This window comes from Azohydromonas caseinilytica (assembly GCF_012927045.1).
In the GTDB taxonomy this organism is placed as follows: domain Bacteria; phylum Pseudomonadota; class Gammaproteobacteria; order Burkholderiales; family Burkholderiaceae_C; genus Azohydromonas; species Azohydromonas caseinilytica.
Genome location: NZ_JABBFW010000001.1, coordinates 274,511 through 329,431 on the forward strand (window position 1 = coordinate 274,511; position 54,921 = coordinate 329,431).

At 72.0% G+C, this 54,921-nt stretch carries 53 protein-coding genes and 1 riboswitch (2 of these 54 only partly in view); of the genes, 19 read left to right on the forward strand and 34 right to left on the reverse strand.

All coding sequences use genetic code 11. The features are described from left to right. The 6 genes from tagF to HHL10_RS01345 all read right to left on the reverse strand — a co-directional run. Positions 1-79 carry the 5' end (the start) of a type VI secretion system-associated protein TagF gene (tagF, locus tag HHL10_RS01320; RefSeq protein ID WP_169158535.1) on the reverse strand. The gene continues 527 nt to the left of window position 1, outside the view, so 79 of the gene's 606 nt are visible here — the first part of the coding sequence; it begins with the start codon at positions 77-79; the stop codon falls past the left edge of the window. Next, positions 61-3,489: a type VI secretion system membrane subunit TssM gene (gene tssM / locus HHL10_RS01325; RefSeq protein WP_169158536.1), complete on the reverse strand. Its 3,429-nt coding sequence runs from the start codon at positions 3,487-3,489 to the stop codon at positions 61-63. Before tssM ends, tagF begins: the two co-directional genes overlap by 19 nt. Positions 3,490-4,050: 561 nt before the next feature. Then, positions 4,051-5,778 (reverse strand): type IVB secretion system protein IcmH/DotU, encoded by a 1,728-nt coding sequence (gene icmH / locus HHL10_RS01330; protein ID WP_169158537.1) that lies wholly within the window; start codon positions 5,776-5,778, stop codon positions 4,051-4,053. 28 nt (positions 5,779-5,806) lie between these two features. Next, the gene (locus HHL10_RS01335; RefSeq protein WP_169158538.1) at positions 5,807-7,234 is read right to left on the reverse strand and encodes a serine/threonine-protein kinase; all 1,428 of its coding nucleotides are present in this window, start codon (positions 7,232-7,234) and stop codon (positions 5,807-5,809) included. Between the two features lie 19 nt (positions 7,235-7,253). Next, on the reverse strand, positions 7,254-8,126 hold the full coding sequence (locus HHL10_RS01340) for a Tll0287-like domain-containing protein (protein ID WP_169158539.1): 873 nt from the start codon (positions 8,124-8,126) through the stop codon (positions 7,254-7,256). Between the two features lie 12 nt (positions 8,127-8,138). Beyond that, on the reverse strand, positions 8,139-9,023 hold the full coding sequence (locus tag HHL10_RS01345) for a FecR domain-containing protein (protein ID WP_169158540.1): 885 nt from the start codon (positions 9,021-9,023) through the stop codon (positions 8,139-8,141). 197 nt (positions 9,024-9,220) lie between these two features. Between HHL10_RS01345 and tagH the strand changes: the two genes are divergently transcribed. The 5 genes from tagH to HHL10_RS01370 all read left to right on the forward strand — a co-directional run bounded on the left by tagH (position 9,221) and on the right by HHL10_RS01370 (position 14,324). Continuing rightward, a complete protein-coding gene (gene tagH / locus HHL10_RS01350; protein WP_169158541.1) occupies positions 9,221-10,303 on the forward strand; it encodes a type VI secretion system-associated FHA domain protein TagH in 1,083 nt (360 codons plus the stop codon). A 43-nt stretch (positions 10,304-10,346) separates the two neighbouring features. Continuing rightward, positions 10,347-10,435, forward strand: a riboswitch (S-adenosyl-L-homocysteine riboswitch). Positions 10,436-10,507: 72 nt separating this feature from the next. Beyond that, a complete protein-coding gene (ahcY, locus tag HHL10_RS01355; RefSeq protein WP_169158542.1) occupies positions 10,508-11,938 on the forward strand; it encodes an adenosylhomocysteinase in 1,431 nt (476 codons plus the stop codon). A gap of 41 nt (positions 11,939-11,979) precedes the next feature. Next, positions 11,980-12,753, forward strand: a complete 774-nt coding sequence (locus tag HHL10_RS01360; protein ID WP_169158543.1) for a TlyA family RNA methyltransferase — start codon at positions 11,980-11,982, stop codon at positions 12,751-12,753. Beyond that, positions 12,750-13,598, forward strand: a complete 849-nt coding sequence (gene metF, locus HHL10_RS01365; RefSeq protein WP_169158544.1) for a methylenetetrahydrofolate reductase [NAD(P)H] — start codon at positions 12,750-12,752, stop codon at positions 13,596-13,598. Before HHL10_RS01360 ends, metF begins: the two co-directional genes overlap by 4 nt. Positions 13,599-13,715: 117 nt before the next feature. Next, complete coding sequence (locus HHL10_RS01370) at positions 13,716-14,324, forward strand: OmpW/AlkL family protein (RefSeq protein WP_169158545.1); 609 nt, start codon at positions 13,716-13,718, stop codon at positions 14,322-14,324. Between the two features lie 67 nt (positions 14,325-14,391). Here the strand turns inward: HHL10_RS01370 and HHL10_RS01375 are convergent, their stop codons facing one another. Beyond that, entirely contained in the window at positions 14,392-15,021 is a 630-nt protein-coding gene (locus HHL10_RS01375) for a 5-formyltetrahydrofolate cyclo-ligase (protein WP_169158546.1), read from the reverse strand. Positions 15,022-15,146: 125 nt separating this feature from the next. Next, on the reverse strand, positions 15,147-15,521 hold the full coding sequence (locus tag HHL10_RS01380; protein WP_235970967.1) for a DUF2917 domain-containing protein: 375 nt from the start codon (positions 15,519-15,521) through the stop codon (positions 15,147-15,149). A 93-nt stretch (positions 15,522-15,614) separates the two neighbouring features. Here HHL10_RS01380 and HHL10_RS01385 point away from each other — a divergent pair, with 93 nt between their 5' ends. The 3 genes from HHL10_RS01385 to HHL10_RS01395 all read left to right on the forward strand — a co-directional run bounded on the left by HHL10_RS01385 (position 15,615) and on the right by HHL10_RS01395 (position 19,754). Continuing rightward, positions 15,615-16,634, forward strand: coding sequence for a LysR substrate-binding domain-containing protein (locus HHL10_RS01385; RefSeq protein WP_169158547.1), 1,020 nt, complete (start codon positions 15,615-15,617; stop codon positions 16,632-16,634). A gap of 119 nt (positions 16,635-16,753) precedes the next feature. Then, complete coding sequence (locus HHL10_RS01390; protein ID WP_169158548.1) at positions 16,754-18,754, forward strand: lytic transglycosylase domain-containing protein; 2,001 nt, start codon at positions 16,754-16,756, stop codon at positions 18,752-18,754. A gap of 49 nt (positions 18,755-18,803) precedes the next feature. After that, on the forward strand, positions 18,804-19,754 hold the full coding sequence (locus HHL10_RS01395; protein WP_169158549.1) for a complex I NDUFA9 subunit family protein: 951 nt from the start codon (positions 18,804-18,806) through the stop codon (positions 19,752-19,754). A gap of 71 nt (positions 19,755-19,825) precedes the next feature. Here HHL10_RS01395 and glmU read toward each other — a convergent pair whose 3' ends face one another. Further along, positions 19,826-21,196: a bifunctional UDP-N-acetylglucosamine diphosphorylase/glucosamine-1-phosphate N-acetyltransferase GlmU gene (gene glmU, locus HHL10_RS01400; RefSeq protein WP_169158550.1), complete on the reverse strand. Its 1,371-nt coding sequence runs from the start codon at positions 21,194-21,196 to the stop codon at positions 19,826-19,828. 34 nt (positions 21,197-21,230) lie between these two features. Here glmU and HHL10_RS01405 point away from each other — a divergent pair, with 34 nt between their 5' ends. Next, positions 21,231-22,067 (forward strand): DUF6279 family lipoprotein, encoded by an 837-nt coding sequence (locus tag HHL10_RS01405; RefSeq protein ID WP_169158551.1) that lies wholly within the window; start codon positions 21,231-21,233, stop codon positions 22,065-22,067. 21 nt (positions 22,068-22,088) lie between these two features. Here HHL10_RS01405 and HHL10_RS01410 read toward each other — a convergent pair whose 3' ends face one another. From HHL10_RS01410 to HHL10_RS01425, 4 genes are read right to left on the reverse strand one after another with little or no spacing between them, the layout of a single operon-like run. Next, the gene (locus HHL10_RS01410; protein ID WP_235970968.1) at positions 22,089-22,754 is read right to left on the reverse strand and encodes a DUF4136 domain-containing protein; all 666 of its coding nucleotides are present in this window, start codon (positions 22,752-22,754) and stop codon (positions 22,089-22,091) included. Positions 22,755-22,813: 59 nt separating this feature from the next. Further along, positions 22,814-23,746 carry a tRNA 2-thiocytidine(32) synthetase TtcA gene (ttcA, locus tag HHL10_RS01415; RefSeq protein ID WP_235971028.1) on the reverse strand — a complete coding sequence of 311 codons (933 nt, stop codon included), beginning with the start codon at positions 23,744-23,746 and terminating at the stop codon, positions 22,814-22,816. A gap of 12 nt (positions 23,747-23,758) precedes the next feature. Further along, the gene (locus HHL10_RS01420) at positions 23,759-24,169 is read right to left on the reverse strand and encodes a dihydroneopterin aldolase (RefSeq protein WP_169158553.1); all 411 of its coding nucleotides are present in this window, start codon (positions 24,167-24,169) and stop codon (positions 23,759-23,761) included. 1 nt (position 24,170) lies between these two features. Next, a complete protein-coding gene (locus tag HHL10_RS01425; RefSeq protein WP_169158554.1) occupies positions 24,171-24,950 on the reverse strand; it encodes an SDR family oxidoreductase in 780 nt (259 codons plus the stop codon). Between the two features lie 18 nt (positions 24,951-24,968). Between HHL10_RS01425 and HHL10_RS01430 the strand changes: the two genes are divergently transcribed. The 5 genes from HHL10_RS01430 to HHL10_RS01450 all read left to right on the forward strand — a co-directional run bounded on the left by HHL10_RS01430 (position 24,969) and on the right by HHL10_RS01450 (position 29,216). Further along, positions 24,969-26,072 (forward strand): class I SAM-dependent methyltransferase, encoded by a 1,104-nt coding sequence (locus HHL10_RS01430; RefSeq protein ID WP_169158555.1) that lies wholly within the window; start codon positions 24,969-24,971, stop codon positions 26,070-26,072. 17 nt (positions 26,073-26,089) lie between these two features. After that, positions 26,090-26,281 (forward strand): DUF2905 domain-containing protein, encoded by a 192-nt coding sequence (locus HHL10_RS01435; RefSeq protein WP_169158556.1) that lies wholly within the window; start codon positions 26,090-26,092, stop codon positions 26,279-26,281. Positions 26,282-26,532: 251 nt separating this feature from the next. Beyond that, positions 26,533-28,515, forward strand: coding sequence for a DUF8189 domain-containing protein (locus HHL10_RS01440; RefSeq protein ID WP_169158557.1), 1,983 nt, complete (start codon positions 26,533-26,535; stop codon positions 28,513-28,515). Positions 28,516-28,533: 18 nt separating this feature from the next. Further along, the gene (locus tag HHL10_RS01445) at positions 28,534-28,878 is read left to right on the forward strand and encodes a hypothetical protein (protein WP_169158558.1); all 345 of its coding nucleotides are present in this window, start codon (positions 28,534-28,536) and stop codon (positions 28,876-28,878) included. A 14-nt stretch (positions 28,879-28,892) separates the two neighbouring features. Then, positions 28,893-29,216, forward strand: a complete 324-nt coding sequence (locus HHL10_RS01450) for a protease inhibitor I42 family protein (protein WP_169158559.1) — start codon at positions 28,893-28,895, stop codon at positions 29,214-29,216. A 42-nt stretch (positions 29,217-29,258) separates the two neighbouring features. Here HHL10_RS01450 and HHL10_RS01455 read toward each other — a convergent pair whose 3' ends face one another. Together HHL10_RS01455 and HHL10_RS01460 are read right to left on the reverse strand one after the other, a co-directional pair. After that, a complete protein-coding gene (locus HHL10_RS01455) occupies positions 29,259-29,480 on the reverse strand; it encodes a hypothetical protein (protein ID WP_169158560.1) in 222 nt (73 codons plus the stop codon). Positions 29,481-29,589: 109 nt separating this feature from the next. Further along, complete coding sequence (locus tag HHL10_RS01460) at positions 29,590-30,831, reverse strand: multifunctional CCA addition/repair protein (RefSeq protein ID WP_169158561.1); 1,242 nt, start codon at positions 30,829-30,831, stop codon at positions 29,590-29,592. Positions 30,832-31,116: 285 nt separating this feature from the next. On the opposite strand from HHL10_RS01460, the gene HHL10_RS01465 reads away from it, so the two are divergent. After that, positions 31,117-31,437, forward strand: coding sequence for a hypothetical protein (locus HHL10_RS01465; RefSeq protein WP_169158562.1), 321 nt, complete (start codon positions 31,117-31,119; stop codon positions 31,435-31,437). Positions 31,438-31,506: 69 nt separating this feature from the next. On the opposite strand, the gene HHL10_RS01470 is transcribed toward HHL10_RS01465, so the two are convergent. The 3 genes from HHL10_RS01470 to tsaB are packed head-to-tail and all read right to left on the reverse strand — an operon-like array spanning position 31,507 to position 33,618. Further along, the gene (locus HHL10_RS01470) at positions 31,507-32,406 is read right to left on the reverse strand and encodes a uracil-DNA glycosylase (protein ID WP_169158563.1); all 900 of its coding nucleotides are present in this window, start codon (positions 32,404-32,406) and stop codon (positions 31,507-31,509) included. A gap of 4 nt (positions 32,407-32,410) precedes the next feature. Next, positions 32,411-32,857: a ribosomal protein S18-alanine N-acetyltransferase gene (rimI, locus tag HHL10_RS01475; protein ID WP_169158869.1), complete on the reverse strand. Its 447-nt coding sequence runs from the start codon at positions 32,855-32,857 to the stop codon at positions 32,411-32,413. Between the two features lie 56 nt (positions 32,858-32,913). Continuing rightward, positions 32,914-33,618 (reverse strand): tRNA (adenosine(37)-N6)-threonylcarbamoyltransferase complex dimerization subunit type 1 TsaB, encoded by a 705-nt coding sequence (tsaB, locus tag HHL10_RS01480; protein ID WP_169158564.1) that lies wholly within the window; start codon positions 33,616-33,618, stop codon positions 32,914-32,916. Positions 33,619-33,888: 270 nt separating this feature from the next. Between tsaB and dacB the strand changes: the two genes are divergently transcribed. Beyond that, positions 33,889-35,208 (forward strand): D-alanyl-D-alanine carboxypeptidase/D-alanyl-D-alanine endopeptidase, encoded by a 1,320-nt coding sequence (gene dacB / locus HHL10_RS01485; protein ID WP_310734503.1) that lies wholly within the window; start codon positions 33,889-33,891, stop codon positions 35,206-35,208. A 165-nt stretch (positions 35,209-35,373) separates the two neighbouring features. Here the strand turns inward: dacB and HHL10_RS01490 are convergent, their stop codons facing one another. From HHL10_RS01490 to purE, 4 genes are read right to left on the reverse strand one after another with little or no spacing between them, the layout of a single operon-like run. Continuing rightward, positions 35,374-36,357, reverse strand: coding sequence for an SGNH/GDSL hydrolase family protein (locus HHL10_RS01490; RefSeq protein ID WP_169158566.1), 984 nt, complete (start codon positions 36,355-36,357; stop codon positions 35,374-35,376). 42 nt (positions 36,358-36,399) lie between these two features. Next, entirely contained in the window at positions 36,400-37,383 is a 984-nt protein-coding gene (locus tag HHL10_RS01495; RefSeq protein ID WP_169158567.1) for an L-threonylcarbamoyladenylate synthase, read from the reverse strand. 2 nt (positions 37,384-37,385) lie between these two features. After that, positions 37,386-38,570: a 5-(carboxyamino)imidazole ribonucleotide synthase gene (locus tag HHL10_RS01500; protein ID WP_169158568.1), complete on the reverse strand. Its 1,185-nt coding sequence runs from the start codon at positions 38,568-38,570 to the stop codon at positions 37,386-37,388. Continuing rightward, positions 38,567-39,031, reverse strand: coding sequence for a 5-(carboxyamino)imidazole ribonucleotide mutase (purE, locus tag HHL10_RS01505; RefSeq protein WP_169158870.1), 465 nt, complete (start codon positions 39,029-39,031; stop codon positions 38,567-38,569). Before purE ends, HHL10_RS01500 begins: the two co-directional genes overlap by 4 nt. Before the next feature lie 106 nt (positions 39,032-39,137). Here purE and HHL10_RS01510 point away from each other — a divergent pair, with 106 nt between their 5' ends. Further along, positions 39,138-40,085 (forward strand): tetratricopeptide repeat protein, encoded by a 948-nt coding sequence (locus HHL10_RS01510; protein ID WP_169158569.1) that lies wholly within the window; start codon positions 39,138-39,140, stop codon positions 40,083-40,085. 66 nt (positions 40,086-40,151) lie between these two features. Here the strand turns inward: HHL10_RS01510 and HHL10_RS01515 are convergent, their stop codons facing one another. The 12 genes from HHL10_RS01515 to def all read right to left on the reverse strand — a co-directional run bounded on the left by HHL10_RS01515 (position 40,152) and on the right by def (position 53,270). After that, on the reverse strand, positions 40,152-41,408 hold the full coding sequence (locus HHL10_RS01515) for a methyl-accepting chemotaxis protein (RefSeq protein ID WP_235970970.1): 1,257 nt from the start codon (positions 41,406-41,408) through the stop codon (positions 40,152-40,154). 272 nt (positions 41,409-41,680) lie between these two features. Continuing rightward, on the reverse strand, positions 41,681-42,589 hold the full coding sequence (locus HHL10_RS01520) for a phosphoribosylaminoimidazolesuccinocarboxamide synthase (RefSeq protein ID WP_169158571.1): 909 nt from the start codon (positions 42,587-42,589) through the stop codon (positions 41,681-41,683). Positions 42,590-42,704: 115 nt separating this feature from the next. Next, the gene (gene fba / locus HHL10_RS01525; protein ID WP_169158572.1) at positions 42,705-43,769 is read right to left on the reverse strand and encodes a class II fructose-bisphosphate aldolase; all 1,065 of its coding nucleotides are present in this window, start codon (positions 43,767-43,769) and stop codon (positions 42,705-42,707) included. 200 nt (positions 43,770-43,969) lie between these two features. After that, positions 43,970-45,400, reverse strand: coding sequence for a pyruvate kinase (gene pyk / locus HHL10_RS01530; protein WP_169158573.1), 1,431 nt, complete (start codon positions 45,398-45,400; stop codon positions 43,970-43,972). Between the two features lie 106 nt (positions 45,401-45,506). Then, entirely contained in the window at positions 45,507-47,819 is a 2,313-nt protein-coding gene (locus HHL10_RS01535) for an NADP-dependent malic enzyme (protein WP_169158574.1), read from the reverse strand. Positions 47,820-47,987: 168 nt separating this feature from the next. Then, the gene (locus HHL10_RS01540; protein WP_169158575.1) at positions 47,988-49,181 is read right to left on the reverse strand and encodes a phosphoglycerate kinase; all 1,194 of its coding nucleotides are present in this window, start codon (positions 49,179-49,181) and stop codon (positions 47,988-47,990) included. A gap of 57 nt (positions 49,182-49,238) precedes the next feature. Beyond that, complete coding sequence (locus HHL10_RS01545; RefSeq protein WP_169158576.1) at positions 49,239-49,568, reverse strand: branched-chain amino acid transport AzlD family protein; 330 nt, start codon at positions 49,566-49,568, stop codon at positions 49,239-49,241. Further along, on the reverse strand, positions 49,565-50,293 hold the full coding sequence (locus HHL10_RS01550; RefSeq protein ID WP_169158577.1) for an AzlC family ABC transporter permease: 729 nt from the start codon (positions 50,291-50,293) through the stop codon (positions 49,565-49,567). The genes HHL10_RS01545 and HHL10_RS01550 overlap by 4 nt, the downstream gene beginning before the upstream one ends. A 31-nt stretch (positions 50,294-50,324) precedes the next feature. After that, positions 50,325-50,702, reverse strand: coding sequence for a hypothetical protein (locus HHL10_RS01555; RefSeq protein WP_169158578.1), 378 nt, complete (start codon positions 50,700-50,702; stop codon positions 50,325-50,327). A gap of 107 nt (positions 50,703-50,809) precedes the next feature. Beyond that, entirely contained in the window at positions 50,810-51,652 is an 843-nt protein-coding gene (gene htpX / locus HHL10_RS01560) for a zinc metalloprotease HtpX (RefSeq protein ID WP_169158579.1), read from the reverse strand. Between the two features lie 104 nt (positions 51,653-51,756). Continuing rightward, the gene (gene fmt, locus HHL10_RS01565; protein WP_169158871.1) at positions 51,757-52,707 is read right to left on the reverse strand and encodes a methionyl-tRNA formyltransferase; all 951 of its coding nucleotides are present in this window, start codon (positions 52,705-52,707) and stop codon (positions 51,757-51,759) included. A 47-nt stretch (positions 52,708-52,754) separates the two neighbouring features. Further along, on the reverse strand, positions 52,755-53,270 hold the full coding sequence (def, locus tag HHL10_RS01570) for a peptide deformylase (protein WP_169158580.1): 516 nt from the start codon (positions 53,268-53,270) through the stop codon (positions 52,755-52,757). Between the two features lie 227 nt (positions 53,271-53,497). Here def and dprA point away from each other — a divergent pair, with 227 nt between their 5' ends. Both dprA and HHL10_RS01580 read left to right on the forward strand, forming a co-directional pair. Next, on the forward strand, positions 53,498-54,706 hold the full coding sequence (gene dprA, locus HHL10_RS01575) for a DNA-processing protein DprA (RefSeq protein WP_169158581.1): 1,209 nt from the start codon (positions 53,498-53,500) through the stop codon (positions 54,704-54,706). 156 nt (positions 54,707-54,862) lie between these two features. After that, positions 54,863-54,921, forward strand: the 5' end (the start) of a protein-coding gene (locus HHL10_RS01580; RefSeq protein WP_169158582.1) for a Smg family protein. Its footprint extends 394 nt past the window's final position; only the first 59 of its 453 coding nucleotides appear in the window; it begins with the start codon at positions 54,863-54,865; its stop codon lies off the right edge, out of view.

Consider the following 54,921-nt stretch of genomic DNA (forward strand, 5'->3'; position numbering starts at 1 on the left):
CGCCCAGGTGCGGCAGCTTGCCGTACCAGCCGGCCAGGTTCTCGGTCGCAGGCGTCTCGGTTACAGGCGTCTCGGACATGGGAAGGACTCCAGTTCGCTGCGCAGCACCGGGTTCAGTGCCGTGGCACTGCGCGCCTCGAAGCGGGCCTTGCGGCCCTCCACATCAAAGATCAGCTCGACGCGCCCGCCCGCGCCGGGCTCGATGCGCACGCGGTCGAACAGCCGCAGCAGCGCCCAGGGGCCGTCGAAGCCATAGCCGCCCGAGGCGCCGGTGCGCAGCGTCACGCGCCCGGGCGCGTCCTCGCTGGCCGGCCAGCGCAGGCGCTGCGGCGCCCGGGCCTCGCGGCGGAAGCGGTGCGCCTGGCCGTCGATGTCGATCACGAACTCCGACAGCGCCGGGTCCAGCTCCAGCAGCCGCAGCTCCAGCTGCACGCCGAAGCGGCGCCCGCCGTCGGTGAAGAAGGCGTCGCGCACCTGGCGCGCGCGCTGGAAGGCGGCCGGGGTGGCGTCCGCGCCGTAAGGCACGAGGCGGCGCTGCACGAACTCGTCGATCATGCCGCCGGCGCCGAAGAAGCGAACGAAATCCTCGCGCGACACCTCCTGCGCCGCGCCGCGCGCGAAGGGGTAGCGGTTGTCCAGGCTGCGGCTGCAGGCCGCGCCGACCTCGGCCGAGAGCTGGCGCGACAGCGGCTCGTGCAGCGCCGCCAGCGCCTGCGCGCCACCCGCCGCGGCCAGGGGCCCCAGCAGCGCATTCACCGGCTCGGGCGCCTGCTGTGCCGCGGCGGCGAGGTTCTTCAGCGCCGGGCCCGGCGGCGGCAGCGTGCGGCGGCGCACGGCGTCGTCGATCACCGCCAGCTGCTGGCCGGCACTGCCCAGCAGCGAGAGGGTGTCGTCCAGCGGCGCGGGCTGCCCGGCCACGAAGCGCGACAGCGGCTCGTGGCGCGGCGCCAGCACCGGCGACACCGCCACCTCGCGCGCGACGGCGCGCAGCAGCGCCGCCAGCGGCGAGTCCGGCCGCGCCAGCGCCTGCGCCACCTCGGCGCTGGCCGCCAGCGTGGGCGTGGCCGCCAGCCGCAGGTCGCCGATGAAGCTCTCCCACTGCCGCGCGTGCTCGGCCAGGTACAGCCGCTCCACCGCCTCGGCCAGCGACGGGGCCGGGGCCTCGGCAACGGACGGCGTCGCCGGCGCGGTCGGTGCAACGGCCGCCACCGGCATGGCCCGCGCGCCGGCCGTGCCCAGCACCCAGGCGCGCTCGCGTTCGAGCTGGCGCAGCGCCTCCCGCGTGCGCTCGCGCAGGCGCTGCGGGTACACGGCGCGGGTGTAGAAGCCCGGCACGCCCTCCTCCAGCGGCCGGCCGCTGGCGCGGGCGAACAGCTTGGGCGCGGAGGGGCCGGTGGCCGAGGCGATGCTGAAGGCGGGCGCGCCGGCGTCGCCCTGCTGCAGGCGGCGAAAGACCCGGTCCGCCACCGGCACTCCGGCCACCAGCGCGCGGGCGCGGGCGATGAGCTGCGGATCGACCGCCTCCGGCGCGCCCACCTCGCCGCCGGCCAGCAGCCGCTGCAGGTGCCGGCGCAGCGCGGCGCGCTGGGCCGGCGTGGCCGGTACGGTCGCGTCCCAGTCGGCATCGAGGTCGGCGCGCAGCGCGGCGGCGTCGAAATTGCGGCCGGCGAACAGCATCAGGTAGGCGCGCAGCGCCTCGTAGACCAGCTCCACATGCTCGGGGCTGCCGCTGCGCAGCCGCGCCTCCAGGCGCGCCGCGACCCGGGGCAGGAAGGCCTCGTGCAGCAGCCGCGCGTAGGCATCGTCGGCCGCGGCGGAAAGCAGCTCGCGCTGGTCCAGGCCCAGGGACGGGCCCGCCGCCCCGGTCGCCGTCTGCCGGGCGAAACGCTCCGCGCCGTCCAGCACCGGCATCAGCGCCACGAGATCGGTGGGCGCGCTGGCGCGCGCCGCCTGGGCCTGATGGCGCAGCGCGGGCAGCTGCCGGGCGGCGTCGGCGAGGTAGGCGTGGTTGTCCGCGTAGGCGCGCCAGCCCAGCGCCAGCACCGCCGCCGCGGCGACCACGCTCAGCCCGCCCAGCGCCAGCTGCGCCAGCGCGCGGCGCCGCATCCAGCGCAGGTTCAGCCCGGCCAGGCCGGCCTCGGCGAACACCACGTCGCGCAGCAGCCGGGTGACGAAGAAGCTCTTGCCGCTGGGCCGCGCCGGCAGCAGCAGCCGGCCCGACAGGCCCAGCGTGCGCGCGATGCCGCCCAGGGCGCGGTCGATGGGCGTGCCCTCCTGCGTCGCGCTGGTGAAGTACACGCCGCGCAGCAGCGGCGGCGCCGTGGCCGCGTCCCGCGGCGCGCTGGCGGCCTCGCTGGCCGGGCCGAAGGCGGCCTGCAGCAGCTCCAGCAGCAGCTCGTGCAGCAGCCGCCACTGCTGCGGGAAGGCGAACAGCGCGGCGCGGCGGTCGCGGTCGGCCTCGGCATGCAGCCGCTCCAGCAGGTGCTCGTTGAGCCGCTTCTCCAGCGCCGCGAGCTCGCTGCTCATCAGCGGCAGCGGGTCGGCCGGGCCGCCCTCGGCCGGCAGCGTGAAGCCCCAGACCTGGGCGCGCTCGTCCTTGTCCAGGTCGGCGAAGAACTCCATGAAGCCGGCCAGCAGGTCGGTCTTGGTGACCAGCACGTAGACCGGGAAGCGGATGCCCAGGTGCCGCTGCAGCTCGGCAATGCGCTCGCGCAGCGCCCGCGCATGGGCCTGGCGCGCTTGCGGGCTGGCACCCAGCAGGTCCGCGACGCTGACGGTGAGCAGCACGCCGTTGACCGGGCGGCGCGGGCGGTAGCGCTTGAGCAGGTCCAGGACGCCGAGCCAGGCGGCGCGGTCCGCGGCCTGGTGGCTGTCCTGCGTGGTGTAGCGGCCGGCGGTGTCGATCAGCACGGCCTGGTCGGTGAACCACCAGTCGCAGTTGCGCGTGCCGCCCACGCCGCGCAGCGCTTGGCCCGCGCCGGGCTGGTCCGCCAGCGGGAACTCCAGCCCGGAGTTCACCAGCGCGGTGGTCTTGCCGGCGCCGGGGGCGCCGATGATCACGTACCAGGGCAGCTCGTAGACATAGGGCCGGGCCCAGGCGGCCAGCCCGCGGCGCCGGCCGATGCGCGCGCGCTTCAGTTGCGCCACCGCCTCCTGGAAGCGCCGGCCCAGCAGCTCGACTTCCGGGGTGGGGGCCTGAACGGTCTCCGGCGTGCCGGGCTGGGTGTCCGCGTCCGCCCCGGCCACCAGGCCGTCGAGCAGCTGGCGGTTGCGGCGCCGCGCGCGCAGGGAGTGGGCCGCCATCGACCCCAGGCTCAGCGCCAGCAGCGCCGCCAGCGCCCAGGCGCGCGCCGCCTCGCTGGCCAGCGGCACCCGCCCGGCGACGGCCACCAGCGGGCCGACGAACCAGATCAGCGCGCCCGCGGCCAGCACGCCGGCGGTTTGCAGCAGGGGGCGCAAGGCGCCCGGCTCACGCGCGGGCTGGTTCATGGCTCACCCGCCGCGAAAGGTGACGCCGGGCCCGTCAGGCCAGGCTGGAGCCGACAGAGGCGCGGGATTGTTCTGTAAATCTGGACGGCAAAGGCATTCCTTGAGGGGTTTATCCAGATTTGCTGACCAATTGGTATGGGCAAGCTGGGTTTGGCTTCAGCAAAACCATGCCAGCGCAGCACTGTCCGGCGGAAAGCCACAGATTCACGGCAGTCCGGAGGCTGAGACGCCGCGCTTTCTACTCCGTCATTCCCGCGCAGGCGGGAACCCAAGCGGTCCCCAAGCAGGCCGTGAACCGTATAAGCGGCGCACCAACGCCTGAAGGGCCTTCCGTGCCGGCATGTGCTCTCGCGCGCTGACGTGGGACCGCCTGGGTCCCCGCCTGCGCGGGGATGACGGAGTGGTGTGCGGAGCACATCAGCTCTCGGCAAACGCCCAACAACTTTCCCCGGACTGCAGGGCATCTTCACGGGCATGACGAGGCGCTGGCTGCCAGCCTGTGCCGCAATTCGTAGGCTGCCCCGCCCCTCGCCGCCTGCCTCGAACCACCCCGCCCCCATCTCACCCCTCCGGCCGCGGCAGCCGCAGCTCGATCTCCACGCGCCGGTTGCGTGCGCGCTCGGCCGCCGACCGGCCGGGTGCCAGCGGCTCGGCATCGGCGCGGCCTTCGGCATGCAGCCGCTCGGCGGGCACGCCCTGGCGCGCCAGCTCGTCCAGCACCGCCTGGGCACGGGCGCGCGACAGGTGCCAGTTGCTGGGGAACTGCAGCGAGGCGGCCGCGCCATCGTCGCTGTGGCCGATGACGTTGACCTGCCCCGGGCTGGCGCGCAGCGCCTGCGCGACGCGGCCCAGCAGTGCCGGCGCAGTCGCCGCCAGCTCGGCGCTGCCGCCCTGGAACAGCGCGTCGGCGGGCAAGGTCAGCACCGAGCGCAGGCGCTCGTCGCGCACCGCCAGGGCTCCCGCAGCGGTGTCCGCCTGCAACCGCGGTGCCAGCCGTGCCGGGGCCGCGGGCTGAGCCGCCGCGGCGCGCTGCGGCTGCAGTGCCGCCGGCAGGGCATGCAGCTCGCGCAGCAGCGGCTGCGCCTGCGCCGCCAGCCGCTGCTGCCACACCAGCAGCACCGCCAGCACCAGCGCGGCGGCCAGCACGCACACGCTCCACAGCGGCGGCAGATGCAGCCCCGGGCGCTGCGGCGCCGACACGCCCTGCCAGTGCAGCGACAGCGGGCGCGCGGCGGCCACCGGAATGCGCGCCGCCGGCCGCACCTCCTGCAGCACGCGCTCGGCAATGGCCTCCAGCCGCGCCCGGCTGTCGGGCTGGCCCCGGTAGCGGCCTTCGAATCCGAGCGCCAGGCACACGTAGAACAGCTCCAGCATCTCGGCGTTGGCCGCCGGGTCCTCGCCCAGCCGCTCCAGCAGCTCGAAAGCTTTATCTCCGCCCCAGCGCTCCTCGTGGAACTCGCTCAGCAGCGTGTGCGCCTCCCAGCTCTGGCCCCAGGGCGTGGCGGCGATCACCTCGTCCAGGAACGAGCACAGCAGGTAGCGCGCGGCGCTGATGCGCGGGCGCGGCACGCCGCTGGCGACGGCCTGGGCCTCGAACTCGGCCACGCGCGCCAGCAGCTGCGCGCGCAGCCCGGCCGGGTCGGCATGCGCGCCGGTGGCGCGCAGCTGCGCCACCAGCGCCAGCAGCACGCTGGCCGCGCCCAGCAGCGGATTGACCCCGGCCACCAGGCGCTGCAGCTCCACGCCGGCGCGCGGCGCGTGCGCCGGCGTCGCCGCCAGGGACGGCCGCTGCACCTGGGTGGCCTGGCCGCCGGGGGCCGGCATGCGCAGCGTGGCCTCGTCCGGCGTCGCCGCACCGTAGAGCGTGGGCGCGTCGGCGCTGTCGCCCTCCAGCGGCCAGCGCAGCGTGGGCTCGGCGTCCGGGCCGGCAAGGCGCGTGGGCGCCCCGGTGCCCGCCGCGAGGCCTCTGCGCGTCGCATCCCCGGACGCCGCGCCCGGCGTGGGCAAGGCGAACAGCGTGCGGTCGTCGCCGTCGTCGTCAACGCCGGGAGCGAGGCCGGTTGCGTGGGGGCCCAGGGCAGCCGCCGATACCGCGAACAGCGTGCGGTCGTCGGCATCGGCCGGCGGGGCGGGTGCAGGCACAGGCACCGCGAACAGCGTGCCGTCGTCGTCCGCCTCGGACGTCGGGCGGCCCGCGGGCTCGCCCTTCGGCGGCAGGCCGATGCACGTGTCCTCATCAGCCGGTGCGCCGGGGCCGGATGCTGGCCGGGGATGCGATGGCATCGGCATCGGCGCCGCCTTAGGTCGATGCCGGGCCTCAGCCGCCCGAGGCGCCGGCCTCGCGCAGGAAGCGCTGGCGCTGCGCCTCGTCGTCCAGGCTGCGCCCGAGCTCGTCCAGGAACTCGCGCCGGCCGCCGCCGTGGGCGGCGGCGCGCTTGGCGACGACGCGGGCGATGGGGCCGATGTAGGTGGTCAGCAGCCGCGTCGCCTGCTCGATGTCGGCGGCGGTGAGCGCCGGGCTGGTGGTGTGCACCGGCGTGGGCGTGCCGCTGTCGGTGCCGCCCACCGTGGCGGCGGTCAGCATGGCGCTGCGGCCCAGCACCGCGCGCAGGAAGGCCTCGCGGTCCCGGGGCTGGTCGATGGTTTCGGTAAGCGCCGACGCCAGCGAGCCCAGCTGCTTGTGCTGTTGCGCGGCGCGGCGCACCAGCACCCGCGCCACCGGGCCGACGAAGCGCGCCAGCTCGGTCTCCACGCTCTTGAGCACCGGCGGGCTCCAGCCGGTGGGCGGCGGCGTGCTCGGCGGCGAGTGCGACAGCGCCGAGGCCGGGGCCGGCACGGGCGGCGCGCCGGCCTCCGCGCCCAGCGGGCGCAGCGGCGGCGCCGAGATGACGGTGGCCTCGGACAGGGTGTCGGCCAGCGGGCGCCCGTACTGCGCCAGGATCGCGGCGCGAAAGGCCGCGGCGCTCTGGAAGCGCTCGGCCGGCGCCTTGGCCAGCGCGCGCGCCACCACCGCGTCGTACTGCGGCCAGCGGTGCCCGGGATCGACCGTGGAGGGCGGCGCGGGGTCGTGGTAGCAGACGTCGTGCATCACCGCCTCGATGCGGCCGCGGAAGGGCGGCTGGCGCGCCAGCAGGTGGTACAGCAGCACGCCGCAGGAAAAGATGTCGATGCGGTGGTCCAGCACGCCGCCCAGGTAGAACTCCGGCGCGATGTAGCCCGGCGTGCCCATGATGATGTTGGTGCGCGTGCGGTCCGCGGACTCGATGCGGGCGATGCCGAAGTCGGTGAGCTTGATGCGCCCGCTGGGCATCACCAGGATGTTGGCGGGCTTGATGTCGCGGTGCCAGATCTCGTGGCCGTGCGCGTAGGCCAGCGCATCGAGCAACTGCGCCATGGTGCTGACCACGTCGCGCTCCTCGAAGCCCGGGCCGCGGTCCAGGTACTCGCGCAGGCTGTGGCCGGGCACGTACTCCATGGCGATGTAGGCCCAGGGGCCGTCCTCGCCGTACTCGTACACCGAGACGATGCCCGGGTGGCTGAGCGTGCCCGCGGCCTGGGCCTCGCGGCGGAAGCGCTCGGACAGCGACTGCGCCTTGTCGTCGTCCTCGATCAGCTCCTTGTGGATGGTCTTGATCGCCACCGGGCGCTTGATCACCGGGTCGTAGCCCCGGTAGACGATGCCCATGGCTCCCCGGCCGATCACCTCGGTGATCGGGTACTTGCCCAGGCGCTCGGGGATGGCCATGCAGCACGCTCCCGCGGCTTCAGCCGTCGAGCATCTTCATCGCCTGGACCATGCTGGTGCGCATGCGGGCGATGGAGCGCGCGAGCACGCCGATCTCGTCATTGGCGGTGCGCTGGAAGTCGGGAATGTCGAGCTCGCCCAGGCTCACCCGGTCGGCAAAGTGCGCGAGCCGGTCCACCGGGCGGATCACCAGCGCCCACAGCATGAGGTTGAGCGCGATACCAATGGCCACGAACACCGCCGCGATCGAGCCCATGAACACGCCGTAGGCCTGCTCGGCGCGGTCCAGCGCCACCTTGGTCGGCACCGAGATGATCTGCGCGCCCACCACCTCGTTGAGGTTCCAGCCGAAGCCGTTGGCCGGGCCGTAGCGGTCCACCAGCGTCTTGGGCGCCGCCTCCACGGAGCTGTGGCAGCGCAGGCAGGCCGGGTTGGTGATGCGGATCGGGCGTGCCACGTAGAAGGAGCGGCCCGTGGGCGTGTCGCGGTCGCCGACGAGCTCGGTGGCCTCGGCGTTGCCTCGGAACTGCGTGACGATGTCGGCCTCCCATTCCACGGCGCGGTCGCGCGGGTTGGTGGGGTTGAGCACCGCCTCCTTGTAGCCGTACTCCACATGCTTCTTGCGCAGGTCGTTGAAGACCTCGGTGGCCGAGTAGGCGGGGATCGTCTGGGGCAGGAAGGTGTACTTCATCTGCGTCTCCAGCAGCGGCCCGATCTGTGAGGAGGTGTAGTTGCGCGCGGCCAGCGCCGTGTCCATCAGCAGCCGCGCGTTGCCGGCGATCTCCTCACGCGCGTTGCGCTCCAGCAGCCGCCACGACAGCAAGCCCGTGAGCGCGTAGCCCACGGCGAAGACGAGCACGAACACCAGGTTGAACTTCAGCAGCAGCTTCACGGCAGGACTCCATCAACGTGAACTTGCCCCCGCCACCGTCGGAGCACGCTTGGGCAGGTACTTCTCGGGAAACAGCACCGGGTCCCATTCGGGATGGGCACTCAGGTTCTGGACCAGCGCGGCGCGGAAGGCGCCGTCCCGGGCCTTGGCCTTCCAGCGCTGCACCAGCGGCTTGCGCAGCGCGGGCTCGGCCTTGAGCCAGGGCTCGACGTCGGCATAGCCGAAGTCCGGCGCGGGCCTGGCCGCCACGTTCTGCTCGCGCCAGCGCTCGGCGCGCAGCGGCAGCGAGTCGCGGAAGGGCCGGGGCATGTCCTGCAGCAGCGCCGACTGCGACAGCGACTCCAGCTCGCCCCGTGCCCCGGCCTTGCGCTGGTAGAGCTGGCCCTCCTTGAGCGCCACCGGTGCTGTCGCCGCGCCGGCGCCGCGCTCGTTCAGGCGCGGCTCGCCGCTCTCGACGAACACCGTCAACGCCGCCGGCGTCGCGTGCAGCACCAGTGCCGAAGCGGCCGCCGGGATCTCGGCCCAGGGCGTGCGCAGCTCCAGCCCCGCGGGCTTGCCCGGCTCGCGCTCGGCCTGCTTCACCTTGGCCCAGCCCTGCAGCAGGTACAGCGCGCGCTCGGCCTTGCCGCGCTCGGCCGGCGGATTGAGCATGGCGCGCGTGGCCGGGCCGAGCTGCGCCACGGAGCGGTCCGCGAACTCCAGTTGCACGAAGGTGGCGGGAGCGGTCTGCACGATGTCGCCCGGCGCCAGCGCCAGGCCCTCGGCCCCGAGCAGCCGGCCCGCGCCGCGGTAGACCAGCGCCTCGCCTTCGAGGATGGTGATGCCGCCCATCGCCTCGGCCGCGCCCGCGGCCAGCGGCGCCGCCATCGCTGCAAACAGCACGAGTGAACGCAACATGGCGATGGCCTCCGGCAATCCCCGACCTCGGGATGCAAAACCAATCTAGACCCCGTGCTTGAGCACTGTCAATTGAACTTACGGCACCCTCTGGAGGGCCCCCGACGCCCGCGCCGCGCTTCGCGATCGCCCTTTGGGGCGGCAGTAGCATGGCCCGCGCTGCTTGCGTTGCTCCACGGCCCCGGGGGGTTCAAACCATGCTGATCCGAGTGCTCTCCCATGGCGGCCAGCCGCCGGCGACACCGTCCGCGGCGCGCTTCGACGCGGCCGGCGGCCACATCGGGCGCGGCCTGGACTGCACGCTGGTGCTGCCCGATCCGCAGCGCCTCATGTCGCGCCACCATGCGCTGGTGGGCTGGCGCGACGGGGGCTTCTTTATCCGCCAGCTCGGCGCCAACCTCACGGTGGAGGTCCAGGGCCAGCCGCTGGGCCCCGAGGCCGACGCGCCGCTGGCACCGGGCATGCGCATCCGCATCGGCCCCTACCTGCTGGAAACCGAGGCGGAGCCGGCCGAGATCGCGCCGCCCGCGCCCGTACCCGCTCCCGCCATCCCTACGCCCTCTTCCGCCGCGACGCGCCCCAGCGCCTTCAGCGCGGTGCTGGCCACGGCGCCGCCGCCTCCCTCCGAAGCGGGAGCCCCGCCGCCCGCCGCGCCGCCCCTGCCGCCGGGCGCACCGGCGCCCGCCGACGCCGCGGCCCTCGTCGCCGCGCTGTACGCCGGGCTGGAGCTGCCCGTGCCGGCGGCGCCCACGCCGCAGGAGCTGCAGCTCATCGGCGCCCTGCTGCACGCGGCCTTGGGCGGGCTGCTGGAGCTGCTGGCCACGCGCCACATGACCAAGCGCGAGCTGGGCGCGCCGGGCACGCGGCTGCAGCCGCGCGAGAACAACCCGTTGAAGTTCTCGCCCGACGTGGACACCGCCCTGGTGCACCTGCTGGCGCCGCCGCGGCGCGGCTTCATCCCGCCGCTGGCGGCGGTGCGCGAGGCCTTCGACGACGTGCGCACGCACGAAATCTCCCTGCTCGCCGGCCTGCGCGCGGCGCTGGACACGACCCTGGCACGGCTCACGCCGGAAGAGCTGGAAAAGCGCCTGCCCAAGGGCGGCTGGAGCCCGCCGCTGGACGTGTGGCGCAGGGCGCAGCTGTGGGAGCGCTACTGCGAGCAGCATGCACAGCTGCTGGCCGAGCTGCGCGAGCAGGCCGACCCGCTGTCGGGCCGCGCCTTCCTGGAGGCCTACGAGGCGCAGCGCGACAAGCTCGCGCGCGGGCCCGGCGCGCAATGACCCCCGTCAAAAAGGCCAAAAAGCCGGTGGTTACAATGGCGGCCTTTCCGAGGAGCGTTGCAAGGCCGGCTGTCGCATGACCCTGGCCCCAGGCTCGGAAACCTTCCACAGAAGCAACCGCGCTCACCCGCAACGTCCAACGCGAGGGTGAGTCCGTTCTCCCGGCTGTGTGTGTGCGTTGCGGGCTCTGCAACTGGAGTCCACATGAACGCCGTTCTCAAGCCCGCCCAAGACTTCGTCATCGCCGACGCCTCGCTGGCCGACTGGGGCCGCAAGGAAATCCGCATCGCCGAGACGGAGATGCCCGGCCTGATGGCCATCCGCGAGGAGTTCGCCGCGCAGCAGCCCCTGAAGGGCGCGCGCATCACCGGCAGCCTGCACATGACCATCCAGACCGCCGTGCTGGTGGAGACGCTGCAGGCGCTGGGCGCCGAAGTGCGCTGGGCCTCGTGCAACATCTTCTCGACCCAGGACCACGCCGCCGCCGCGCTGGTGGCCACCGGCACCCCGGTGTTCGCCTACAAGGGCGAGACGCTCAAGGACTACTGGGACTACACGCACCGCATCTTCGAGTTCGGCCCCAAGGGCAGCGAGGCCGAGGGCCCGAACATGATCCTGGACGACGGCGGCGATGCGACGCTGCTGATGCACCTGGGCAAGAAGGCCGAGAAGGACCCCGGCGTCATCGCCAACCCGACGTCTGAAGAAGAGCGCGAGCTCTTCGCCGCCATCAAGGCCAAGCTGGCCGAGGACGGCACCTGGTACTCGCGCAAGTCGGCGCAGATCATCGGCGTGACCGAGGAGACCACCACCGGCGTGCACCGCCTCAAGGAGATGAGCGCCAAGGGCACGCTGCTGTTCCGCGCCATCAACGTCAACGACTCCGTCACCAAGAGCAAGTTCGACAACCTCTACGGCTGCCGCGAGTCGCTGGTGGACGGCATCAAGCGCGCCACCGACGTGATGATCGCCGGCAAGGTCGCCGTGGTGTGCGGCTACGGCGACGTGGGCAAGGGCTCGGCCCAGGCGCTGCGCGCGCTGTCGGCCCAGGTCTGGGTGACCGAGATCGACCCCATCAACGCGCTGCAGGCGGCGATGGAGGGCTTCAAGGTCGTGACCATGGACTGGGCCGCCGACAAGGCCGACATCTTCGTCACCACCACCGGCAACCGCGACGTCATCACCTTCGAGCACATGGCTGCCATGAAGGACCAGGCCATCGTGTGCAACATCGGCCACTTCGACAACGAGATCCAGGTCGCCAAGCTGGAGCAGCAGTGCCAGTGGGAGGAGATCAAGCCGCAGGTGGACCACGTGGTCTTCCCCGACGGCAAGCGCATCATCCTGCTGGCCAAGGGCCGCCTGGTGAACCTGGGCTGCGCCACCGGCCACCCCAGCTTCGTGATGAGCTCGTCCTTCGCCAACCAGACCATCGCGCAGATCGAGCTGTTCACGCACAGCGACTTCTACGAGGTGGGCAAGGTCTACGTGCTGCCCAAGCACCTGGACGAGAAGGTGGCGCGGCTGCACCTGAAGAAGGTCGGCGCCATGCTCACCGAGCTCAGCGACGAGCAGGCCGAGTACATCGGCGTGCCCAAGCAGGGCCCGTACAAGCCCGACACCTACCGCTACTGATGCGGCCCCAGCGCCGCGCCGCCACCGGGAGCCCTTGACCCATGCGAGTGGACCAGCTGCTGGTGCAGCGCGGCCTGGCGCCCAGCCGCTCGGCCGCGCAGCGCCTCATCCAGCGCGGCGCCGTGCGCTGGCTCGGCGCCGCGGGCTGGAGCACGCCCAGGAAGGCCGGCGAGGAGTTGCCCGCGGACTGCGAGCTCGAAGTCGCCGACGACGCCGAGCTGCGCTGGGTGTCGCGCGGCGGCCTCAAGCTCGAAGGCGCGCTGGCGGCCACGGGCCTGGACCTGGCCGGCCGCAGCGCGCTGGACGTGGGCCAGAGCACCGGCGGTTTCACGCACGTGCTGCTGGCGCGGGGCGCCGGCAGCGTCGTGGGCGTGGACGTCGGCCATGGCCAGCTCCACCCGAGCCTGCGCGCCGATGCGCGCGTGCGCGCCTTCGAGGGGCTGAACGCGCGGCAGTTGCAGCCGCAACAGCTGGGCGACGCGATGCCGCCCGAGGGCTTCGGCTTCATCACCGGCGACCTGTCCTTCATCTCGCTGACGCTGGTGCTGCCCGCGCTCAGTCCTCTGTTGGCACCCAACGGGGACCTGCTGATGCTGGTGAAGCCGCAGTTCGAGCTGCAGCCCGCGGACATCGGCAAGGGCGGGCTGGTGAAGGACGCCGCGGCGTATGCGCGCGTGGAGCAGCGGCTGCGCCAGGCCTGCGCCGGCTGTGGCCTGCACGTGCAGGGCTGGCTGGACAGCCCGGTGACGGGCGGCGACGGCAACCGTGAATTCTTCGTGTGGGCACGGCCCGCACGCCAGGGAGACCTTTCGTGAACAAGCCCCAGCGCGACTTCGCGCTCAGCCTTGAGTTCTTTCCCCCGAAAACGCCCGAAGGCGTGACGAAGCTCGCCGCCGTGCGCGAGCAGCTCTACCCGCTCAAGCCCGAGTTCTGCTCGGTGACCTACGGCGCGGGCGGCTCCACGCAGAGCGGCACGCTGCAGACGGTGCGATCCATCCTGGCCGAGGGCCAGGAAGGGGCGCCGCACTTCTCGTGCATCGGCGCCAGCCGCGAATCGATCCGCGCGCAACTGGCCGAGTTCAAGGCCGCCGGCATCCGCCGCATCGTGGCGCTGCGCGGCGACCTGCCCAGCGGCTTCGGCGCGGGCGCCCTGGGCGAGTTCCGCTACGCCAGCGACCTGGTGCGCTTCATCCGCGAGGAGACGGGCTCGCACTTCAGCATCGAGGTCGCCGCCTATCCCGAGATGCACCCGCAGGCGCGCTCGCCGCGGGCGGACCTGCTGGCCTTCGCCACCAAGGTCGAGGCCGGCGCGGACTCGGCCATCACGCAGATGTTCTTCAACGCCGACGCCTACTTCCGCTTCGTGGACGAGGCGCGCGCGCTGGGCGTAAACATCCCGATCGTGCCGGGGATCATGCCCATCACCAACGCCTCGGGCATCCTGCGCTTCGCCGACGCCTGCGGCACCGAGATGCCGCGCTGGATGCGGTTGCGGCTGGAATCGTTCGGCGACGACACGCCCTCCATCAAGGCTTTCGGGCTGGACGTGATCACGGCGCTGTGCGAGCGGCTGCTCGATGCCGGCGTGCCCGCGCTGCACTTCTACACCATGAACCAGTCGGCCACGGTGCTGGAGCTGTGCCGCCGGCTCGGCCGTTGAGTGGCGCACAAGCAACAACCCCAGACGCACTTGTGGCAGCTCAAGTCCGGCGCGCAAGTGCCGGCCTCTAATCACCCTCAGCCATACGGGCTTTACCCGAGTTGAGGAGAAGAGAACATGTTCAAGCGTCTGATCGCCGTCGCTGCCGTGGCCGCCCTGGCCGCCCCCCTGGCCCAAGCGCAAGACACGGGCGACTGGATCGTGCGCGCCCGCGCCCTGCACCTGGACTCGCGCAACAAGGACACCACGGGCCTGGACCTGAGCGTCAACAACAAGTGGTTCCCTGAAGTCGACATCACCTACTTCTTCACGCCGAACCTGGCCGCCGAGCTGGTCCTGACCTACCCGCAGAAGCACGACGTGCGCGCCGGCGGCACCGACATCGGCACCCTGAAGCACCTGCCGCCCACGCTGAGCCTGCAGTACCACTTCACCGGCCTGCAGGGCTTCCGCCCCTACGTCGGTGCCGGCATCAACTACACCCGCTTCTCCAGCGAGAAGTTCAGCCCCGCCGTCGAGGCAGCCCTGCAGCCGCGCGTCAAGAGCAGCAGCTGGGGCCTGGCCTTCGGCGCTGGCGTGGACGTGCAGGTTGGCGGCGGCTGGCTGCTCAACGTGGACGTGAAGAAGGCCCACATCCACGCCGACATCACCTCCTTCGGCGCCGACGCCGGCACGCTGAAGGTCGATCCGACCCTGTTCAGCATTGGCGTGGGCAAGCGCTTCTAAGCCGCTTCCTCACCCGGCAAGACGGCGGCCCGCGGGCCGCCGTTTTTCATGGTGGTTGCAAGCTCAATCAGCGCTTGAGGTCGGGCGCGGGATCGCCGGAGTCCGGGTTGTGCCAGGCCAGCCCGTCCTCGTTGAGGATGGCGTCCAGCGGCACGTCGTGCGGCTCGGCCTTGAGCCACGGCACCCAGCCGTGCGTGTAGGCTAGGCCCACGGTGTAGGGCCGGGGCTGCAGCGCCGCGAGCGTGCGGTCGTAGAAGCCGCCGCCATAGCCCAGGCGCACCCCACCCGGGCCGTAGCCCACGCAGGGCACCAGCAGCATCTCGGGCTGGAAGCTCTCGGTGTCCTTGGGCTTCGGGATGCCGAAGGCGTCCTCCTCCATCGGGCAGCCGGGCCACCAGACGTGGAAGCGCAGCTGCTTGGTCTCGCGGTCGATCACCGGCAGCCCGATGCGCCGCCCGGGCTCGGCCTCGCTCCAGCGGTACAGCGCGGGCAGCGCGTCGAACTCGCCCTTGATCGGCCAGTAGGCGCCGATGGCGGTTTCCTTGCGGGTCACGAGCCACACGCGCAGCACCTGCTGCAGGTACTGGGCGCGCTGCAGCCGGTCCACCAGCGACTGGCGCTCGGCCTGCAGCTGGCGGCGCAGCAGGGTCTTGTCTTTGGAAAAGTCCAACGGCGGCAGCGAGGGGGGTGAACTCATGGCATCGGCGGAGGGAGCGGACGGAAGCCGGCCATTGTGCCGGCATCAAGCTTGCAGCTGCCTTGTGGCCGCTGTGCCGCGCCCGGCCGACCCGGTACGCGACGCTCCCTCCAGGCGCCCCGCCTTCAGCCGGCCAGGCCCACGGGCAGGCCCTGCGGACGCAGCGCCGCGCGCAGCCGGCGCAGCAGCCCGGCCGCGGCCCGCGGCCGCGCGGCGGGGGCGGCCAGCAGCAGCTCGAAGCGGCTGTCGCGCCAGCCCTCGGCCACGAACTCCGCGCCCGGCGCCAGCGCCAGGCGGTCGCCGGCGCGCAGCCACAGATCCTCGCTGGCGGCGGCATCCGTCGCGGTGCGCGTCAGCCAGAGCTCGCCTTCCAGGACGCGCAGCCAGCGCGTCTGGCGCGCCGCGCCCAGATGACGCGCCTGCCGGCGCGCCAGGGTCCACACCGGCGCGGCAGCCGCGCTGGACCATTGCGTTTCGGGCATCAACACTTGCGTCTTCATGGTGGCCTCCTGGCGTCTGTCACGGCTCTACTATCGTCACGAACACACCACCGGTCCAATGAGATCTTGAAACGTCATTGATGCCTATCGCTCATGAATAGATTGCCCCATCGCCCCCTCGCCGTCGGCCCGCTGCGCGCCTTCGAGGCCGTGGCGCGCCTGCTGAGCTTCCGCGCCGCGGCGCAGGAGCTGAACCTGACGCAGTCGGCCGTGAGCCGCCAGATCCGCGCGCTGGAGGAGGAGCTGGGCGCTCAGCTGTTCGCGCGCGGCACGCGCCATGTCGAGCTCACCGGCGCGGGCATCACGCTGCAGCGCGGCGTGCTGCCGCTGCTGGAGCGGCTGGACGCGACGGTGCGCCAGATCCGCATGGCGCGCGGGCGCAAGCAGGTGAGCATCTCCACCTTCGCCTCCTTCGCCTCGATGTGGCTGCTGCCGCGGCTGGAGGCCTTCCAGCGCGAGCACCCGGACATCGACATCCGCGTCAGCGCCACCGACCACCTGGTGGACCTGGACGATCCCGAGATCGACCTGGCGCTGCGCCATGCCCGCCCCGACACGGTGCCGCCCGACGCGCAGCGGCTGTTCGGCGAGGTGATCACGCCGGTGGTCAATGCCGGGCTGCTGGCGCAGTCGCGCCAGGGGCTGGCGCCGCCGCTGGAGTCGCCCGCCGACCTGGCGCGCCACACCCTGCTGGAGGAGGACGACCGGCGCGCCTCCGCCGCCAACCTGAGCTGGCGCCACTGGCTGCGCCAGCATGGCCAGCCGCGGCTGGAGCCCGCGCGCTGGATCTACCTGAACTTCACCTACCAGCAGGTGCAGGCGGCCCTGGCCGGCCAGGGCGTGGCGCTGACGCGGCTGGCGCTGGTGCACGAGCCGCTGCAGCGCGGCGAGCTGGTGGAGCCCTTCGGCATGGCCGCTCGCCTGCCCTCGCCCTGGGCCTACTGGCTGATCCCGAGCCGCGCGGCCCAGCCGCGGCCGGAGCTGGCGCAGCTGCAGCAGTGGCTGCTGGCGCAGGCGGCCGAGTCGCGCCGCGCGCTGGGCGAGGAAGCGGCCGGCGACGCGCCGGAAGCGGCTGCAGCGCGGCATCAATTCACGCCGGCCGCGGCTTCGTGAGGGCCCGGGCGGCCGGCCGCGGGACGCAGTAGGCAGGCCGGGCGTCGGGGCTTTTTTTGCCCGCTTTGAGACGGCCCGGGCTGCGCTATCTTCGACCGGTTACCCCCTGCCCGATCTCCATGAACCGCCCTCTTCGCCTGGCCGCGCTCACGCTCGCGCTGCTGTCCGCCCTGCCCTGCACCCTGCCCGCCGCCCATGCCCAGAGCGGCGACGACATCGTGGTGGAGGCCCGCGACGCGCTGCGCAAGCGCGACCGCGTCAAGCTCGCCGCCGCCCGCAGCTTGGTCAATGCCGAGCGCCATCCGCTGGCGTCCTGGGTCGAGTACTGGGAGCTGAGCAACCGGCTGCAGCAGGCCACGACCGAGGAGGTGGAAGCCTTCTACGCGCGCTGGAGCGGCACCTACGTCGAGGACCGGCTGCGCAACGACTGGCTGCTGGAGCTGGGCAAGCGGCGCGACTGGTCCGCCTTCAGCCGCGACTACCCGCGCTTTCGCATGAACGACGACCGCGAGGTCAGCTGCTACGCGCTGCTGACCGAGCACCTGGCCGGCAAGGACGTGCGCGAGGCCGCGCGCGAGGCCTGGCTGGGGCAGCGCGACGCCGACGACGGCTGCCACCTGCTGGCCACCACGCTGGTGCGCGCGGGCGTGTTCGGCGCCGACGAGGTGTGGCAGAAGCTGCGCCTGGCCGCCGAAGGCAACCGGCCCAAGGCCGCGCGCGCCGTCGCGGCGCTGCTCAACGCGCCTGCCGCGGCGGCGGCCGTGGGCGATGTCTTCGACAGCCCCACCCGCTACCTCGTGCGCAAGGCCTCGGCGACCGACCGCACCGGCGCCGAGCTCACCGCGCTGGCGCTGGCACGCGCCGCCGCGGCCGACCCCGAAGCCGCCGCCACGCTGGCCTCGGACTGGCAGGGCCGCCTGCCGCCGCAGCTCGCCGGCTGGGTCTGGGGCCAGATCGGGTTGCAGGGGGCGCTGAAGCTGCTGCCGCAGGCCTCGGAGTGGTACTTGCGCGCCGGCGCCCTGGCCGCCGCGCCGGGGCCGAAGGTGGCCTGGTCCGAGGACATGCTGGCCTGGCAGGCGCGCGCCGCGCTGCGCGGCAGCCCGCAGCGCTGGACCCTGGTGCGCGACGCGGTGGACGCCATGCCCCCGGCGCGCCAGCGCGAGCCGGTGTGGGTGTACTGGAAGGCGCGCGCGCTGCTGGCCGAGGCCGCGCCCGGCCCCGAGGGCGACAGCGTGCGCCAGCAGGCGCAGCGGGCGCTGGCCGACATCGCCAGCGGCCTGAGCTACTACGGCAAGCTCGCCACCGAGGAGCTGGGCCGCAAGCCCGCGCTGCCGCCGGCGCCGCGGCCGCCCACCGCCGCCGAGCGCGCCGCCGCCATCGACAACCCCGGCCTCACGCGCGCGCTGCAGCTCATCGACCTGGGCCTGCGCAACGAGGGCGTGCGCGAGTGGAATTTCACCTTGCGCGGCATGGACGACCGCGCGCTGCTGGCCGCGGCGCAGCGCGCCTGCGAGCGCGAGGTCTGGGACCGCTGCATCAACACCAGCGAGCGCACGCGCGACGAGGTGGACATGGCCCAGCGCTTCCCCATGCCGCACCGCCAGGCGGTGCTGCGCGAGGCGCACGCCATCGGCATCGATCCGGCCTACGTCTACGGCCTCATCCGCCAGGAGTCGCGCTTCATCACCAACGCGCGCTCGCACGTGGGCGCCTCGGGGCTGATGCAGGTCATGCCTGACACCGCGCGCTGGACGGCCAAGAAGCTGGGCATCGACTACACGCCCGACCTGATCACCGACCGCGACACCAACCTGCGCATCGGCACCGGCTACCTCAAGCTCGTGCTCGACAGCTTCGAGGGCCACCAGGCGCTGGCCGCCGCCGCCTACAACGCCGGCCCCGGGCGCCCGCGGCGCTGGCGACAGGGCGCGACGCTGGAGGCCGCGGTGTGGGCCGAGAACATTCCCTTTACCGAGACGCGCGACTACGTGCAGAAGGTGCTGTCCAACGCCACCGACTACGCCGCGCTCATCAGCGGCCAGGCGCCGTCGATCAAGGCGCGGCTGGGCGACACCATCGGGCCGAGCGCGCCGCGCACCGCCGACGCGGAACTGCCCTGAGGCGCCGCGCGTCTACTCATTGTCACGGGAGCCCTTTGAAGGAGACCGTATGCAACGACTGCTGATCCTGGGCGGCACCGGCTTCGTCGGCCGGGCCTTGTGCGCGCAACTGGCCGAGCGCCATCCCGACACCGAGCTGCTGGTGCCGACGCGCCACACCGGGCAGCGCCGCGCGCTGCTGGCGCTGCCCGACGTGGAGCTGGCGCAGGCCGACATCCACGACGAGGCCGCGCTGGCGCGGCTGCTGCCGGGCTGCGACGCGGCCATCAACCTGGTGGGCATCCTGCACGGCGACGAGCAGCGCTTCCGCCGCGTGCACGCCGAGCTGCCGCGCAAGCTGGCGCATGCCTGCCGCGTCGCGGGCGTGCGCCGGGTACTGCATGTGAGCGCAATGGGCGCCGCACCCGACGCGCCCTCGCGCTACCTGCGCTCCAAGGCCGCCGGCGAGGCGGCGCTGCAGATCTCCGGGCTGGACGCGACCATCGTGCGCCCGTCGGTGATCTTCGGCGAGGAGGACCAGTTCCTGAACCTGTTCGCGCGGCTGCAGCGCTGGGCGCCGGTGCTGCCGCTGGCCGGCGCGCACGCGCGCTTCCAGCCGGTGTGGGTGCAGGACGTGGCGCGGGCGCTGCTCAGGAGCCTGGAAGACCCGCGCACCATCGGCCAGACCTACGAGCTGGCCGGCCCGCGCGTGTACACGCTGGCCGAGCTGGCGCGGCTGGCGGGCCAAGCCTGCGGGCACGAGCGGCCCGTCATCGCGCTGCCCGACGCGCTGGCGCGGCTGCAGGCCGGCCTGATGCATCTGCTGCCCGGCGAGCCGCTGATGTCGGGCGACAACCTGGACTCGATGAAGGTGGACAACGTGGCCAGCGGCAGGCTGCCCGGGCTGCAGGACCTGGGCATCCAGCCCACGGCGGTGGAAGCCGTGGTACCGGAGTACCTGTCGGAGCGGCACGGCTGCCTGCGCCTCAACGACTGGCGGGCGCGGGCGCGGCGCGGGTGACGCTCGGTCCGCCCTTCCCTGAAACAGCAAAGGCCGCGCAATGCGGCCTTTTTCATGTCACACCCGGTGGCTCACTTCGCCTTCTTCACCGGCCGCGTCCACCCCGGCAGCGTGAGCTGCTTGGCGCGCGCCACGGTGAGCTGGCCGGCCGGGGCGTCCTTGGCGATGGTGGAGCCGCCGCCGATGGTCGCGCCCGCACCCAGCGTCACCGGTGCCACCAGCACGCAGTTGGAGCCCACGTGCACGTCGTCGCCGATGACGGTGCGGTGCTTGTTGGCGCCGTCGTAGTTGGCGGTGATGGAACCGGCGCCGTAGTTGACGCGCTCGCCCACGGTGGCGTCGCCCAGGTAGGCCAGGTGGTTGGCCTTGGCGCCGCGCGCCAGCGTGGAGTTCTTGACCTCCACGAAGTTGCCGATGTGCACCTCGTCGCCCAGCTGCGCGCCCGGGCGCAGCCGCGCGAAGGGGCCGATCTGCGCGCCGGCGCCGACCTGCGCGCCGTCGATGTGCGTGAAGGCCGCCAGCTGCGTGCCGGCGTCGATGCGCGCGTCGCGGATCACGCAGTACGGGCCCACGCGCACGCCGTCACCCAGCGTCACCTCGCCCTCGAACACGCAGCCGACGTCGATGTCCACGTCCTGCCCGCAGCCCAGCCGGCCGCGCAGGTCGAAGCGCGCCGGATCGGCCAGCCGCACGCCGGCTTCCATCAGCGCCTCGGCCTGCTGGCGCTGGAAGCGGCGCTCCAGGTCGGCGAGCTGCAGCGGGCTGTTGACGCCCAGCACCTCGGTCTCGCTGGCGGCCTGCGCCGCCACCACCGGCACGCCCTCGGCCACGGCCATGGCGACGATGTCGGTGAGGTAGTACTCGCCCTGGGCGTTGTCGTTGTCGAGCCGGGACACCCAGCGCTGCAGCAGCGCCGTGGGCGCGGCCATCATGCCGGTGTAGACCTCGCGGATCTGGCGCTGCGCGGGGCTGGCGTCCTTGTGCTCGACGATGGCGCGCACCTGCTCGCCCTCGCGCACGATGCGGCCGTAGCCGGTGGCGTCGGCCAGCTCGATGGTCAGCAGCGCCAGGCGCTGCCCGCCGCAGGCCTGCACCAGCGCCTGCGCCGTCTCGGCGCGGATCAGCGGCACGTCGCCGTTGAGGATCAGCGTGGTGTCCAGCGCCGTGTCCAGCGCGGGCGAGACCTGCTGGATGGCATGCCCCGTGCCAAGCTGGGGTTGCTGGCGCACGAACTGCAGCCCGGGCGCGGTGACGGCGGCCTCCACGGCCTCGGCGCCATGGCCGGTGATGACGACGGTGCGCTGCTGCGGACCCAGCGCCGACACGGTGGAGAGCACGTGCTGCAGCAGGCTGCGGCCCGCCAGTTTGTGCAGCACCTTGGGAAGCGCGGATTTCATGCGGGTGCCTTTGCCCGCGGCCATGATGACGACGTTCGATGCCATGAAAGAGTCCTTGCGAGGGTGGCGAATTATCGGGTTGGCCTTGCTGGTGCTCGCGCTGGCGGGCTGTACGGCCTTGCGCCTGGTCTACAAGCAGGCGGATGAGCTGCTGTACTGGTGGGCCGACGGCTACGCCGACTTCACCGACGCCCAGGCCCCGCGCGTGCGCGCCGCCATCGGCGAGTGGTTCGCCTGGCACCGCCGCAGCCAGCTGCCCGTCTACGCCACGCGGCTGGCGCAGATGCAGTCGCAGGTGCAGGCCGACACCACGCCGGCGGCGGTGTGCGCGCTGCGCGACGAGGTCCAGGGCTGGTTCGATGTCGCCTTCGAGCAGGGACTGCCCTCGCTCGCGGCGCTGGCGCCGACGCTGGAGGCCGATCAGCTCAAGAGCATCCGCAAGCGCTTCGACAAGCTCAACCGCGACTACCGCCACGACTTCGTGCAGCCCGACGCGGCCGGGCGCCGGGAAGCGCTGCTCAAGCGCACGCTGGAGCGCGCCGAGCGGCTGTACGGCCGCTTCGACCGCGCGCAGCGTGAGCGCATCGCGCAGCTGATCGCGGCCTCGCCCTTCGACGCCGAGACCTCGATGGAGCTACGGCTGTCACGCCAGCAGGACGTGCTGCAGACCCTGCGCGGCCTGCACGGCGCCGCGCCGGCGCAGGCTCAGGCCGCCTTGAGCGCGCTGGCCCGGCGCGTCGAGCACCCGCCCAAGGAGGCCGAGCGCCGCTACCAGCAGGCGCTGGCCGAATTCAATTGCGGCCTCACGGCGCAGATCCACAACCTGAGCACGCCCGAGCAGCGCCGCGCCGCGCGCGAGCGGCTGCATGGGTGGGAGCTGGACCTGAAGGCGCTGGCGGGACCGGGGAACGGGTGAGGCCTGCCGCTCGGGCCGCGCTCAGTGCGCCGTCGCCGCCGGCGTGGCCGGCGCCGCGGCCGCCGCGTTCTCATCCAGCGGCACGTTCACGCGCCGCGGCGTGGGGTTGCCCTGCGGGAAGTCCTGCAGCGCGGCGCGGAACATGGCGCCGAACAGCGCCGTGCCGCCGGAGAGCGCGCCGTCGCTGCGGGCATGGCCCTCGTACAGCACCTGGCCGCCGTTGCGGTCGCGGATGAGCACGCCCACCTCGCGCTCGTACCAGGGCGAGCTCATGGGCGGCCCCCACCAGCCCGGCCCCCAGGGGCTGGCCCAGTAGGGATAGCGGTAGTAGCCCGGCCAGCCCCAGCCCGGCCCCCAGGGCCCGCCCCAGGGGCCCCAGCCGTAGTCCAGCCGCTCGTAGCGCGTGTTGCGCAGGCTGACCTGCACGCTCACGCCGGCCTGCGCCGGATCGGCCGCGGGCGTGAAGCCCACCGCCGCCAGCGCCGGCCGCGCCGCGTCCTCCAGTTGTTGCTGCAAGGTCAGCTCGGCCTGCTGCGAGGGCAGCCGCTCGAAGACGTAGCTGCCCGGCGTGCGCCCTGCCGGCCAGGCGCCGTAGGCCACCACGTCCGAGGACACCTGGTTCAACGCGGCACAGCCGCCCAGCAGCGTGGCGGCGGCCAGGGCAAGGGGCAGACGACGCATGGACATGACAGCTCCCGTGACGAAGGGCAGCGGCAAGCCCCGTGCCCCGAGCGTGGCCCTTTGGCCTACTTGTCCAGCTGCAGCTGCACCACGTTCTGCGCCGGCGGCTCGTCGTCGTGGTCGAAGGCCTTGTCGCCGTCCGGATCGGGCACGCCCGTGGCCTTCAGGCCGGTGAAGTCGTAGAGGCGCTTGTCCATCATGTGCGAGGGCACGATGTTGCCCATCGCGGTGAACATGTTGTCGATGCGGCCGGGGAAGCGCTTGTCCCAGTCGCGCAGCATCTGCTTGATCTGCACGCGCTGCAGGTTCTCCTGGCTGCCGCACAGGGTGCAGGGAATGATCGGGTAATGCCGGTGCGCGGCCCAGCGCTCGATGTCGGTCTCGGCCGCGTAGGCCAGCGGGCGGATGACGACGTTGCGGCCGTCGTCGCTCACCAGCTTGGGCGGCATGCCCTTCATGCGGCTGCCGAAGAACATGTTCATGAACAGCGTCTGCAGCATGTCGTCGCGGTGGTGGCCCAGCGCGATCTTGGTCGCCCCCAGCTCGCCGGCGACGCGGTACAGGATGCCCCGGCGCAGCCGCGAGCACAGGCTGCACATCGTCTTGCCTTCCGGGATGTGCTTCTTGACGATGCTGTAGGTGTCCTGGTTCTCGATGTGGAACGGGATGCCCAGGCCCTTGAGGTACTCGGGCAGCACATGCTCGGGGAAGCCCGGCTGCTTCTGGTCCAGGTTGACGGCCACCAGCTCGAACTTGATGGGCGCGCGCTGGCGCAGGTTCATCAGGATGTCGAGCAGCGTGTAGCTGTCCTTGCCGCCGGAGAGGCAGACCATGACGCGGTCGCCGTCCTCGATCATGTTGAAGTCGGCAATGGCCTGGCCGACCTGGCGGTGCAACCGCTTGCTGAGCTTGTTGATCTCGAAGGCGGCGCGCTTCTCGGCGCGGCGCGCTTCCTCGTCATCCAGCGCCGGGCTGGTTTCGGGATTGATGGTGGGCATGCTGCTCATGGCTCAGGCGCTTTGCTGCTCGTCGTTCTTGAGGCCGAAGACCTCGACGCCCACGGCTTCGCAGTCGGGGTACACGTCGGGCTTCTCGGTGGAGACGCGCGCGGCCATCACGCGCGGATGCGCCAGCATCAGCGCCAGCACGTCGTCGCACAGCGTTTCCTGCAGGTGGATGTGGCCGCGCGACACGCGCTCGGCGATGGTGCGGCGGATGAAGTCGTAGTCCACCACCTCGTGCAGCTCGTCGGCCTTCGGGGTGGACAGCGCCAGCGGGATGTAGAGCTCGACGTTGATCAGCACCCGCTGCTCGCCCTTCTTTTCGAAGTCGTGCACGCCGATGTTGATCCACACCTCGTAGTTGCGCAGGAACAGCCGCCGGCACGACATCAGGCTGGGGTGGGATAGCAGGCTTTGCATTTCAATCGGAATCCTTGGGCGCGAGAAAAAGCACGTCGCGCGCCTGGCGTGCCAGGTGTTGGCCGCCATCCACCAGCAGCGTGGTGCCGGTGATGGCGGGCGATTCGAGGACGAAGCGCACGGCGCGCGCCACGTCCTCGGCCGTGGAGGAACGGCCCAGCGGCGTCATGGCATGCGCGGCGGCGAACTGCCGCTCGTCCATCGGGCCCGAGGGCAGCGTGACGCCCGGCGCCACGCCCGCCACGCGCAGCCGCGGCGCCAGGGCCTGCGCCAGCAGCGTGGTGGCCGCCTCCAGCGCCGCTTTGGACAGGGTGTAGGACAGGTGGTCCGGGTTCGGGTTCCACAGCTTCTGGTCCAGCAGGTTCACTACGCAGCCCTGCGCCGCGTCGCCGCGGGCCAGCAGATGCGCATGCAGCGCCTGCGCCAGCAGCACCGGGGCGGCGGTGTTGGCGCGCCAGTGGCGCTCCATGGCCGCGTGGCCGAAGTTCTCGACCGTGTCGTGCTCGAACAGCGAGGCGTTGTTCACGACCGCGTCAAGCCGGGCCAAGCGCTCCACCACGGCCGGCACCAGGGCGCGCGTGGCGGCCTCGTCGGCCAGGTCGGCACTGAAGATCTCGGCGCGGGCCAGGTCGCGGATCGCCTGCGCGGTGTCGCGGGCCTCGTCCTGCGAGCCGCGGCAGTGCAGCGCGATGTCCCAGCCGTGCGCGGCCAGCTCGAGCGCGATGGCGCGCCCGATGCGCCGGGCGCTGCCAGTGACCAGCACGACGGGTCGCTGGACCATGATTCCTACAATCCCTGCATGCAAAAAGACGAACCCGCCAGTGTATCGGCCGCGCTGGCCCACCGATTGCGCCAGGACATCGCCGCGGCCGGCGGCTGGTGGCCTTTCGACCGCTTCATGGCCGCCGCGCTGTACACGCCGGGCCTGGGCTACTACGCGCACGGCGGCGTGAAGTTCGGCGCGCTGCCCGAAGGCGGCAGCGACTTCATCACCGCGCCCGAGCTCAGCCCGCTGTTCGGCCGAGCCATCGCGGTACAGGTGGCGCAGGTGCTCGATGCCACCGGGCTGGACGAGGTGGTCGAGTTCGGCGCCGGCACCGGCGCGCTGGCGCAGCAGCTGCTCGAAGCCCTGGGCGAGCGCTGCCGCCGCTACACCATCGTCGAGCTCTCGGCCTCGCTGCGGCAGCGCCAGCAGCAGCGGCTGGCCGGCTTCGGCGAGCGCGTGCGCTGGATCGACGCGCTGCCCGACGCCATTGAAGGCGTGGTGGTGGGCAACGAGGTGCTGGACGCCATGCCGGTGCAGCTGCTGCACTGGGACGGCGCGCAGTGGCTGGAGCGCGGCGTGGCGCTGGACGAGTGGAAGTTCGTCTTCGCCGACCGCCCGACCGACTTGCGCCCGCCGGTGGAAACGCCGTTCCTGCCGGGCACCGTGACCGAGATCCACCCGCAAGCGCGCGCCTTCGTCACGACGCTGGCCGAGAAGCTGCGGCGCGGTGCGGCCTTTTTCATCGACTACGGCTTCCCGGAGGCCGAGTACTACCACCTGCAGCGCCACGGCGGCACGCTGATGTGCCACCGCGCGCACCAGGCCGACACCGACCCGCTCTCGGACGTGGGCCTCAAGGACATCACCGCGCACGTGGACTTCACCGGCATCGCGCTGGCCGGCCAGGACGCCGGGCTGGACGTGCTGGGCTACACCTCGCAGGCGCATTTCCTCATGAACTGCGGCCTGCCCGCGCTGTTGGCCGAGGCCGACATCCGCCAGCGCGCCGCCGGCCAGAAGCTGATGCAGGAGCACGAGATGGGCGAGCTGTTCAAGGTCATCGGCTTCGGCCGCGGCCTGCCCGAGGGCTTCGACCCCATCGGCTTCGCGCACGGGGACCGCAGCCACCGGCTGTGAGCCCGGGTACCCGTTCGATGCGCTGGCTCCTCGTCTTCCTCCTGGCCTCGCTGATCTTCAGCGGCCTCAACCAGTGGCTGCGCAAGATCGGCCTGGGCCGGCTGCCGGGCGACTTCTCGTTCCGCTGGCGCGGGCGCGAGTTCCACGTGCCGCTGGCCAGCAGCCTGGTGCTGAGCCTGATCGCGGGGCTGATCGGGATGCTGCTGTAGCGGCCCACCAGGGCCGCCGCCGGCCGGCCCGCGGTGGCGCGCCTCGTGACTTTGGTCGTTGCGCGCTTGACCAATCCGATTGTGGCCTTGCGTTGACACCCCCCTGCCGGTGTCCAACGATGGCGCCCCCGAACACCGGGCGGTGTCCGGGTCTTTCATTCCATGGGGTAGATGACTTGCGCAGTCGTTTTCGGGCGCGAGACAGGGCCTTTGAATGACGGCTGCGCCGGTCGAGTGGAGAGGAGATCGCGATGTCGAACATCGATGTGAAGAGTCTCGCTCAGGCCATCGCCACGCAGGGCGCGGGCTGGCAGGCCGGCGAAACCAGCATGACGGCCCTCAGCGACGACGCACGCCGCGCGCGGCTGGGCTTCGTGCCGCCGCCGGATGCGCCCTCCCTGGAGGACCTCGACCGGCAGCTGCGCTCGGGCCAGCGCTCCCATGAGCCCTTCATCGCGGCGGCGGCCATCGGCGCCCCCTCCGCCTACGACCTGCGCAACGTCGGCGGCCGCAACTACGTCACGGCGGTGCGCGACCAGGGCGGCTGCGGCTCGTGCGTGTCCTTCGGCACTTGCGCGGTGATCGAGTCCACGCTCAGGGTGGCGGCCGGCGACCCGGCGCTGGACGTGGACCTCTCGGAAGCCCAGCTGTTCTATTGCTACGCCCGCGCGCAGGGCCGCAACTGCGCCAACGGCTGGTGGCCCGACGCCGCGCTGGACGCCTGCCGCCAGGGGCTGGCCTTCGAGCAGAGCTACCCGTACACGGCCGGCGACCAGAACTGCTCCAACCTCGATCCCGGCTGGCGCTCGCGCTACGCCAAGATCACCGGGCGGCAGGCGCTGTCGGGCGCGGCGATCAAGGAGTGGATCGCCACCCGCGGCCCGGTGACCGGCTGCTTCCTGGTCTACGACGACTTCTTCGCCTACCGCAGCGGGGTCTACCGCCATGTGTCGGGCGGCCTGGCCGGCGGGCACTGCGTGGCCATCATCGGCTACGACGATGCGCAGAGCTGCTGGATCTGCAAGAACAGCTGGGGCCCGGGCTGGGGCGACGGCGGCTTCTTCCGCATCGCCTACGGCGAGTGCGGCATCGACACCAGCTACGGGCCCTACGGCGCCGTGGGTGCATCCATCGAGCAGCAAGGGGCATGGTCCGGCTGGGCGTCCGAAGGCGGCGTGCTGACCTCCGACATCGCCGTGGACAACAACGCCGACGGCCGCCTGGAGGTGTTCGTGCGCGGCACCGACGGCGCCGTGTGGCACAAGTGGCAGGTCGCGCCCAACAGCGGCTGGTCGGGCTGGGCCTCCGAGGGCGGCGTGATCACCTCCAACATCGCCGTGGGCCGCAATGCCGACGGCCGCCTGGAAGTGTTCGTGCGCGGCACCGACAACGCGCTGTGGCACAAGTGGCAGGTCGCGCCCAACAGCACCTGGTCCGGCTGGGCCTCCGAAGGCGGCGTGCTCACCAGCAACATCACCGTGGACCGCAATGCCGACGGGCGCCTGGAAGCCTTCGTGCGCGGCACCGACGGCGCCCTGTGGCACAAGTGGCAGGTCGCGCCCAACGGCACCTGGTCGGGCTGGGCCTCCGAAGGCGGCGTGCTCACTTCCGACATCGCCGTGGGCCGCAATGCCGACGGGCGCCTGGAATTGTTCGTGCGCGGCACCGACAACGCGCTGTGGCACAAGTGGCAAGTCGCGCCCAACGGCACCTGGTCGGGCTGGGCCTCCGAGGGCGGCGTGTTGACCTCGGGCATCGCCGTGGGCCGCAATGCCGATGGGCGGCTGGAGGTGTTCGTGCGCGGCACCGACGGCGCCCTGTGGCACAAGTGGCAGGTCGCGCCCAACGGCACCTGGTCGGGCTGGGCCTCCGAAGGCGGCGTGCTCACCAGCAGCATCGCCCTGGGCCGCAGCCCCAACGGCCGCCTGGAAGCCTTCGTGCGCGGTACCGACAACGCGATGTGGCACAAGTGGCAGGTCGCACCCAACGACGGCTGGTCCGGCTGGGCCTCCGAAGGCGGCGTGCTCACCAGCAACATCGCCATCGGCACCAATGCCGACGGACGCCTGGAGGCCTTCGTGCGCGGCACCGACAACGCGCTGTGGCACAACTGGCAGACGCAGGTCTTCGCCGCGGCACCCGCCGAACAGGCGCCGGCCGCCGAGCCGGTCACGGCCACCGAACCGGCCGCGGCATCGGCCAAGGCCAAGGCCGCCGAGCCGGCGCCCATGTGAAGAGCAGGAGGACTCGCCATGACGACTTCATTAATGCAAGCCCAGCCCGGCAGCGGCAACTCCGACATGCCGCGCGGCGACATGCGCTCGGCGGCCTCCGCCGGCATGCCCCGGGGCGAGATGAACGCCGCGCCGCCGTCCAGCGCCGGCATGCCGGCCGGCACCATGCCCTCGGCGCCCGTTTCCACGAGCCAGCCCGCTGCAGGCATGCCGGCAACCGCGGACCGGGGCGGCGGCATGCCGAGCGGCGCGATGGTCGAGGCCGGACAGGGCATGCCCACCGGCGCCATGCGCCCGGCCTCGGACAGCTCGGAAGCCTGGAACATGGACGTCGTTTCCACTTCGTCCTGCGGCTGCAGCTGAGCGAGAGGACGGCCGTGCCGATCGAGATCAGCGCCCAGGACCCAGGGGCCTCGCACACGCTGGCCCTGGGCGACGAGCTGAGCCTGCACCTGGACGAGAACCCCACCACCGGCTACCGGTGGCAGTTCACCCAGTCGGGCGCCGGCGAGCTCGCCCTGGTGGATGACCGCTTCGTCACCGGCTCCGCCGCCCCGGCGCCCGGCGCGGGCGGCCAGCGTGTGCTTCGCTTCGTGGCCCGCAAACCCGGCGAGGTGCGGCTGGAGGTCGCCAACCGGCGCGCCTGGGAGCCCGCGGACTCCGCGCTGGAGCGGCGGGTGTACGCCATCCTCATCCGTTGAGCGCGCACCGGCGCGGCCACCGTGCCGCGCCGATGCCTGTGCTCAGGCGTAGACGTCGGGGTTGTTGATGGCCCGCAGCTTGTCCGCGTGGCAATAGAAGATCCAGCCCTGATAGCGCACGTCGTAGTAGGTCTCCCGGGCGCCGGCCTGGACCCGGTGGTACGGACCCGCCATCACCTCGACGATCTTGCCCACGGCGCGGCTCGCGGCTGGACTGGCGCGGCAACTGGGCACGACGTAGCAGAACGTTCCTTGCTTCAACATAGCCCGACACTTCCAGCAATGGCTTCTGGACAGGGCAGCAGGCTGCCCCCTTGATGCCTTGACCCACAGCAAGGCATGTGCCGCCGCTGCAGCGGCGGCTGCGACCGGCTCAGCCGACTTGGCGCGCCGCCGCCAGCCCCGCCTCGATCGCCTCCACCCGCGCGCGCTGCACCGCCTCGCCGATGGCCGGCCCGGTGAGCCCGCGCGCCAGTGCCTGCGACGACACCGCGCGCGTGTCGATGCCGCGCGCCCAGCGCAGCACCGCCTGCAGGCGCCGGCGCGGCGGGTAGTCGGCGTCCTCCCTGCCGGCGCGACCGCGCGCATCGCACTCGCAGGCCAGCAGCAGCTGCTCGAAGCGCTCCGGGCGGCGCAGCGCGTCGCAGCGCTCCAGCAGCCGCAGCAGCGCCTTGGCGCCGAACTCCCCACTGCGGTGCACGTTGCCGTGCTCGCGCGCCACCACCTCGGCCAGATGCGCACAGTCGTTGGGCACCTTCAGGCGCTCGCACACGCCCTGGAGCAGCTTCACGCTGCGGCCTTCGTGGCCCAGGTGGCGCGGCAGCACCTCGGCCGGCGTCTCGCCCTTGCCCAGGTCGTGGCCCAGGCAGGCAAAGCGCACCGGCAGCGGCGCTTGCAGCCGCGCCGCGCAATCCAGCACCAGCATCAGGTGCACGCCGGTGTCGATCTCCGGGTGGTGCGCCTCGGGCTGCGGCACACCCCAGAGCCGGTCCACCTCGGGCAGCAGCACCGCCAGCGCGCCGCTGTCGCGCAGCAGCTCGAACATGCGCGAGGGTTTTACTTCCATCAGCCCGCGCGCGAACTCCTGCCACACGCGCTCGGGCACCAGGTGGTCCACCTCGCCCTCGGCCACCATGTGCCGCATCAGCGCCAGCGTCTCGGGGGCGACGGAGAAGTCGGTGAAGCGCGCGGCGAAGCGCGCCACGCGCAGCACCCGCACCGGGTCCTCGGTGAAGGCCGGGCTGACATGGCGCAGCACGCGCTGGCGCAGGTCGCGCTCGCCGCCCCAGGGATCGACCAGCGTGCCGTCCTCGCGCATGGCCATGGCGTTGATGGTGAGATCCCGGCGCCGCAGGTCGTCCTCCAGCGTCACGTCCGGCGCCGCGTACACCGTGAAGCCGCGGTAGCCGCGCCCGCTCTTGCGCTCGGTGCGGGCCAGCGCGTGCTCCTCGCCGGTATCCGGATGCAAGAACACCGGGAAATCCGCACCGACGGGACGAAAGCCCGCGTCGAGCATCTGCTGCGGCGTGGCGCCGACCACCACCCAGTCGGTATCGGTATGGGGCAGGCCCAGCAGGCGGTCACGCACGGCGCCGCCGACGATGAAACGTTGCATGCGGCGCAGTCTACGCAGCGCCTTCCGCCCCGCCGGCCAGCGGGGCCGCCGCCCCAAGATCCATGGAAGCTTTGCGCAGAAGCGTCAACGTCTTGTGACAGGCGGCCTTGGAGCGCGGGGTGTCGGGTCGGGCCGGGGGATCAGTAAATACCCGAACGCACGATGGACCGATTTTTTGCTGTCGCAAGAACGGCCCGCCGGAGCCCATCACGTCCTGCGCCGCAGCCCCCTCGCCGGCGGCGTTTTCGGATGCATGCACAGGTGCCCCCCTGCAGGAGAGTTGGCATGAGATCGAAGTTCCTGGTCCTGGCCGGTGTGCTGGCCGGTGTCGCTACCCTTGGGTCGGCTTCCGTCCTGGCTGCCCCGGCGTCGCCGGCGGCCGTCCCCGCACCTGCCGCCACACCGGCCGCCATGCCGGCGGTGGCGCCACGCGACGATGGCGTGGAGGCCGGCGTGGCAGTCCAACCCACGGTCGCCTCCGCCACCATCGCGCCGGCCCAGCCCCCTACACCCGAGCCGACGCAAAGCGCCTTCCCCACCTCTGAAACCCTGCTGGTGCTTGCCGGCCTGCTGGCCGTGGGCATCATCGTGCGGCGGCGCAACTGAACCCGGCGCGCCGACTCACTTCCATCCCAGCGACGGGCCCACGGGCCCGTTTCCTTTTCCCGGCGCGGCTCAGGCCGCCGCGGTGCCCGGCTCCACGAGCGAGGCAGCCAGGCACAGGTCGTCCCAGGCGCGGGCCTTGTCCACCGGGTTGCGCAGCAGGTAGGCCGGGTGATAGGTCACCACCAGCGGGATGCCCTGGTAGCGGTGCACCTGGCCGCGCAATTTGCCGATGGGCAGCGTGCTGCGCAGCAGCGACTGCACCGCGAAGCGCCCCATGGCCAGGATGACACGCGGCTGCACCAGCGCGAGCTGGCGCTGCAGGTAGGGCTCGCACTGCGCCAGCTCCTCCGGCGCCGGGTTGCGGTTGCGCGGCGGGCGGCACTTGAGGGTGTTGGCGATGAACACTTGGCGCTCGGCCGGCGCGGCCTCGCGGGTGAGGCCCAGCGCCGCCAGCATCGCGTCCAGCAGCTGCCCGGCCGGGCCGACGAAGGGCTCGCCGCGCAGGTCCTCCTGCTCGCCCGGCGCCTCGCCCACGATCATCCAGTGCGCCCGCTCGTTGCCGACGCCGAACACCGTGTGCCTGCGGCTGTTGCACAGCGCGCAGGCGCGGCAGTTCTCGACCGCCGAGCGCAGCGCCGGCCAGTCCAGCGCCGCGACCTCGCCGCCGCCGAAGGGCAGGCCCGGCGCCACGTCGATGGGGCCGTCCACGCGCTGCGCCACGGCGGGCGCGGACGCGGCACTGGCCGTGCCGGCGCCCGCGGCCCGGGGCAGCGGGCGCTGCGCCACCGCGGTACCCACCGAGGGCGCGGCCGTGACTGCGCGATAGGCCGGCGTGGCCGGGATTTCAGCTTGGGCCGCCTCGGCCGCGGCGGGCTCCGGCGTCGGCACCGCATCGGCCCCGACCGGCGGCTGCCACAGCCGGATGCCCATCCACTCCAGCATCTGCAGCTGGCGTTCGCTGTAGGCCATGGCTTCAGCCCTCGTCCGGCGCGACGACCAGGCTCATCAGCAGCGCGTCCTCGCGCCGCCCGCCCTGCGCCGGGTAGTAGCCGCGGCGCCGCCCCACCAGGGCGAAGCCGTAGCGCTCATAGAGTTCGCGCGCGCCGGTGTTGCTCTCGCGCACCTCCAGCCAGAGGCTGCCCAGCTCCACCTGGCGGCAGTGCGCCGCCAGCGCGTCCAGCATGAAGCGGGCATAGCCGCGCCGGCGCGCCGCCGGGGCCACGGTGATGTTGAGCAGGTGCATCTCGTCGAAGCCGGCCATGGCGACGTAGTAGCCCACCGGCACGCCGCCCGGCGTCTCGCGCAGCAGCTGCGCCGGGTAGCCGGCGTGCAGCGAGTCGATGAAATTGCCGCGGGTCCAGGGGAACTCGTAGCTGGCCTGCTCCAGCGCCATCACGGCGTCCAGGTGGGCCACGCGCATGGGCTCCAGCACCGGCGCGCCCGTGCCGCCGAAGGGCAGCGGCTGCGGCGCGGCGCTCACGGCGTCGCTCCCGCGGCGGCGCGCGCCGCCTCGCGCTCGGCCGTGGTCTGCGCCACCTTGTCGCGCAGGTACAGCGGCAGCGCCTGCGCCGCATCCAGCGCCTCGCCGCGGGCCCAGGCCTGCTGCGCCAGCCGCAGCAGCGCGCCGGCCCGGTCCCGGGCCTGCGGCAGGCGCAGCGCCGCCGCGGCGGGCGCCGGCAGCAGGTCCAGGCCCGAGCCGGCCAGCACCGGCGCATCGGCGTCCCAGGCCCCAGGGGCGTACAGCGCGGGAGCCTGCAGCGTCTGCCAGGCCTGGCCGCTCCAGCGGTAGCGGGCGGCGTAGAGCTCGTTCATGCGCGCGTCCATGGCCACGCCGACCTCGAAGCCGTCGCCGCCGTCGCACTGCGCGCGGGCGTCCTCGGCCACGATCAGCAGGCTGTCCAGCGCCAGCACCGGCTTGCCGGCGCCGAAGGCCAGGCCCTGCGCCACGGCGCAGGCGGTGCGCAGCCCGGTGAAGGCGCCGGGACCGTGGGCAAAGGCGACGGCGTCCAGCGCCTGCAGGGTGAGACCCGCCTGCCGCAGCAGCCCCAGGGCCGCGGGCAGGACGCGGCGCGAGGATTCGGCGCCGCCGGCCTCGTCCAGCGTCAGCGCGCCCCCGGGGCCGGCCAGGGCCAGCACCAGGCGCTCGGTGGAACAGTCCACCGCCAGTAGTCGAGCGTTCATGCGCGCGGCTCCCGGGCCAGGCAGTGGCGAAGGCAGGCCCACGGCGGGGACAGAAAAACCAGGGCATCCATCGCTGCGGATTATCCGGCAGGGCCATCCCCCGCCCGGGGGCCCGGCTACGATCGCCCCGCCATGCCATCGCGCCGTCACTTCCTTTCCTCCCTGCTGGCCCTTCCCTTCGGATTCGGAGCCTGCGCCCAGACCGCCCCTCTTCCCCCCACGTCCTGGCCGCCGCCGGACGCCCCCGCCGCCGGCCCTTTGCCGCCCGCCGTGGCCCAGGCGCTGCAACAGGCGAACCTGCCGCCGCAGGCGCTGGCGGTGCTGGTGCAGGACCTGCAAGGCAACACGACGCGGCTGAGCCTCAATGCCGCCGCGCCCATGAACCCGGCCTCGGTGATGAAGCTCGCCACCACCGCCGCGGCGCTGGACCTGCTGGGCCCGGCCTGGAGCTGGCGCACGCCGGTGTGGGTGCAGGGCAGCGTCGAGCGCGGCCGGCTGCGCGGCTCGGTCGTGATCCAGGGCCGGGGCGACCCCAAGCTCACCCAGGAGCGGCTGTACCTGCTGATGCGGCGGCTGCGCGCCTGGGGCATCGACGAGATCGACGGCGACTTCGTGCTGGACCGCAGCGCGTTCGAGCCCGCCGCCGGCGCGCCCGGCGACTTCGACGGCGAGGCGCTGCGCCCCTACAACGTGCTGCCCGACGCGCTGCTGCTCAACCTGCGCGCGCTGACGCTGAGCTTCATGCCCGATGCCGCGCGCGGCGTGGCGCGCGTGGGGCTGGAGCCGCCGCTGGACGGCGTGCAGCTGGACACCCGGGTGCCCCTGTCCAACGGCCCCTGCGGCGACTGGCGCGGCACGCTCAAGGCCGACTTCAACGACCCGGCCCGGCTGCACCTGGCCGGCCGCTACCCGCTGTCCTGCGGCGAGCGCTTCTGGCCCGTGGCCTACGCCGACCCGGCCGCCTTCGACGCGCGGCTGCTGCAGGCGCTGTGGCAGGAGGCCGGCGGCCGGCTGCGCGGCGGCGTGCGCGAGGGCCGCGCGCCCGGCGACGCGGCGCCGACCTTCGAGCTGGGCTCGCCGCCGCTGGCCGAGGTGGTGCGCGACATCAACAAGTTCAGCAACAACGTGATGGCGCAGCAGCTGTTTCTGACGCTGGCGCTGGAGCAGCAGGGGCTGGGCAGCACGGCGGGCGCGCGCACCGTGCTTTCGGGCTGGCTGCAGCGGCGCCTGGGCGCCGCGGCGGTGGACGGCGCCGTCATCGACAACGGCTCGGGCCTGTCGCGCCAGACCCGGCTGAGCGCGGCGCTGCTGGGCCGGCTGCTGCAGGCGGCCTGGGCCGCGCCGTGGATGCCGGAGTTCATGGCCTCGCTGCCGATCCAGGGCCTGGACGGCACGCTGCGCCGCTGGGCCGGCGAGCCCGGGCGAGCCCACCTCAAGACCGGCTCACTGCGCGATGTTTCGGCGGTGGCGGGCTACGTGCTGGGCCGCAGCGGGCGCCGCCATGCGCTGGTGGCCCTGGTCAACCACCCGCAGGCTGCGGCGGCGCGGCCGGTGCTGGACGCGCTGCTGCAGTGGACGCTGGAGGATTGAGCGCCGGCCGCGCTGGATTGTTTCCTCAGAAGTGACCCTGAAGTCACTCGAAGGCTCGCAGTGACAGAACCGTCGCCTGGGAGTTGACGGTCTTGGACAGCCAAGTCATGGGAAGCGGCTCTCATGTCCCGGCGTTTCGGGCATGAGAGCCGGCTTCGTTCAGCCTCAGAACGGCAGGCCGCTCTCGCCGGCCATCGAGATGGCGCGCTGGCCGAGCTGGTACTGGAACTGGTAGCCCGGACGCGTCGGGTCGGCCCAGACCCAGTCGTTCACGTTGGCATTCGCGTTGAGCGTGCCGGTCGTGCACTGCAGCAACTCGGTGCCGCTTTGCTGGCAGACCGGCGTGGCATTGCGCTCGCGGGTGCCGGCGTCATTGCTCTCGGCAATCGCCTTGATCCAGGAGGTGCCGACCTGGATCAGGCCGTAGTCCTTGCCGGTGAGGCCGTAGAAGGCCAGGCCCTTGCTGGCGCCCTCGCCGGTGCCACCGCTTTGCAGCGCGTCATTGAAAGCCGTAGTCAGCACCTGCAGCCTGCGCGGCGCATCACCGCCCTCGCTGACGGCGTAAGGCGACGCCCCCATGTAGGGAACGGTGGCGATGAGCACGGCCGGGCCGGCCTTCACCAGGCGATTGACCTGCGCCGCCAGCACCTCGGCCCGGGCCTTGATGAGGCCCACGGCCGCGGCCTCGTCCACGGCCCCGGCCTTCCAGCCCTGGTAGACCTCCAGCACGTCATAGGTCCCCACCAGGATGGTGACGAGGTCCTTTTCGACGGGGGCGTCGCCGGACAGGAAGCGCGACACCTGCGCCTGCACATCCGCCACCTTGGCGCCATAGGCGGCGCGGCTGACGGCCTTGCCCGCACCCGTGCCCGGGCATTCCGCGAAGCTCATGCCGAAATGGCTGGCCAGCTGCTGCGTCCACAGCGGGTAGGTGCCGCAGACGGGATTGCCGGCGGCGTCCAGCTCGTTGACGCCGTAGCGGCGCCCGCTGCTGTCCAGCAGGCTGAGCTCGTCGCCGAAGGCGACGATGCGCTGGGGCTCGAAGGGCTCGGCGCGGTCGCCGCCGCCGCAGGCACCCAGCACCGCCGCGGCGCACAGCGCCAGGGCCGCGCGCCGCACGCGGCGCGGAAACAGTCGATTCAGGCTCATGAGTTCTCCACAGGGCGGCCGCTGTGGCCGCCGGCTTCAGATTCAGGCGGCCGCTGCGGCACGCTGCAGCCGGTCGCGCACGCCGTCCCACTCGGCCGCGGGCGGCGGCTGCTCGACCCAGATCAGCGCCGCACCCAGCGCGTCGAACTCGCGCAGCACGGCAAAGAGCTCAAAGGCCGCGGCGCGCGCGTCGTCGGGCATGCGCCGGTGCAGAACGCCGGGCGGCGGCTCGACGGAGCGGGAATATAGCGCCAGCACCATCCCCGCTTCGGGCGGGACGGCCAGGGCCTGGCGCAGCGTCTGCGCGTCCAGCAGCCGCAGCGGCGCGCGCGGCGCGTAATGCGCCTCCAGCGTGCCGGAGGCGCGCGGGGCCTGCGCATCGCGCGCGCGCAGCGGCTCGCCGCACACGGCCTCGATCTGCGCCGGCGTGAGCACGCCCGGGCGCAGCAGCACCGGGTGTTCACGGGTGAGATCGACGATGGTGGACTCGATGCCCACCGCGCAGGCGCCGCCGTCGAGCACGGCCAGCGCCTCGCCGAACTCGCCCTGCACATGCGCCGCCGTGGTCGGGCTGATGCGCCCGAAGCGGTTGGCGCTGGGCGCGGCCACGCCGGGCACGCCCAGGCGCGCCGCGGCCTGCAGCAGCGCATGCGCCACCGGGTGCGCCGGGCAGCGCAGCCCGATGCTGGACTGTCCGCCCGCGGCCGCCGCGGCCACGCCCTCGCGCCGCGGCAGGATCAGCGTCAGCGGCCCGGGCCAGAACGCGTCCATCAGCCGCCGCGCCATGGGCTGATCCGCCGCCGGCGTGAAGGCCGGCGCCTCAGCCGCGTCGCTGACATGCACGATCAGCGGGTGGTCGCTGGGCCGGCCCTTGGCCGCGAAGATCTTGGCCACCGCCGCGTCCTGGTCGGCGCGGGCGCCCAGGCCATAGACGGTTTCGGTGGGCAGGGCGACCAGCTCGCCCGCGGCCAGCAGCGCCGCGGCCTGCGCGATCGCCTGCGGGTCGGTGCCGTCAAGCAGCGGCATGCTCAGAAGGCCGGCAGGCCCAGCAGCGCCGCGGCCTGCAGCGCCACGGCGCGCGCCGTGGCGGCGTCCGCCGCGGTGATGGTCAAGTGGCCCATCTTGCGGCCGGGCCGCGCGCCGGCCTTGCCGTAGAGGTGCAGGTGCGCGCCGGGCAGCGCCAGCACCTGCGCCCAGGGCGGCGTGCGCTCGGTGCCCTGGGCATCGAACCACAGGTCGCCCAGCAGGTTGAGCATCACGGCGCAGGAGTGCAGGCGCGGCGCCGCCAGCGGCAGGCCGGCCAGGGTGCGCACCTGCAGGTCGAACTGAGACTGGTCGCAGGCGTCGATGCTGTAGTGGCCGGAGTTGTGCGGACGCGGCGCCATCTCGTTGGCCACCAGCGTGCCGTCCTGCAGCACGAAGAACTCCACGCACAGCACGCCCACGTAGCGCAGCGACTGCGCCACCGCCTGCGCGCACTGCACGGCCTGCTGCCGCAGCGCCTCGCTCACCTCGGGCGCGGGCACCTGCGTGACGGCCAGGATGCCGTCGCGGTGCAGGTTCTGCTGCACCGGGAAGTGCACCAACGTGCCGTCGGCCGCGCGCGCCACGATGACGCTGAGCTCCAGCGCCAGGGGCAGCATCTTTTCCAGCACGCAGGGCACGCGGCCCAGCTCGTCCCAGGCGGCGGCCAGCGCGGCGCGGTCGGCCACGCGGACCTGGCCCTTGCCGTCGTAGCCCAGGCGCGCGGTCTTGAGGATGCCGGGCAGCAGTTCGTCGGCGACGGTGGCTAGCTGCTCGGCCGTCTCGATCAGCGCCCAGGGCGCGCAGGGCACGCCGCTGGCGCGGAAATGGCGCTTCTCGGCGTCGCGGTCCTGGCACACGGCCACGGCATCGGCGCCCGGCGCCACCGGGCGCTGCGCGCCCAGCGTCAGCAGCGCGGCGGCGGGCACGTTCTCGAACTCGGTGGTGATGGCGCTGGAGCGCTGCATCAGCTGCGCCAGGCCTTGCTCGTCGAGGTAGCCGGCGCGGATGTGGTGGTGCGCCACCGCGCCGGCGGGGCTGGCGGCGTCGGGGTCGAGCACCACGGTGACGTAGCCCATCTCCTGCGCGGCCTGCACGAACATGCGACCGAGCTGGCCGCCGCCCATGACGCCCAGCGTGATGGGGCGGCCGTCTTCGCCGGTGGCCCCGGGCAGCAGTGCGGCGCTCATTTCAGGTCCTGCGTCATGGCCCGGGCGGCTTCGGTCTGGCGGGCCCGGTAGGCCTCCAGGCGAGCGCGCAGCGCCGGGTTGTCGTTGGCCAGCATCGCCACGGCGAAGAGGGCCGCGTTGCCCGCGCCGGCGGTGCCGATGGCAAACGTTGCCACGGGGATGCCCTTGGGCATCTGCACGATGGAGTGCAGCGAATCCACGCCCTGCAGATGCCGGCTGGCCACCGGCACGCCCAGCACCGGCACCGTGGTCTTGGCCGCCAGCATGCCGGGCAGGTGCGCCGCGCCGCCCGCGCCGGCGATGATCGCCTTGAGCCCGCGCGCGGCGGCAGTCTCGGCGTAGGCAAACATGTCGTCGGGCATGCGGTGTGCGGAGACCACCCGCGCCTCGAAGTCAATGCCGAACTCGGCGAGAATCTGCGTGGCGTGCTGCATGGTCTCCCAGTCACTGCTGGATCCCATCACCACGCCCACCGTCACTGGGGCAGTCGTCACTGCTTGCTCCACCGGAAATCAGGGAAACCTTGCATTGTAGGCGGCGCCTTCTTCCCAGCGCCGAGCCACCGACATGACCGACATCACCATCCAGAACTTCGAACAGGACCTCATCAACGAGTCCATGCGCCAGCCCGTGCTGCTGGACATCTGGGCGCCGTGGTGCGGCCCCTGCCGCACGCTGGGGCCTCTGCTGGAGAAGCTGGAGGTGGCCTACGCCGGGCGCTTCAAGCTGGCCAAGCTCAACAGCGACGACCAGCCCGAGATCGCCGGCCAGCTCAGCCAGGCCTTCGGCGTGCGTTCCATCCCCTTCTGCGTGCTGTTCGACCGCGGCCAGCCGGTGGACGGCTTCGTGGGCGCGCTGCCCGAGGCGCAGATCCGCGCCTTCCTCGACCGCCACGTGCCCAGCGCCGACGAAATGCAGGCCGAGGAGGAGCTGGAAGAGGCGCAGGCCCTGGCCGCCGAGGGCGATGCCGACGCGGCGCTGGACCGGCTGCAGCAGGCCGTGGCCATCGATCCCGGCAACGACGCCGCGCGCTGCGACTACGTCAAGCTGCTGCTGGAGCGCGGCCAGGTGGCGCAGGCGCGCCAGGCGTGGGAGCCGGTGGCGGGCAAGGCGCCGCTGGATGCGCGCATCGCCGCGCTGGGCCACTGGCTCGATGCCAGCGAGAAGGCCGCCACGGCCCGCGGCGCCGACGAGCTCGCTGCCGCCATCGCCGCCAACAAGCGCGATTTCGACGCGCGCTTCGAGCTGGCGCAGACGCATTTCGCCGCTGGCCGCTTCACGGCCGCGATGGACGAGCTGCTGGAAATCATCATGCGCGACAAGGCCTGGAACGGCGAGCTCGCGCGCAAGGCCTACGTGGCCATCCTGGAGCTGATGACCAAGCCGGCGCCGAAGGCCGCTGCGGCCGCCGAGGCCAAGGGCACGCTGGAGGTCACCGGCAAGTCAGCCGCCCCCGCGCCGGCCGATCCGGTGGTGGACCAGTACCGCCGCAAGCTCAGCATGGCGCTGTTCTGAGCGGGCGCGGCCCGCGGCGGCAGGGGACGTGGCGTCGGCCACGTCCTCACATTCCCGGCTGCCGCTTCAGAAATTGAAGCCCACGCGCAGCCCGCCCCAATGGCGGCCGGACACCACGATGGGCGCTGAAGCCTCCTTCAGGATCACGAACTGGCCGCCGCCCATGTCGCGGCGGTAGGTCTGCAGCAGGAAGGGGCGCTTGTTGCGCGCCGAGGCCAGCCCGGTGCGGTCGTTGAAGATGCGGCGGTAACGGCTGTTGGCCGTGTCCCAGGCCAGGTCGCCACGCTGCGGCTGCGAGTATTTCTTGTTGTGCGTGGGGCAGTAGCCGTTGCGATCCACGGCAATGCAGTAGCTCACGCGCGGCGTCAGGCCCAGCACGCGTTCCTGCACCTGCGGGAACAGCCGGTCGGCCACCTCCACGAAGCGCGCGAGGTACTGGGGCGGGTTGGTGTTGGGAATGGAGCGGTAGTTCTCGTCGAACAGGTCCTGCAGCTGCAGGTTGCCGCTGCGCACGGCCTGCTCCAGCAGGTCGGCGATCTCCTGCGCCGCCTGCTGCGCAGCCTGGATGAAGGGCGTGTCGGCCGTCTCCACGCCAAAGCCCGCCACCTGCTCGATCATCGCCTCGGACACCTTGAGGAAGCGGTCGCTGCAGGCCAGCGCCGTGGTGAGCCGGGCCTTGGCCTGCTGCACCTCGCTTTCGAGCTCCTGGGTGTAATCGTTGAGTTGCGAACAAGTGCGGCGGCTCTGCTCGGCGGCCAGGCTGATGCGCTCCACGTCCTGCTCGACGCTGGCGAAGGCCACATGCACGGCGCTGCGCGAGCGCGTCCCGGCCTTGTCGTCAAAGCGCAGGTCGCGGCTGAAGTTGTCGATGCGGTCGTCGAGCTGGGTCACCGTGGTCATGATGGCCTTGGACGTGGTCTCGACCTTGCCGGCGAGATCCTTGACCGCATCGGCCACCACGCCGAAACCGCGCCCGGCCTCACCCGCGCGCTTGGCCTCCACCGAGGCATTGAAGGCCACCAGCCGGGTCTGCAGCGCGATCTGCGTGATCTCGCCGGCCGCATCGGCCACCTGGTGCAGCGTCTCGACGATGCCCTGCACCTCGCGGCTGACCGACTGCAGCGCCTCGCGCGCCCGGGCCACGGCCTGCAGCGTCTCCAGCGTCGCGTCGGCGATGGAGCCCTGCGCGGTCTGCACCTCCACCAGTTGCGCGGCCAACTGCTGCATGGCCTGGCCCTGGGCGTGAACGATCTTCTGCGTGTCCTCCATGGCGCCGCGCACTTCGGCGGCGTCACGGCCCACATTGGAGGCTTGGGCGGACATCGCCCGCACCACCGCCACGGCGTCGCCAACACCGACCGCAGCCGGAACCGGGGCGGAGCCCGGTACTGGCTTGGCAACGGCGTCGCCATCAGAGCGGCGGAAAAGTCTGAGCATGGGTACGTCTCCAAAGTCGCCGGCTTCGAGCCTCACCAGAGCTGTTGCCGATCTTCTGCACCCTTATCGGGCGGTACCTCGGTCAGTTTGAGAAGGGATTACACGTAGAACTACGTAATCACTTCCAGGCCAACTTGTGTCAAGCCGGTACAACTGGCTCAAGCCGTGAGCCGCTGCAGGGCCTCGCGGTACTTGGCCGCCGTCTTCTGCACCACGTCATCGGGCAACGCCGGCGCGGGAGCTTGCTTGTTCCAGGGCTGGCCGTCCACGCGCACGGCTTCCAGCCAGTCGCGCACGAACTGCTTGTCGTAGCTGGGCGGGTTGTCGCCGCGGGCCACGGCGTCGGCGTAGCTCTCCACGGGCCAGTAGCGCGAGGAGTCGGGCGTGAGCACCTCGTCCATCAGCGTCAGGCGCCCGGCCTCGTCGAGGCCGAACTCGAACTTGGTGTCGGCAATGATGATGCCCTTGGTCAGCGCGAAGTCCGCGGCCTCGCGGTACAGGCGGATCGACACCTCGCGCACCTGCTCGGCCAGGTCCTTGCCGATGATCTGGACCATGCGCTCGAAGCTGATGTTCTCGTCATGCTCGCCCATCTCGGCCTTGGTGGCGGGCGTGAAGATCGGCTCGGGCAGCTTGGCCGCGTTGTGCAGGCCCGGCGGCAGCGCCACGCCGCAGACGCGGCCATCCTGCTGGTATTCCTTCCAGCCGCTGCCGGCGAGGTAGCCGCGCACCACCGCTTCCACCGGCAGCGGCTTCAGGCGCTTGACCAGCATGGAGCGCCCGCGCACCTGATCGCGCTCATCCTCGGCGACCACGGACACCGGATCTTCGCCCGTGAGGTGGTTGGGCACCACGTGGCCCAGGCGCTGGAACCAGAACAGCGCCATCTGCGTCAGCAGTTCGCCCTTGCCGGGAATGGGCTCGCCCATCACCACGTCGAAAGCCGAGAGCCGGTCGCTGGCCACCATCAGCAGCCGGTCGGCGCCCACGGCGTAGTTGTCGCGCACCTTGCCGCGCGCCAGCAGGGGCAGGGATTTCAGGGAGCTCTCGAGCAGGGCGGTGGTCATGGCGAAAGGCGGGTGCAACAAAAAGAGGCGCGATTGTAGGAGCAGCAAATAGAAAGGCCCGCTGAGGCGGGCCTTCGAGGCTCGGGAAATCAGACCCGCGCCGGCATGCTTGCCATCACTTCACCAGCTGCGCCAGCGCACCGCTGGCGTAGCGCTGGGCCATCTCGTCCAGCGCGATCGGCTTGATCTTGGCGGCCTGCCCTTCGCAGCCGAACTCCAGGTAGCGCTGCTTGCAGATCTGCTTGGCCGCCTCGCGCGCGGGCTTCATCCACTCGCGCATGTCGAACTTGTCGGGGTTCTCGGCGTGGAACTTGCGCACCGCGCCCGTCATCGCCAGGCGGATGTCGGTGTCGATGTTGATCTTGCGCACGCCGTACTTGATGGCTTCCTGGATCTCCTCGACCGGCACGCCGTAGGTCTCCTTCATCTTGCCGCCGTACTGGTTGATGATGGCCAGCAGGTCCTGCGGCACCGACGAGGAGCCGTGCATCACCAGGTGCGTGTTGGGGATGCGGGCGTGGATTTCCTTGACGCGCGAGATGGCCAGGATGTCGCCGGTGGGCTTGCGCGAGAACTTGTAAGCGCCGTGGCTGGTGCCGATGGCGATGGCCAGCGCGTCGAGCTGCGTCTGCTTGACGAAGTCGGCGGCCTGCTCCGGATCGGTCAGCAGGGCGGCGTGGTCGAGCTTGCCGACGGCACCGATGCCGTCTTCCTCACCGGCCTCGCCGGTCTCCAGCGAGCCCAGGCAGCCGAGCTCGCCCTCGACCGTCACGCCGACCTTGTGGGCCATCGCCACCACCTTCTTGGTGACGTCCACGTTGTAGTCGTAGCTCGAAGGCGTCTTGCCGTCTTCCATCAGCGAGCCGTCCATCATCACCGAGCCGAAGCCCAGGTCGATGGCGCCCTGGCAGATGGCCGGGCTCTGGCCGTGGTCCTGGTGCATGACCAGCGGGATCTGCGGATAGGCCTCGACGGCGGCCTGGATCAGGTGCTTGATGAAGGATTCGCCCGCGTACTTCCGCGCCCCGGCGCTGGCCTGCAGGATCACCGGCGCGCCGGTTTCCTTGGCCGCTTCCATCACGGCCTGCACCTGCTCCAGGTTGTTGACGTTGAAGGCCGGAATGCCATAGCCGTTTTCGGCGGCATGGTCCAGCAGCTGGCGCATCGAGACGAGAGGCATGGTGAAAGTCCCCGGAGAGTGTTGAAGAAGTCTTGCAGGCGGCGTGCGGGACGCCACGGAGGTGAAATTTTACCGACGCGCCCCGGGTCGTCCTCCCGGGAGACGACCGCCCCAACCGGGCGGCTCGATCCAGGTCAAGGGCCGTGCACGGGCTCAGCGCGTGAGCCCGTGCCCTGCACCACGCGGCGCGCCGCGTGCCTTCAGCGCACCTCGACGACCTTGAGCATGTTGGTGCCGCCGGGATGTCCCATGGGCTCGCCGCAGGTGATGGCGTAGGTATCCCCGGGCATGAGCACGCCGCGTGCCACCAGCAGCGCCTCGGCCTGCCGGAGCGCCTCGTCGCGGTCGTTGAGCTTGGGCATGAGCAGCGGCTGCACGTTGCGGTAGAGCGCCATGCGGCGCTGCGTCAGCGGCTGCGAGGTCAGGGCGTAGATCGGCGTGCGGATGCGGTGGCGGCTCATCCACAGCGCCGTGGAGCCGCTTTCGGTGAGCGCGACGATGGCCTTGCAGCCCAGGTGGTGCGCGGTGAAGAGCGCGCCCATGGCGATGCTCTGGTCGATGCGGCCGAAGTTGCGCCCGGTGAGGCTGCCGTCCAGCCGCGTTTCCTCGGCCCGCTCGGCCTCGACGCAGATGGCATCCATGTACGCCACCGTCTCCACCGGATAGCGGCCCGCGGCCGTCTCGGCGCTGAGCATCACGGCGTCGGTGCCGTCGAGCACGGCATTGGCCACGTCGCTGACCTCGGCGCGCGTGGGCACCGGGTTGACGATCATGCTTTCCATCATCTGCGTGGCGGTGATGGCCAGGCGGTCCATGGAACGAGCCATCTTGATCATCTTCTTCTGCAGCGCCGGCACCGCGGCGTTGCCCACCTCCACCGCCAGGTCGCCGCGCGCGACCATGATGCCGTCGCTGGCCTTGAGGATGGCTTCGAGCTGCGGGATGGCTTCGCTGCGCTCGATCTTGGCGATCATCCCGGGCTTGTGGCGCCAGGGTTCGCCGGCCACGTTGGCCAGCTGGCGCGCCATCTCCATGTCGGTGGCGTTTTTGGGGAAGCTCACCGCCAGGTACTCGCACTGGAAGCTCATCGCCGTGCGGATGTCCTCCATGTCCTTGGCCGTGAGCGCGGGCGCCGTGAGGCCCCCGCCCTGCTTGTTGATGCCCTTGTTGTTGGAGAGCTCGCCGCCGATCTTGACCAGCGTGTGCACCGCCTCGCCCTGCACGCGGTCCACGGTCAGCACGATCAGCCCGTCGTTGAGCAGCAGCGTGTCGCCGGGCTTCACGTCGCGCGGCAGCTCCTTGTAGTCCAGGCCCACGCGCTCGACGTTGCCCGGCTCGGTCAGCGCCGCGTCCAGCACGAAGGGCTGGCCGGCCTCCAGCATCACGCGGCCGTTCTCGAACTTGCCGACGCGGATCTTGGGCCCTTGCAGGTCCGCCATGATCGCCACCGACTTGCCCGCGCGCTCGGCCGCGGCGCGCACCATCGCCGCGCGGTCGATGTGGTCCTGCGCCTTGCCGTGCGAGAAGTTCAGCCGCACCACGTCCACACCGGCACGGATCAGGTTCTCCAGCGTTTCCGGCGAGGAGGAGGCGGGGCCCAGGGTGGCGACGATCTTGGTCTGGCGCGACATGCAGTCTCCGAAAACGAGGTCCAAAAAGCGAAAAGCGGCGGCGCATTATCAGCGCCGCCGCTTGCCCATCACGGGCGGCTGGTGCCGCCCCGGGTCGAGACTGGCGTCAGGACGCCGCCACGTCGGCCACGGCCAGGGCCGTCATGTTGATGACGCGCCGCACGGTGGCCGAGGGCGTGAGGATGTGCGCGGGCTTGGCTGCGCCCAGCAGCACCGGGCCCACCGTCACGCCATGGCCGCCGGTCATCTTCAGCACGTTGAAGAGGATGTTGGCCGCGTCGATGTTGGGCAGCACCAGCAGGTTGGCCTCGCCCGTGAGCGTGCTCTGCTCGGGCAGCAGGCGGTCGCGGATCTCCTGCGACAGCGCCGCGTCGCCGTGCATCTCGCCGTCGCATTCCACGCCGGGGGCGATCTGCTTGAAGCGCTCGGCCGCGGCACGCATGCGCCGGGCCGCCGGGCGCGTGGACGAGCCGAACATCGAGTGCGACAGGAACGCCACCTTGGGCGGCAGGCCGAAGCGGCGCACTTCCTCGGCGGCCATGCGCGCGATCTCGGCCAGCGCCTGGGCGTCGGGCTCCTCGTTGACGAAGGTGTCGGTAATGAAGAGCGTGCGGTCTTCCAGCAGCACGGCGTTCATGGCGGCCATCACCTTGGCCTCCGGCGCCAGGCCGATGATGTTGCGCACATGCTCCAGGTGCTGGTCGTACTTGCCCACCAGGCCGGTGAGCATGGCGTCGGCGTCGCCCAGGTGCACCATCAGCGCGCAGATCAGCGTGTTGGAGCGGCGCACCGCGGCCTTGGCCATGTCGGGCGTGACGCCCTCGCGGCCCATGAGGCGGTAGTACGCCTCCCAGTAGGTGCGGAAGCGCGGATCGTCCTCGGGGTCCACCACCTCGAAGTCCACGCCCGGGCGGATGCGCAGGCCCTCGCGCTCGATGCGCATGGCGATGACGTTGGGGCGGCCCACCAGGATCGGCTTGGCCAGGCCCTCGTCGATGACCACCTGCACCGCGCGCAGCACGCGCTCGTCCTCGCCCTGGGCATAGGCCACGCGCGCGGGCTTGGCCTTGGCCGTGGCGAACACCGGGCGCATCACCATGCCGGTCTGGTACACGAAGCGCGACAGCGACTGGCGGTAGGCGTCGAGGTCGGCGATGGGGCGCAGCGCCACGCCGCTTTCCTCGGCGGCCTTGGCCACGGCCGGCGCGATGCGCAGGATCAGGCGCGAGTCGAAGGGCTTCGGGATGAGGTACTCCGGGCCGAACTTGAGCTCCTGCCCGGCGTAGGCCGCCGCCACCTCGTCGCTGATCTCCGCCTTGACCAGCGCGGCGATCTCGCGCACGCAGGCCAGCTTCATCTCCTCCGTGATGCGCGTGGCGCCGCAGTCCAGCGCGCCGCGGAAGATGTAGGGGAAGCACAGGACGTTGTTGACCTGGTTCGGATAGTCCGAGCGGCCCGTGGCGATGATGCAGTCGGGCCGCGCCTCCTTGGCCAGCTCGGGGCGGATCTCGGGCTCGGGGTTGGCCAGCGCCAGGATGATGGGCTTGTCCGCCATGGTCTTGACCATCTGCGGCGTGAGCACGCCGGCGGTGGAGCAGCCCAGGAACACGTCCGCGCCGGCCACCACGTCGGCCAGCGTGCGCGCGCCGGTGTTCTGGCAGTAGCGCTGCTTGCTCTCGTCGAGCTTGCCGGCCACGGCGTCGGCGCGCTCGGACTGGATCACGCCCTTGGAGTCGACGACGAAGATGTTCTCGCGCCGCACGCCCAGGCCGACCATGATGTCCAGGCAGGCGATGGCCGCGGCGCCGGCGCCCGAGGCCACCAGCTTGATCCGGCCGATGTCCTTGCCCACCAGCTCCAGGCCGTTGAGCAGCGCCGAGCCCGAGATGATGGCCGTGCCGTGCTGGTCATCGTGGAACACGGGGATCTTCATGCGCTCCTTGAGCGCGCGCTCGATGTAGAAGCACTCGGGCGCCTTGATGTCCTCCAGGTTCACGCCGCCGAGCGTGGGCTCCAGCGCGGCAATGATCTCGATGAGCTTGTCGGGGTCCTTCTCGGCGAGCTCGATGTCGAACACGTCGATGCCGGCGAACTTCTTGAACAGGCAGCCCTTGCCTTCCATCACCGGCTTCGCGGCCAACGGGCCGATGTCGCCCAGGCCCAGCACCGCGGTGCCGTTGGTGACCACGCCCACCAGGTTGCCGCGCGAGGTGAACTCGGCCGCCAGGTTGGGATCGCGCTCGATATCCAGGCACGGATAGGCCACGCCCGGGGAGTAGGCCAGCGACAGGTCGCGCTGGTTGGACAGCGGCTTGGTCGGGGCGATGGAGATCTTGCCGCGCGAGGGCGAGCGGTGGTACTCGCGAGCGGCATCGCGCAAGGCCAACTCGGCCGGGGACATGGAGGCTTCTTCGGACATGGTGTCTTCCTGCGGGGTGTTTGTCAGGTCGAAGTAAGGCGTCAGCGACGCCGACGGCTGCGCCGGCCGGACGCGCAAGGCGCCCGTGCCGGCATGGTCAATGCGAAGGGGGATGGAAGGTAGGAGCGAAAACCCGGCGCCTCGTGGGCGCCGGGCTTGCTGCTGGGATCAGCCCGCGGCGCGGCGCGAGAGGATCTCGAAGGCCGGCAGGGTCTTGCCCTCCAGCACTTCCAGGAAGGCACCGCCGCCGGTGGAGATGTAACCCACGTCGGCTTCGATGCCGTATTTGGCGATGGCGGCCAGCGTGTCACCGCCGCCGGCGATGCTGAAGGCGTCGCTCTGGGCAATGGCCCGGGCGATGGCCTCGGTGCCCTTGGCGAAGGCGTCGAACTCGAACACGCCCACCGGGCCGTTCCAGACGATGGTGCCCGCGGCCTTGAGCTGCGCGGCAAGCTTCTCGGCGGTCTTCGGGCCGATGTCCAGGATCAGGTCGTCCGCTTCCACCGCGTTGGCGTCCTTGACGCTGGCCGGCGCGTCGGCGGCAAAGCGCTTGGCGGTGACCACGTCCACGGGGATGGGCACCTCGGCGCCGCGGGCCTTCATGGCCTCGATCACGGCCTTGGCCTCTTCCAGCAGGTCCGGCTCGGCCAGGCTCAGGCCGATGGGCAGGCCGGAAGCCAGCATGAAGGTGTTGGCGATGCCGCCACCGACGATGAGGCCGTCCACCTTCTCCGACAGCGCCTTGAGGATGGTGAGCTTGGTGCTGACCTTGGAGCCGGCCACGATGGCCAGCAGCGGGCGCTTGGGCTCGGCCAGGGCCTTGGAGATGGCGTCGATCTCGGCCGCCAGCAGCGGGCCGGCGCAGGCCACGGGGGCGAACTGGGCGATGCCGTAGGTGCTGGCCTCGGCGCGGTGCGCGGTGCCGAAGGCGTCGTGCACGAAGATGTCGCACAGGGCGGCCATCTTGCGGGCCAGTTCCTCGTTGTTCTTCTTCTCGCCCTTGTTGAGGCGGCAGTTCTCCAGCAGCACCACCTGGCCCGGCGCGACCTGCACGCCATCGACCCAGTTGCTCACCAGCGGCACTTCGCGCCCCAGCAGCTCGCCCAGGCGCTGCGCCACCGGAGCCAGCGAGTCCTCGGGCTTGAACTCGCCCTCGGTGGGACGGCCCAGGTGCGAAGTCACCATCACGGCCGCGCCCGCCTCCAGCGCCATGCGGATGCACGGAATGGAAGCGCGGATGCGCGTGTCCTCGGTGATTCGGCCGGAATCGTCCTGCGGCACGTTGAGGTCGGCCCGGATGAAGACGCGACGCCCGGCCACCTGGCCCTGGGCGACAAGATCGGAAAAGCGGAGAACGTTCATGGAGCGCGCCGGAAAGCGGGAATATTCCCGAAAGAGGGTCATTCTAGGCGCGCGCCGTTACCACCCCAGTCCCAGCCGCAGCGCCAGCAGCACGACGCTGCCGCTGACGATGGTGCCCAGGATGCCGCGCCGCCACCAGAACCAGGCGCTGCCCGCGGCCACGGCGAAGAGCCGCGCGTCCTGCCAGGTGTGGATGAGCGCGCCCTGCGTCATCACTACTTCCGGCACCACCACAGCCGCCAGCGCGGCCAGCGGCGCGTAGCGCAGGCCCTGCTTGAGCCAGCCGGGCAGCGGCAGCTCGTTGCGCGACAGGAAGAAGAAGCTGCGCGTGAGCACCGTGATCACGCCCAGGCCCAGGATCGTGACGAAGGCCTCGGCGCCGCTCATGCGCGCCTCCGTTGCCTGGGCAGTTGCTCCATCAACAAGCCGATGGCTACCGCAGCGGCGATGGCCACGACGATGTTCAGGCGCAGCGGCAGCGCGTAGGCCGCCACCGCCGCACAGCCCGCCACGGCCGCCGCCACCCAGGTGGCGCGGTCGCTCAGCAGGGTCTGCAGCAGGCCCAGCAGCGCCAGCGTGCCGGCAAAGCCGAGGCCCCAGTGCGTGGGCACGCGCTCGCCCAGCGCGATGCCGGCCACCGAGGGGACCTGCCAGGCCAGCCAGTTGGTGGCCGCGCCGCCCCAGAAGTAAGGCAGCTGCTCGGGCGCGGGCCGCGGCTGCGGAAAGCGCCGCATGAACAGCACGTAGTTGAGATCGGCCGTGAAGTAGCCCAGGCGCAGCCGCTGCGCCAGCGGCAGGTGCGCAAAGTAAGGCCGCCATTGCGCGCTGAAGATGACGAAGCGCAGGTTCACGCACAGCGCCGTGGCCCACACCACCCACAGCGGCGCACCGGCGGCGATGAGGGGCACGGAGGCCAGCTGCGCACTGCCGGCGAAGACCACCATCGACATCAGCAGCGACAGCGGCACGCCCAGCGCCTTGACCATCGCCACACCGGTCACCAGTCCCCAGGCCGAGATGCCCGGGGCAATGGACAGCATCTCGCGCGCACCAGTCCGGAACGCCGGATGGCGCCATGGCGGCAGCGTGCCGCCAGCGTCACTCTGATTCATTGCCGGGATTGTGCCCGGCGACCGTGGCGGCTCAGGACTCGCGGCGGCGGCCCTTGCCGGAGGCCTGCGGCGCCTCGCTGGCCTCCGAGGCCGGGGCCGAGGCCGGCGGCACCATCACGCTGTTGGGCCCGGCCGTGAGCTGCGGCGCCACGGCCTGGAGGTTGTTCTCGCGCATGTAGTCGTTCATCTCGCGCCAGCCGGCGAAGATGGCGGCCTTCTCGGCCTTGCGGTTGAGCGCATAACAGTCTTCGATGGCGCGCCCGGCATGGCGACAGGCACCGCCGATGGCCTTGCCTTCGGCCTCGCGCCGTGCGGCAACGGTGGCGGCGGATTCATAGCCCAGCGGCTCACAGCCCGCGAGCGCGACGACGAGGAGCAGCAGCAGCAGCGGAAGCGGGCGAGCGTTCACGGCAAGACGAGGCTGGGGTGATGGACCCCAGGTTTATCGGCTCATTCGAGCCGGACTTGACCGCGATGTGCGTGCGCAGTGCACGCGGATCGCGGTTGGCGCAACCGTCAACGCGTCATGGCCATCAGCCGCGCCACGCGCTCCTCGGTGGAGGGGTGGGTACTGAACAGGCCCTTGAGGCCGCCGCCGGAGAGCGGATTGACGATCATCATCTGCGCCGTGGCCGGGTTGCGCTCGGCGCCCTCCAGCGGGATGCCCAGCGCCACGCGCTCGATCTTCTGCAGCGCGCTGGCCAGCGACTGCGGATCGCCGCTGATCTCGGCGCCGCCGCGGTCGGCCTCGAACTCGCGCGCGCGGCTGATGGCCATCTGGATCAGGCTTGCGGCCAGCGGCGCGAGCAGCGCCACCACCAGGCCCACCAGCGGGTTGGTGGGACGGCCCTCCTCGTCCCGGCCGCTGAAGAACATGGCGAAGTTGGCCAGCATCGACACCGCGCCGGCCATGGTGGCGCTGATGGTGCTGATGAGGATGTCGCGATGCTTGACGTGCGCCAGCTCGTGCGCCATCACGCCGCGCAGCTCGCGGTGGTTGAGCACGCGCAGGATGCCGGTGGTCGCGGCCACGGCAGCGTTGTCGGGGTTGCGGCCGGTGGCGAAGGCGTTGGGGGCGCCTTCGTCAATGAGGTACACGCGCGGCATGGGCAGGCCCGCGCGCTGCGCCAGCTCCTGCACCATGCCGTAGAAGTAGGGCTCGGACTGAGCGTCGACTTCGCGCGCGTTGTACATCTTCAGCACCAGCTTGTCGCTGAACCAGTAGCTGAAGAAGTTCATGCCCAGCGCCACCAGCAGGGCCAGCATCATGCCGCTGCGGCCACCGATGAGACTGCCCAGCGCCATGAACAGCGCGGTGATGGCGGCCATCAGGATGGCCGTCTTCATCAGGTTGAACATCGTTTCGTCCCGGAGGGTTGATCTGCGCGATAGATGCGGCCCGGAGCCGCAAGTTCAATCAGCGCATGGCGCGGCGGCCCGCCGCAACGCCCGTCCGCCCAAGCTCAAGCGGTGAGGCTGCGCCCGACGCTCAGCGCCTGCGGCTGCTGCTGGAACGCGCGCACCGGCAGCCGCTTGCCGCCCGGGCGCTGCAGCTCCAGCAGCGCCAGCGCGCCCTCGCCGCAAGCGACGATCACTTCCTGCGCATCGGCGCGCAGCACCGTCCCGGGCGGCCCGCAGAGCTCGGGGCGCAGCGCGGCACGCCAGAGCTTCACGGCCTGGCCTTCCAGGCTGAAGTTCATGCCGGGGAACGGGTCGAAGGCGCGCACGCGGCGCTCGATGAGCGCGGCGGGCTGGACCCAGTCGATCACGCCTTCCGCCTTCTCGATCTTGTGCGCGTAAGTCACGCCCTCGGCGGGCTGCGGCACGCGCGGCAGGCGGCCGAGCTCATGCAAAGCCTGCACGATGGAGGAGGCGCCCAGCGCCGCCAGCCGGTCGTGCAGCGTGGCCGAGGTCTCCTGCGGGGCAATGTCCAGCGCGTGCACCAGCAGCATGTCGCCGGTGTCCAGGCCCTCGTCCATCTGCATGATGGTGATGCCGGTCTGCGCGTCGCCCGCCTCGACGGCGCGCTGGATGGGCGCGGCGCCGCGCCAGCGCGGCAGCAGCGAGCCGTGGATGTTGAGGCAGCCGCGGCGCGGCAGCTCCAGCACCCAGCGCGGCAGGATCAGGCCGTAGGCGGCCACCACCATCACGTCGGCACGCGCGGCCAGCAGCGTCTCGCGCGCGGCGGCGGCGTCCTCGGGGTACTTGCCGTCCAGGCGCAGGCTGCGCGGCTGCGCCACCGGGATGCCGTGCTCCAGCGCCAGCTGCTTCACCGCCGAGGGCTGCAGCTTCATGCCGCGTCCGGCCGGGCGGTCGGGCTGCGTGAGCACCAGCGGCACCGTGAAGCCCGCGTCCAGGATGGCCTGCAGCGCCACGCGCGCGAACTCCGGCGTGCCTGCGTAAGCCACGCGCAGCGGCGCGGCGGCGGCCGAGGCAACCGCCGTGTCTTGCGTCACGCCGCTCATGCGCGCTGGAGCTCGTCGCGGCTCTTCTTGAGCAGCTTGGTCTTGATGCGTTCGCGCTTGAGCGGGCTCAGGTACTCGACAAAGACCTTGCCCAGCAGGTGGTCCAGCTCATGCTGGACGCACACGGCGGCAAGCCCCTCGGCCTCGAACTCCTGCACGTTGCCGTCGCGGTCCAGCGCGCGCACCTTCACGCGGGCATGGCGCTGCACCTTGTCGTAGATCTGCGGCACCGAGAGGCAGCCCTCGTCGCCCACCACCATCTCGGCGCTGCGCTCGGTGATCTCGGGATTGATGAGCACGCGCGGCTGGTCGCGCGTCTCGGAGGTGTCCATCACCACCACGCGCTCGTGCACGTTGACCTGCGTGGCGGCCAGGCCGACGCCATCGGCGGCGTACATGGTGTCCAGCATGTCGTCCACGAGGCAGCGGATGCGCTCGTCCACCGCCTTCACCGGGACGGCGACGGTGTGCAGGCGGGGATCGGGATAACGCAGGATGGGAAGCTGGGCCATGGCGCAAGGCCCCCGGCGCCTCGGCACACCATGGCGGGCGCTGCACGCCGCGCGGTGCACAGCGTTCGCGGCCATGGCCGCCGGCGCTCCTGGGGGCAGAATCAGGTGAAACCGGACCTGCATTTTCGCCCATCGGTCATGCCGTCACCGGCGTGTGCCCATGAACCGCAGCGCAGTACCCGTTTGAAGCCGGGCACGCGCTCCAACCGCTCCGGGGAACCTTGCAGATGCCAGCTCCCGACACCGCCCAGGCTTTCACCGACGCCACGCTCTCGGGCGACCACCTCTTCCCCCGCGCCGGCGCGGATGAATTGCGAGCCTGGTTGCGCCTGGTGCTCAGCGTGGGCCGCGCCACGGGACGGCGCCTGCTCGGCGCCCTGGGCACGCCGCAGCAGGTGTTCGACAGCCCGCTCGGCATGCTGCGCGAGTTGGTGACGCCGACCCAGCTCCAGGCCCTGGCGGCTCCACCCGGCGAACTGGAAAACTGCCTGACGCAGACGCTCAATTGGCTCGACGGGGGCGCCGACCGGCAGGTCGTGACCCTGGGCGACCCGCTCTACCCCGCCGCGCTGCTCAATGCGGCGGACCCGCCGCTGCTGCTGCACCTGCGCGGCCGTCACGACTTGCTGACCCGGCCGGGTCTGGCCGTGGTGGGGAGCCGCAACCCCAGCGCCCAGGGCACGGACAACGCCACTGCCTTCGCCCGCTGCCTCAGCGAGGCGGGCTGGACCATCGTTTCCGGCCTGGCTCTGGGCATCGACGGCGCGGCGCATGAGGGCGGCCTCGCCGGACCGGGCCGCACGATTGCCGTGCTGGGCACGGGCATCGACCGCCTGTACCCGGCGCGCCATCGCGATCTGGCGCTGCGCATCGCGGCCGAGGGCCTGCTGGTGAGCGAGTTTCCGCTGGGCACGCCGCCGCTGCGCGAGAACTTTCCGCAGCGCAACCGGCTCATCGCCGGGCTGACCCGCGGCACGCTGGTGGTGGAAGCGGCGCTGCAATCGGGATCGCTGATCACGGCGCGGCTGGCGGCCGAAAACGGGCGCGAGGTGTTCGCCATCCCGGGCTCGATCCACGCGCCCCAGTCGCGCGGCTGCCATGCGCTCATCAAGCAGGGCGCCAAGCTGGTGGAAAGCGCCCAGGACATCCTGGAGGAGTTTCAGATGACGAAAGAGAACGGCCCGTTGACCAGGACCGGGACATCGCCACGCCGCCTGGCCGCCATGAGCAATTCCGGCACCGAGCCCGCGGCGGACGACGGCCCGCCCGACGAGGTGCTCACGGCGCTGGGGCACGACGCCGCCACGCTGGACATGCTGATCGACCGCACCGGCTGGCCCGCGCCCGCGCTGGCGGCGCGGCTGCTGGAGCTGGAGCTGGAAGGCCGCCTGCAGCGCCTGCCCGGCGGGCTGTACCAACGCAGAGGGCTGGCCTGAGCCTGCCGGCGTGCCGCACCGGGCCGACACGCCGCAGCAGCCCTGCGAACCCCATGGAAAGCGGACATCGGCCATGTCGGTATCCGTGCACGCGATCCCGACGCGGGCATCCGTCTTGCAAGCTTGCGTTCAGACACCCTGAGCTATAGTGACCTCATGTTCGACGTGCTCGTCTACCTGTACGAAAACTATTGGCGCCCCGACGCTTGTCCGGA

Bases quoted from the DNA above. Each gene is read 5' to 3' on its own strand.
- HHL10_RS01500 (WP_169158568.1), bottom strand. From the start codon at position 38,570: ATGAGCGCCGCACTGCTGCCCGGGGCCACCGGCGAAGACGGCCGCCCC.
- HHL10_RS01410 (WP_235970968.1), bottom strand. From the start codon at position 22,754: ATGTCCATGCGTCGTCTGCCCCTTGCCCTGGCCGCCGCCACGCTGCTG.
- HHL10_RS01535 (WP_169158574.1), bottom strand. From the start codon at position 47,819: ATGTCCGAAGAAGCCTCCATGTCCCCGGCCGAGTTGGCCTTGCGCGAT.
- purE (WP_169158870.1), bottom strand. From the start codon at position 39,031: ATGGGATCCAGCAGTGACTGGGAGACCATGCAGCACGCCACGCAGATT.
- HHL10_RS01435 (WP_169158556.1), top strand. From the start codon at position 26,090: ATGCGCTGGCTCCTCGTCTTCCTCCTGGCCTCGCTGATCTTCAGCGGC.
- HHL10_RS01380 (WP_235970967.1), bottom strand. From the start codon at position 15,521: ATGAAGACGCAAGTGTTGATGCCCGAAACGCAATGGTCCAGCGCGGCT.
- HHL10_RS01465 (WP_169158562.1), top strand. From the start codon at position 31,117: ATGAGATCGAAGTTCCTGGTCCTGGCCGGTGTGCTGGCCGGTGTCGCT.
- glmU (WP_169158550.1), bottom strand. From the start codon at position 21,196: ATGGCATCGAACGTCGTCATCATGGCCGCGGGCAAAGGCACCCGCATG.
- ahcY (WP_169158542.1), top strand. From the start codon at position 10,508: ATGAACGCCGTTCTCAAGCCCGCCCAAGACTTCGTCATCGCCGACGCC.
- tssM (WP_169158536.1), bottom strand. From the start codon at position 3,489: ATGAACCAGCCCGCGCGTGAGCCGGGCGCCTTGCGCCCCCTGCTGCAA.
- HHL10_RS01440 (WP_169158557.1), top strand. From the start codon at position 26,533: ATGTCGAACATCGATGTGAAGAGTCTCGCTCAGGCCATCGCCACGCAG.
- HHL10_RS01370 (WP_169158545.1), top strand. From the start codon at position 13,716: ATGTTCAAGCGTCTGATCGCCGTCGCTGCCGTGGCCGCCCTGGCCGCC.
- HHL10_RS01395 (WP_169158549.1), top strand. From the start codon at position 18,804: ATGCAACGACTGCTGATCCTGGGCGGCACCGGCTTCGTCGGCCGGGCC.
- HHL10_RS01460 (WP_169158561.1), bottom strand. From the start codon at position 30,831: ATGCAACGTTTCATCGTCGGCGGCGCCGTGCGTGACCGCCTGCTGGGC.
- HHL10_RS01385 (WP_169158547.1), top strand. From the start codon at position 15,615: ATGAATAGATTGCCCCATCGCCCCCTCGCCGTCGGCCCGCTGCGCGCC.
- HHL10_RS01430 (WP_169158555.1), top strand. From the start codon at position 24,969: ATGCAAAAAGACGAACCCGCCAGTGTATCGGCCGCGCTGGCCCACCGA.
- HHL10_RS01420 (WP_169158553.1), bottom strand. From the start codon at position 24,169: ATGCAAAGCCTGCTATCCCACCCCAGCCTGATGTCGTGCCGGCGGCTG.
- dprA (WP_169158581.1), top strand. From the start codon at position 53,498: ATGCCAGCTCCCGACACCGCCCAGGCTTTCACCGACGCCACGCTCTCG.
- HHL10_RS01335 (WP_169158538.1), bottom strand. From the start codon at position 7,234: ATGGCCATCCCCGAGCGCCTGGGCAAGTACCCGATCACCGAGGTGATC.
- HHL10_RS01545 (WP_169158576.1), bottom strand. From the start codon at position 49,568: ATGAGCGGCGCCGAGGCCTTCGTCACGATCCTGGGCCTGGGCGTGATC.
- ttcA (WP_235971028.1), bottom strand. From the start codon at position 23,746: ATGCCCACCATCAATCCCGAAACCAGCCCGGCGCTGGATGACGAGGAA.
- HHL10_RS01490 (WP_169158566.1), bottom strand. From the start codon at position 36,357: ATGAGCCTGAATCGACTGTTTCCGCGCCGCGTGCGGCGCGCGGCCCTG.
- HHL10_RS01425 (WP_169158554.1), bottom strand. From the start codon at position 24,950: ATGGTCCAGCGACCCGTCGTGCTGGTCACTGGCAGCGCCCGGCGCATC.
- pyk (WP_169158573.1), bottom strand. From the start codon at position 45,400: ATGTCGCGCCAGACCAAGATCGTCGCCACCCTGGGCCCCGCCTCCTCC.
- tsaB (WP_169158564.1), bottom strand. From the start codon at position 33,618: ATGAACGCTCGACTACTGGCGGTGGACTGTTCCACCGAGCGCCTGGTG.
- HHL10_RS01345 (WP_169158540.1), bottom strand. From the start codon at position 9,023: ATGTTGCGTTCACTCGTGCTGTTTGCAGCGATGGCGGCGCCGCTGGCC.
- HHL10_RS01360 (WP_169158543.1), top strand. From the start codon at position 11,980: ATGCGAGTGGACCAGCTGCTGGTGCAGCGCGGCCTGGCGCCCAGCCGC.
- HHL10_RS01515 (WP_235970970.1), bottom strand. From the start codon at position 41,408: ATGTCCGCCCAAGCCTCCAATGTGGGCCGTGACGCCGCCGAAGTGCGC.
- fba (WP_169158572.1), bottom strand. From the start codon at position 43,769: ATGCCTCTCGTCTCGATGCGCCAGCTGCTGGACCATGCCGCCGAAAAC.
- htpX (WP_169158579.1), bottom strand. From the start codon at position 51,652: ATGTTCAACCTGATGAAGACGGCCATCCTGATGGCCGCCATCACCGCG.
- def (WP_169158580.1), bottom strand. From the start codon at position 53,270: ATGGCCCAGCTTCCCATCCTGCGTTATCCCGATCCCCGCCTGCACACC.
- HHL10_RS01510 (WP_169158569.1), top strand. From the start codon at position 39,138: ATGACCGACATCACCATCCAGAACTTCGAACAGGACCTCATCAACGAG.
- HHL10_RS01375 (WP_169158546.1), bottom strand. From the start codon at position 15,021: ATGAGTTCACCCCCCTCGCTGCCGCCGTTGGACTTTTCCAAAGACAAG.
- tagH (WP_169158541.1), top strand. From the start codon at position 9,221: ATGCTGATCCGAGTGCTCTCCCATGGCGGCCAGCCGCCGGCGACACCG.
- HHL10_RS01550 (WP_169158577.1), bottom strand. From the start codon at position 50,293: ATGAATCAGAGTGACGCTGGCGGCACGCTGCCGCCATGGCGCCATCCG.
- HHL10_RS01470 (WP_169158563.1), bottom strand. From the start codon at position 32,406: ATGGCCTACAGCGAACGCCAGCTGCAGATGCTGGAGTGGATGGGCATC.
- icmH (WP_169158537.1), bottom strand. From the start codon at position 5,778: ATGCCGATGCCATCGCATCCCCGGCCAGCATCCGGCCCCGGCGCACCG.
- HHL10_RS01390 (WP_169158548.1), top strand. From the start codon at position 16,754: ATGAACCGCCCTCTTCGCCTGGCCGCGCTCACGCTCGCGCTGCTGTCC.
- rimI (WP_169158869.1), bottom strand. From the start codon at position 32,857: ATGCGCGTGGCCCACCTGGACGCCGTGATGGCGCTGGAGCAGGCCAGC.
- HHL10_RS01540 (WP_169158575.1), bottom strand. From the start codon at position 49,181: ATGAACGTTCTCCGCTTTTCCGATCTTGTCGCCCAGGGCCAGGTGGCC.
- HHL10_RS01455 (WP_169158560.1), bottom strand. From the start codon at position 29,480: ATGTTGAAGCAAGGAACGTTCTGCTACGTCGTGCCCAGTTGCCGCGCC.
- HHL10_RS01445 (WP_169158558.1), top strand. From the start codon at position 28,534: ATGACGACTTCATTAATGCAAGCCCAGCCCGGCAGCGGCAACTCCGAC.
- HHL10_RS01495 (WP_169158567.1), bottom strand. From the start codon at position 37,383: ATGCCGCTGCTTGACGGCACCGACCCGCAGGCGATCGCGCAGGCCGCG.
- HHL10_RS01520 (WP_169158571.1), bottom strand. From the start codon at position 42,589: ATGACCACCGCCCTGCTCGAGAGCTCCCTGAAATCCCTGCCCCTGCTG.